The sequence below is a fragment of the Mesorhizobium sp. B263B2A genome, from assembly GCF_020165775.1.
GTDB classification, from domain to species: Bacteria; Pseudomonadota; Alphaproteobacteria; order Rhizobiales; family Rhizobiaceae; genus Mesorhizobium; species Mesorhizobium opportunistum.
This window is the reverse complement of the sequence record NZ_JAIUIU010000014.1, coordinates 115,343-173,013: the sequence shown is the minus strand read 5'-3', so window position 1 is coordinate 173,013 and position 57,671 is coordinate 115,343. Positions and strand designations below refer to the sequence as shown.

Sequence of the window (57,671 nt, the reverse complement as noted above, 5' to 3'; positions counted from 1 at the left end):
GTTCTATTACCACCTCGCAATATCCGAACTTGCAGGGGCGGACGGGTGATTCGATTGGGGGAGCAGCCGCTTGTCATCGAAGTTCCTGACCTTGCAAGCGCAATGCTGAAGGACTGGAGCTTTCTCCATCTTTCTGGAATGGTGATCGGCCGTACCATCTTCAAAAAAATCCGTTTCGACGCCACTCTTCGGCGCGCCGCAGAGGACGTGCTTTTCTTCTGCGATACAATCCTCGCCTCTCGGCGCAGCCTGCTCTGCGGTGATCCGGGCGTCGTGCGCGGCTTGGGCGTCAATATCTTTCACCGCATCGACCGCACATCGCGCCGCTTCCTGCAGCAGCAATTCAACACCTGGGCAGCGCTCGACGCGCTCGAAGCTTGCTTTGCCTGACGGCCAGAGGAAGTTGAGTCAATCGCCACCCTCCAAGGGCAGAGCGCGTCGCCAGGCGCTTTGGAGCCAGGCCGGACTTCTTCGTCGCGGCAAAGTGCCAAACGTCGGCCTGCTCGCGCGTTGGGCGTGGCGTGACCCTGAGTTGCTGCTGACACTGAGGGAACTCGGGACAGCTAAGTTTGCGGAGGCGAAATGACTCCATATCATTGGGAATCGAGCCACGGCAATTTGGTGACGACCTCAATCTCTGGCTATGGGACTTTCTGTTGCCTGGATTCCGGGAGGTGCACCAACAAACAATGCTCGTGGGCGTCGGCACGGTCCTGAATTCGGGCCTGCTTCCGCGCGGTGTGCACAAGCTGGTTGTGGGAAGCAGCCGCGGGGAACCGCAGCTTAGTCCCGATGGCTCGCTCGACGGCTTGAAAAGTCGCTTTGGTGAGGTGCTGAACGGAATCCGCAAAGATTATCTTTAAGCAACGGGACGCTCCAGCAAATGTCGAAAATCAGCGTGGCGTGCTGCTCGCGGCCAGACGAGGTCGCGCGATTGAAGACACGCGATGACAAAGTCCGCGAGCAGCGACTCGGGCCGGAAATTCCGGAACTCCGTGGTGCTGAGACTTGGCGAGAGGTGCGTTGGCGGGTCCCACGCAAGTCACGCCGTTCTAGCGCGAGGAAGCTTTGATCGCATCCATGGCGAGACAGGCGCGGTGCCGAGCAGTTGGGCATAGAGGACACCGACAGAATGGGGCTGCAGCCTGGGGCAGACCCGGACCCTGTTCGTGCGTGATACACAGATGCTTCTTGTCCGCATACCGGTGATTTCGATCGGTTTGGGGTGCTGGGGGCTTCCGGGGCTGATATTCAGCCGGGTGCTCACCGGTCTGTTCAGCGCTGTCGTCAACATGGTGGTGGTGGAGCGGCTCATCAATGTCTCGGTCAGGGCGCAGTTGTTGGCGAATTTCAGGGCGCTCGCCAGCTCGGCCGTTCTGGCCGCAGGTGTAACGCTCGCCGATCATTGCATTGGCGCTCAGACCACGCAGACCGGCTTGGTTCTCCAACTCGCCGTCCTCATCTGCCTCGGCGGAACTCTCTATTGCGGTTTCAGTCTCTTTCTCTGGATCGTTATGGGCCGTCCGGATGGGCCGGAAACCGAAGTGAGAAAGCTCGCTTTCAAGGTGCTGTCCAAAGTCAGCCACGCGTGATCTCCAGCTCGTCAATTCAAAAGAGAGGTACGATGCCAGGTGCTCAGGAACTAGAACTGATTGCTGCGCTGCAGGACATAACGCATGATTGCCTAAAGATGTTCGTCAGGCCCGATGAGCCGATAGCGATACTGGATTTTCCCGACATCAAGAACTGTGGCGACTCGGCAATATGGCTGGGATTGCCTATTTGAAGGATCGTTACGCAAAGCGGCCTTCCTATGTCTGCACGACGGACGATTTTTCCCATGATGAACTCAAGGGGACGGCTCCGAGTGGGCCCATATTTATCCATGGGGGCGGCAATTTCGGCGACTTATGGGTATCTCACCAGGACTTCCGGGAACATATACTGGAGTTGTTTCCCGACCGGCAGATCGTCCAGTTTCCGCAATCGATCCATTACAGCTCTCCGGAACGGCTTGAGCAAAGCAGACGCGCCATTGGCCGACATAAGAACTTCGTGCTGCTGGTGCGCGACGAGGAATCCCTTCTGTTCGCCCGGGAAAAGTTCGATTGCCAGGTGCATCTCTGCCCCGACATGGCTTTTTGCATCGGCAGTGTGCAGCCTGATGCGCCCCGCTTCCCGGTGCTCGCGATGCTTCGCCAGGACAAGGAGCAGGTCGGAGCGGTCGATTTCTCTGTCTATCCCCATATCCCAAGGGAGGACTGGATCACCGAGCGCCACTCGAGGGTGGGCGTTGCAAAAGCGCTCGGTGCGGCATCTGCGTTGCTGCACCTCAGCCCCTCAGAAGTGCGGTTGCGCAAACTGAATGCCGCGGCCAACAACCGCTTTCGACGCGGCATCCGGCAGATTTCCCGTGGCAAGGCCATCCTTACGGATCGCCTGCATGTGCACATCTGTTCGATTCTCATAGGGCGCCCCCACGCGGTGCTGGACAACAACTACGGAAAAATTCGCCGGTTCATGAACGCTTTTTCAGGGGGTACCGATCTATCCTACAAGGCAATGTCGAATGACGACGGCATTAGATGGGCAAGAGAACAGGCGGTTGGCACAGTCAAAGACTGGAGACTGTCATGACTGCCGTAACGTTCATTGTTCCTGTCAGGCATCAGGATAACGCGCGTGATTGGGGCCTCCTGAAGAGGAACCTCGCCCAAACCGTCACATCCATTGCCAATCAAACCAACCCCGATTGGCGAGGCATAGTGGTTGCCAATGACGGGGCCGATCTTCCTGTCATGCCCGATAAGTTCTCGGTGGTCCGGGTGAGCTTTCCACCGAACGACATTCATGAGCGAGGCGATGCAACTGAGAACGACTTTCTGGATTCATTCCGCGCCGACAAAGGCCGCCGTGTTCTTGCCGGCATGCTCAATGCCGCTGGCAGCCGCTTCTTCATGATCGTTGACGACGACGATTTGGTAAGCTCTCGTATCGTGCAGTATGCTTCTAAGCATCCGAACGAAAACGGCTGGAGGATTGACAAGGGGTATCGCTGGGACGATGGCGGCAATGTTCTGCTCTGTCGTGACCAGTTCAGTCACTATTGCGGAACATCGCTGATCATTCGTTCGGATCTGTACGGGCTGCCGGCAAAAATCGAAGATGCCCCCATCGAATGGATCAAAGATACGCTTGGCAGCCACGTCCGTATAGCACCAGCTCTGGCCAAGCGCGGAACTCCCTTGAATTGCCTCCCGTTCCGGGCCGCTGTGTACCGTGTTGCACACCAGGGGTCGCACAATAAGACTCCGAGCCTCATGCAGATGTATTTCGTAAGCAGAAGCGCTCTGAAGCGCCCCTTCCGTGTCGCGAGAAATCTCGCCGGGTTGCGTCTGTTGTCAGCTCGCCACAGGAAAGAGTTCTTCGGACGACCGGAATAGACGGGCGGCTGCAAAGTTGTAGCAGGGCTTGAGCAATATTGGCGTTTGCGGCTGCGCTCTACGGCCTTAACGCGCGAGTTCGACATGCCTGATTGGTTGCCTGGCCTGAATTGCGTAACCCATTGTCAGCCCAGGTAAGGGAATCGACTCACTATCGGTCAGGGGCAATTCAGGAGAATCTTGGCCACCGCTTCAGCATGAGCGGCCATTAGGCGGGGACTCTATTCTCCAGCTTCTGACATCCGCAAAGGAGGGTATCGCATTCGCGATCGAGGGCCGAAGGTCTCTCGGTGGCACCGGCTGCGCCAAACCATACCTTAGCAAGCCAGGCCGAAGCGCTCTGTCAGTTGGCATGGCTTTTGCGCTTGAACCGTCCAAGCCGACGGGCGCTTTGCATCTACGGTATGGATGAACACCATGCATAGAATCAGTTTTGTCGATCGTACCCGAACCGACATAAGCGACAGCACCTGCGGTGCATCGGCCCGTATCGCTGCTTCAATCGCTGAGGCACGAAACGTCCGAGTCGGGCAACGGCACGCCCGGGAGTCTGAGGCGGCATCGAGGAGTTCAACCAATCGGCGTCGGCGGTCAAGGACGCCGCGACCTGATCAGACATTCGAGAGCGCCGTCCTTTGCGAAAAGATGGAGAAGCCGTTGAAGCTTGCCGGTAAAACCGTTGTCGTAACCGGTGTCTGCTCCGGGGTCGGCGCCGAAGTCGCCCGTCTCGCCCGGTGCGAAGGCGTGCGTCTTATTGGAGTCGATCTGGAGGATCCCGTCGTGATGCTGGACGCGTTCTTTCGCATCGATCAGGATTCTCCCGAAGAAATTGATGCAGCGCTTACCCAGTTCCCCGAACGCATCGACGGCCTCGTCAATGCCGCAGGCGTCTCGGGCACGCTGGATCGGGACATTGTCGCACGCGTGAATTATCTCGGGATACGTCATCTGTCACATGCACTTGCCTTCCGAATGCCCGAGGCCTCTTCGATCGTGAATTTCGCCTGCCTGCATGACCCCGAATGGCCCAAGCGGGTTGATCTGCATAAGGAACTTGCCGCTACTCAGAGCTTTACGGATGGACTGGCTTGGCCGGCCGCCAGCCCGGTGCCGCAGGAACCTGCTATCGCTATTTCAGGCGCCAGCATTGACTGGATACAACTGGCCGGCGGCCTGATCTTCGCCGCGCTCATGGCATACCCGCCAGCGAAGACCGCCGCCGGGTCATCAGACCTGACGGCAACTCCATTCGACTTGACGATCGCGAAATGGATGCGATGGCGGACAATTCACAAACGAGCACAAGGAAATCCTTACATGAGATCCTCACCGAAAGAGACCGCCACCGCGGCCATCCCGATTCATCGAGTGCATCCCCCGTCTTTCTGGAAGGGGATGATCCTTGCTGCGACCGTGATCGTCCTCGTACCGAGTAGTCAGGTTTCGGCTAAGGGCAAGGGACAAACCGTTCACCACATAGATCAGGCAGCCTCAGTTGGTTGGGAGAGGAAGAAGATGGAAGAACTTCCGGCGGGAACAAAGTTCAACCACGCTAACAGGGATGGGGTGTGGGGCGGTCGCGGGCAAAGCGGGCACACGGGCGACGCAATTTGGATGACCTCAGAAAACGATGTAAACACGGCACGCGGCTATGCAGGTAGTTCTGGAAAGTACTTTGTTGTCGAGGCGAAAGAGCCCCTGAAATTAGCGGTCATGGACGAGCAGGGTAATCAAGTGTTCCCCGATGAACTAGGCGCATGGGCTCCCTTGGCGCAGAGATACGGCTTGGATGGAGTGAAGACGGAATATGGAAGCTCGTACGAGGTGATTTTATTTCACAGAAGCAAGATTGCACCTGTGGAAGAACGTGGTTTCGATTAGCACAGACGCCAGCGCACGACGCCATCGAGATAGGTGCCGTCCTCGTTGAGGGGGATGAAGTTTGCGAGTTCGGTCATGGTCTGTGTCCTGAGTGTGTGTTTCCCGACGGGAAAGCCCTTTCGAGCGAAGCCTCCCCGGTCTTTCCGGGGGGATGGCGAGAGCCCGCCCCACTGCGGCGGGCGGGACTGTCAAGTGGCGTGGTGCGGAAGGTGGGGGACCTTCTCGGTCCGCTCGCGGACTGGGCAGAAGATTTTCCACCTTCACGGGCCGCTTGACCGGCCCGGCCGGCGATGCCCCCTCCTCGTCATCGCGCAGTGGCGCGCTGCATCGCTTCACGTAGGTATCAAAGCCGTAAGGCTGATTCCTTTAGTAGCTCCGTTGGAAAGCGCGCGGGCGGTGATTGAGGTCAGCTTCCTGTTGCGCACCGCTCCCTTGCTGGAGCCGCCAGCCTTCGCCGCAATATGGACCCCCCGGACCGTCGATAGAGGCCTCATGTGAGCTTCTGAAACGCCTTTGGCCAACGGCAGCGCGATGACGCCTTCAAGCGTGGGAAGATCTTAAGCGTATGCCGACAGGCCGAGAACCGGCTGCCATAATACAGGTCCGTTCAAACGTCCCCTCCAGCGGATGCGCATGAGGCTAGCGTGCGAAACCTCGAGAAAGCCGGCGACCGCCTCCGTGTTGCCCACCGCCTTGGGATGCCCGATGCGCGCCAACGGCCAAGTTGCAAGACGCAGGATCCGTTCCATGCGCGTATCGGTCACTGTCACGATCCGAGTGAGTTCGTTCGACAAGCCGAATTCGATCATGCCCGCGAATAGCTCGTAGGTTGCTTGGGCCAGCCCTCCAGCCTTGGGCGTTGATGCAGGGAGATCGAGTGCGAAACGACTGCTCTCCCAAATGCGGGCACTCGCTGGCGCCGCGGTCTCGCCAAGCAGCATCGGAAACGTGTCGCGCAACATTGTCGGTCCCGTCGTCGGCAAAAAACGGACGCAACCGCGAATGCGCCAGTCGGATCCTTTGAGAAGGAGATAGACGGGCCTCAGCCCGTCATATGCGTCTGTTTCCAGTTCCTCTTCGGTCTGAACATCCCAATCCAGCCTTTCCTTGAAAACGCGATGCCTCAGTCCGTACATTTCTTTGAGCTCGCTTGAAAACTCATCGTAGAGCTCAGGTGTGATTAGCTGCATCATTTGTCGCCTCCGTGCAGGATGTGGTCCCGCCATCGAAGAGCAAAGCCGACAATCATGCAGCCTGTAGACCTTTACAGGTATCCGCAGAAAGGAATCAGGATCTCGAATGTCGGGAAGAAGCCAGCCGTGCTACGGCTTGGTTGATGGTTCGCACGCCAAGTTTTGCCTTGGCGTTTTCCAGATGGAAGGTCACGGTTCGTTTCGAGACGCTGAGAATCTGGCTGATATCCCAGGCCGACTTGCCGTCCGCCGCCCATTTCAAGCATTCGAATTCTCGCGGGGTCAGGATTACGCCATTGACCACGCAATCTTCGGCGAGCCTGCGCCGGGCAAATATATGAAAGCTGATCGCGACCAGCTGCAATGCTTGCTCGTACCGTGTCAGTGACCGCAAGAGAGGCGGACGGGGCTGGTCGGAAGCCAAGGTCAGCGCAGCAAAGCGGCCGCGATGGTCATGTATCGACATGGTCAACCCGGAACGAATGCCAAATCGAGCTGCTTCTTCCAGAATCCGTTGCTGTGAAGCCGGGAGATGTTGCCGAGCTAAATCCACACCCCAATCAAAGGTGTCCCAGCCTTGAAGCCCGCGCAGGATCACCGGATCATGCCTGTGGTAGCGCAATTGCATATAGCGCGATGTCCAGGATGGGGGATAATTCGAAATCAAGCGCGGCTTCCGGCCGGAAGCTGACGGGCAACTGAAATAGGCAAAGAGCGGAAAGTCTAACGCGGCTGCGGCAGACGCCATTGTCTCACACAGATCGACAGCATCGACGCTTTCGGAGAGTTGCTCGAGGAAATTTTCAAACACGCGATGCATCTGCGCTTTGCATAAACCTCCGTGCCGTTGCTCGGCGCAGACCTTCGTCTAAATGATTGGCGATCCATTCGACGTTTGCGAGCTGGTCGGCTTAATCGCGGGCATTGCTCTGCTCCTGGTCAATGAGCCTGTTGTGCGGCGATGCAGCGCCGCGAGCCTCTAATTTGTTGCACCAATTGGTGACATTCCTATGTTGTCGATAAGCCGTATGTCGCCTAGCCATGCCGCGACAAGCAAGCGTGCCGGTTGGTCAAGGCTCGTCAGCGGTTGCAGATCTGCCTCGCGGCGAAGTTCCAGGTACTCGACTTCGCGATAGCCGGCAGCCAGGATTGCTGCGCGCGCTTCCGCAAGAGTGGGAAGGACAGGAGCGCCGCGCGCAAGCCGATCGGCCACCCCCAGCAAGACCGCTGCCAACTTTGGGGCAATGGCGCGCTGTGCTGGCGAGAGCCGAAGATTGCGCGAGGACAGTGCAAGACCGTCGGCTTCGCGGATTGTCGGACAGGCCAGGATGGTGATTGGAATGTCCAGGTCGCCGACCATGCGCCTGACCAGCTGAAGCTGCTGAAAGTCCTTTTCGCCAAAACAGGCCAAGTCAGCGCCGGTCTGCAGGAAGAGCTTGGAAACGACTGTCGCCACGCCGTCGAAATGGCCCGGCCGAAAGCTGCCGCACAGGCCCTCGCTGATGCCGGACACCGAAATGCTCGTGGCGAAGCCTGGCGGATACATCTCTTCTGCATCCGGCAGATAGAGCAAATGCACGCCGAGCGGCGCAAGCCTTGCAGCATCTTGGTTTTCCGTGCGAGGATAGGCATCAAGATCGGTGGCACTGTTGAATTGCTTGGGGTTGACGAACAGCGTCACGACTACCCGATCGGCCTTCTGAAGCGCAGCACGCACGAGACTGAGATGACCTTCATGCAAGGCCCCCATGGTCGGTACAAGGGCGACCTTGGCGCCTGAGCGACGCCATCGCGCGGTAACAGCGCGGAGCTCGGCAGTGCTTCGAACGATCGGCACGCTCATGTGACGTCTCCGGCCCTCGCCTCGTGTGTGTAGAGATGTTCCGCCGCCGGAAAGCACCGTCTCCTGACGTCAGCGGCATAAGCCGCAATCGCTGCATCGGCCTGTTCGCCAAGTTCGGCGTAGCGCTTGACGAATTTCGGCCGGAAGGAGCTGAAAAGCCCGAGCATATCGTCGCTCACCAGAATCTGGCCGTCGCAGGCGAGTGAGGCGCCGATGCCGATGGTGGGGACGGCGATCTCCGCAGTGATGCGTTTTGCGAGGGGTTCGGGCACCTTCTCCAGCACCACGGAGAATGCGCCGGCCTCCGTAACCGCATTGGCATCGCGCCTGATGCGCTCGGCATCTTCTCCCCGCCCCTGGACGCGGTAGCCACCGAGCGTATTGACCGCCTGAGGCGTTAAACCGACATGCGCCATGACAGGGATGCCGCGGGCGCAGAGGAAGCGGATGGTCTCGGCCATTTTCTCACCGCCTTCGAGCTTCACAGCCGCACAACCGGTCTGCGCCATCAGGCGCGCAGCGTTGCCGAAGGCCTGCACGGGGCTCTCTTCATAGGAGCCGAATGGCAGGTCAACGACCATCAATGATCGCACCAGACCGCGGCGCACCGCCTGGCCGTGCATGATCATCATGTCGAGAGTGACGCCCAGCGTCGATGAGAGGCCGTGCAATACCATGCCAACGCTGTCGCCAACGAGAACGACGTCGCAGTGTGGATCAACCAATCTGGCTATCGGCGTGGTGTATGCCGTCAGGCAGACGAGTGGAGCCTGGCCTTTCCGCGCGCTGATATCCGGCGGTGTGATCGCCTTTGTCTCACCCGTTGCACTCAACGATGCATCCTTCCCTAGCGTTACCCCCCGCGGGTGTCGCGTTTGGCATATTTTTGTGCGAGTGCGAAGTGCAAAAAAGATCGTCCAGCTGTGCGGTGTTGACGTTCGTGCAGCAACGCTTAAATTCAATCGATTGATAACCCCGAATTCGGGAACAACTCACCTTCGCGAACATGAACCATCAGGCAAAAGGAACCAGAAAAGGCAGAGCCGCGGTCAAGGCCGACGAAGCAAAAGTGGACCTGATCGCCGTTGTCGTCGCCGTAACTGACAGTGATCCCTGTCTTCTCACCATCGGGAACGCGGATACCCTTCCGTCCGGCCCCTATGCGCTGGAGCATCGATCGCTGCAATCAGGTCTGAGGGGTTGGGTCGAGCAACAGACCGGCCACCCGCTCGGCTATATCGAGCAGCTCTACACCTTCGCCGATCGGGACCGCATAGGTGCCGAGCCCCAGGAACGCGCCATCTCAATCAGCTATCTCGCACTCACTCGCAAGGAACAGGCAGCGGGCTCCGCTAGTTGTGGGTGGCGCAGTTGGTACGAGTATTTGCCCTGGGAAGATCATCGCTCCGGCACGCCGGTGGTGCTCGATATCTTACGACCACGCCTGAGTGAGTGGGCTGAGGGCGCCAGCGACGCCACCACGCGACGCGAACGCCTGCAGCGCGCCGCGATTGCCTTCGGTTTCGACCACCGCAATTGGAATGAGGAACTCACCCTACAGCGTTATGAGTTGCTCTATGAATCTGCCCTGATCGAAGAGGCTGGCCGCGGGCGGGACGCAACGCCTGCGGTGACATCTGGCAAGGCAATGGTCGCTGACCATCGACGAATCCTGGCGACGGGCATTGCGCGGCTACGCTCCAAGATCAAATACCGGCCGGTGGTTTTCGAGCTCATGAGGCCGTCCTTCACGCTGCTTCAGCTGCAGCGGACCGTGGAGGCCCTCGCCGGGAGGCTCATCAACAAGCCGAATTTCCGCAGGCTTGTTGAGCAGCAAGAGTTGGTCGAGGAAACTGGCGAGACCTCCCTCGAGACGGGCGGGCGACCGGCAAAGCTCTATCGGTTCCGGCATGCCGTCCTCGACGACAGGGCTGGGGCCGGGACAAAATTGCCGCTCGCGCGGGCTTGACATACTTATAGTCAAGGTAGACATATTCCCCTTATTGTCAGATCGAATATAAGCGGAGGCGCTGATGACTGGGGCGTTACCTACGGCTGCGTCCCTGTACGAGCGCGTCCGGCGGGTGATTCCGCCAGTCGAATGGCCGGCGTTTACCGACGACCTTGAAGCCATCCTTGCGCTGAAGCGCGATCGAAACGCGGTCATCCTTGCGCACAACTACCAAACGCCGGAGATCTTCCATTGCGTGGCCGACATCGTCGGCGACAGCCTCGCACTGGCCCGCAAGGCGGCCACGGTCGAGGCGCAGGTCATCGTGGTTGCCGGCGTGCATTTCATGGCCGAGACGGCCAAGCTGCTCAATCCTAACAAGATGGTCCTCATTCCGGACCTCCGCGCCGGTTGCTCGCTGGCCGAATCCATCACGGCAGAGGACGTGCGGCAGCTACGGCAGCGCTATCCGGGGGTCCCGGTTGTCACCTACGTCAACACTTCGGCAGCGGTAAAAGCGGAGTCGGACATCTGCTGCACCTCGGGCAATGCCCGCGCGGTGGTGGAATCTCTCGGCGTGCCGCGCGTGATCATGGTGCCCGATCAATACCTGGCGATAAACGTTGCGGCGGACACGGATGTCGAGATCATCGCCTGGAAGGGCCACTGCGAAGTGCATGAGCGCTTCACGTCGACCGACATCCGGGAATTGCGCGATGCACATCCTGGGGTCATCGTGCTCGCCCATCCAGAATGCCCGCCCGAGATTGTCACACAAGCGGAATTCTCCGGCTCGACTGCGGCCATGTTGGATTATGTCGAGCGGGAGAAACCAGCGCGCGTCGTCCTGCTGACCGAATGTTCGATGAGCGACAATGTCGCGGTCGCGCATCCCGAAATCGAGTTCATCCGCCCTTGCAATCTCTGCCCGCACATGAAGCGCATCACCTTGGCCAACATCCGCGCCGCGCTCGAAGAGAACCGGCATGAGGTTCGGATCGCCGCCGGGATTGCAGAGCGCGCGCGCCACTCAGTCGAGCGAATGCTTTCCATATGAGCCTCGACGTTCATGACATTGGCGGGGCACCGGTGATCATCGGCTCTGGTTTGGCAGGCCTGATGACCGCGCTCCATCTGGCGCCGGAACCGGTTGTGCTTCTATCTAATGCGGGGCTGGGAACCGGAGCCTGCAGCGAGCTCGCCCAAGGCGGTCTTGCTGCAAGTGTCGGCGGCGAAGACAGTCCCGAACTTCATCTTTGTGACACCCTGGCGGCCGGCGACGGCCTCTGCGACGAGGCAACGGTGCGGCGAGTGGTCCGAGCTGCACCTGAAGCGATCAGGACTCTAGAGCGGTTTGGAGTCGCATTCGACCGACGCGCTGATGGCGCCTTGCGGCTGGGGCTCGAGGCGGCGCACTCGCAGCGGCGGATCGTGCATGCGGCGGGCGATGCCACCGGTCGCGAACTGGTGCGCGCGCTGGTCGCGGCAGCACGGCGCACAGCCTCCATCACTGTCCTGGAAAACGTCGAGGCCCGCCGGCTTGTCGTGGAAGACGGGGCGATCATCGCCGTGGTCGCGGCCGGGTGCACGGGCGCAATCGCCTTGCCAACGCGCCGCGCGGTGCTGGCGACCGGCGGCATCGGCGCCTTGTTCAGCGAGACGACAAACCCGCCTGGCTCATGTGGACAGGGGCTCGCGCTCGCCGCTTGTGCCGGGGCGGAGTTCGCCGACCTGGAATTCGTGCAATTCCACCCGACCGCCCTCGAGGGCCCGCGGCGGCCGATGCCGCTGGTGAGCGAGGCGGTGCGTGGCGAGGGTGCTGTGCTCGTCGACGAGCAGGGAGAGCGTTTCCTGGGTGATACCCCAGGGGGCGAGCTTGCGCCTCGCGACGTGGTTGCGCGCGCGGTTTGGCGCCAACTCGCTCTCGGACGCCGTGTGTTTCTTGACGCCAGGCAATGTCTGGGTCCCAGATTTGACAAGCGCTTTCCGGCGATCGCCGATTTGTGCCGCCAGGCCGGCATCGATCCGGCGACCGACCTGATCCCGGTGCGCCCGGCCGCACATTATCACATGGGCGGTGTTGCAGTAGACGCTGCGGGCCGCAGCTCCATCGAGGGACTGTGGGCATGCGGCGAGGTCGCTTGCACGGGTCTGCACGGCGCGAACCGGCTCGCCAGCAACTCGCTTATCGAAGCAGTGGTGACGGCGAGCTGGGTTGCTGAAAGCGTCGCCGACGCATCACACACCCGGCGACCACGCGTGTGTTCGGCATTCGTGCCTCAACGGCCGGACGCCTCCGGCATCCGTCCAATCGTCTCCGCCGCGCTCGGCATCGTCCGCGACGGCGAGACGCTACGCGACGGGGTGGCTACCCTGTTGCCGGTTGCAGCTCACGACAGCGCGGCGTCTGACCCCGCCATGGTCGCGCTGATGATCGCCATTGCGGCTCTGCGGCGCGAAGAGAGCCGCGGCTCGCACTATCGTTCCGATTTCGCCGGACGCGATGCAGATGCGCGCCAGTCACGACTGACACTGCGCAGCGCAATACAGACCGCCGTCGCACTCAGCTGGCGAGCGCCGATGCGGAGTACCCTGACATGAAATTCTCACCGCTTCCCTCAACCCTGATCGAACCGATCGTGCGCGGTGCTCTTCTCGAAGACCTGGGCAGATGCGGCGATCTGACCAGCGAGGCCGTGATCCCGCGCGATCGCACCGCCACGTTGGTGCTGAAGTCGCGACAAACGGGGATCGTTGCCGGGCTCGATCTGGCCGCCTTCGCCTTCATGCTCGTCGAACCTGCGATCGACATGCAAATCTGGAGAGTTGACGGCAGCGATGTCGCGGGGGGCGAAATCATCGCCATGCTGTGCGGACCGGCGCGGGGCCTGCTCACCGCCGAGCGCACGGCGCTCAATTTTCTGTGTCATCTAAGCGGCATTGCCACTGCCACGGCAGCGATGGTCGAAGCCGTGCGTGGCCACAAGGCGAGGATCGTGTGCACGCGAAAGACGACGCCCGGCCTGCGCGCGCTGGAGAAATATGCGGTACGCGTCGGCGGCGGCGCCAATCACCGCTTCGGGCTCGACGACGCCTTCCTGATCAAGGACAACCACATCGCGATCGCCGGCGACATTCGCACGACAATAGAGCGGGCGCGCGCTGCCGCGGGGCACATGGTGAAGATCGAGGTCGAGGTCGAGACCCTCGAGCAGCTCGATACAGCGCTCACGCTGGGGGTCGACGCGGTGTTGCTCGACAACATGTCGGTTGAGGACCTTGCCCGCGCCGTGGCAATGGTTGGGGGCCGCGCCGTCACGGAGGCTTCCGGCCGGGTGACACCGAAAATGGCACCGGCGATTGCTGCGACGGGTGTTGATCTCATCTCGGTCGGATGGCTGACACACAGCGCGCCCATTCTCGACATCGGCCTGGACATGCCAACTCGCGGGAACATCAGCACTCATTTGAACTAACGGGAAACACAATGGGGAGCAACGTGCTCGGGCTGCGCGCACCAAAAGGCGCGAAAGAGCACGCTTCATGCGGCTCACCCTTCATTACTTCCGGATCCCAATATTGCGCCCACCGACGAGCCAATCGGAAGGGGCTCCCACTCGACGGACTGGTGAGTGCGCTCGCTGATCGGCAATAGAGGCTTTGACGATGACAACGGAAATGAACGAGGAGTGCGACTCGGACTTTGCCACGCAGTCGATGGAGGCAGCACTAGCCCGATGGAGCCGCAAAGAGGCCGAGGCTATATACGGAATGCCGTTCAACGATCTGCTCTTCTTGGCGCAGACGGTCCATCGCCAGAACTTCGATCGCAACCGGGTGCAGCTGTCGCGGCTTCTCAGCATCAAGACCGGCGGATGCCCGGAGGATTGCGGCTATTGCAGCCAGTCTGCGCATCACCAAACCGGCCTGAAGGCCTCGAAGCTGATGGAGGTCAAACATGTCGTCGAGGAGGCGACCAAGGCACGAGATGCTGGCGCAACCCGCTATTGCATGGGCGCTGCCTGGCGCAGTCCGAAGGAGCGCGACATGGACGCCGTGCTCGCCATGATCGAAGGCGTGAAGGCGCTCGGCCTGGAGACCTGCATGACTCTCGGCATGCTCGACCTCAGCCAGGCGCAGCGCCTGAAGGCGGCCGGTCTCGACTACTACAACCACAACATCGACACCTCTGCGCGCTATTACGGCAAGGTCGTTTCGACCAGGACCTTTGCCGACCGGCTGGAAACGCTTGGGCGCGTGCGCGAGGCTGGGATCAAGGTCTGCTGCGGCGGCATTGTCGGGATGGGAGAGGAAAAGGCCGATCGCATGGACATGCTGGTGACGCTGGCGAACCTGCCCGAGCCGCCCGAAAGCGTGCCGATCAACATGCTGATCCCCATCAGGGGGACGCCGCTCGCCGATGCCGAACCCATCGATCCGATCGATTTCATCCGCACCATTGCGCTCGCCCGGATCATGATGCCGAAGTCTGATGTAAGGCTCTCCGCCGGCAGGACGGCGATGAGCGACGAGACCCAGGCGCTGTGCTTCTTTGCCGGCGCCAATTCCATTTTTGTCGGCGACACGCTGCTGACTGCGGACAATCCCGGAGAGGACAAGGATACTCGTCTATTTAGACGTCTGGGCATCGAACCGATGCGAGGCGAGGCGAAATGAACGAGCCACCGCTCGCCCGCTTTGAAGCAACCTTGCAGGGGTTGGCACGCAAGGACCGGCTGCGCGCACTGGCGCCGCGGGTCGGGCTCGACTTCTCGTCCAACGATTATCTCGGGCTTGCTGCCTTCAAGAGACTTGGCGATGCAGTCGCGGCGGCAATCGAGCGGGGCACCCCTGTGGGCGCTACCGGATCGCGGCTTCTGCGCGGCAACGCGCCGGAGCATGAGGCGCTGGAGTCAGATGCTGCCGCGTTCTTCGGGGCCGAACGGGCGCTGTTCTTCGGCAGCGGCTACATGGCCAACTTCGCCCTCCTGAGCACCCTGGTGAAGAAGGGCGACCTGTTGATCCTCGATGAACTCGCCCATGCCAGCATGCATGAAGGGGCCCGGGCAGGACGCGCCGAGTTCAGGCTGGTGGCACACAATGACATTGATGCTTTTGAGGACGCGATCAGGCGCTGGCGCGCCGAAGGCGGCATTGGCCGCATCTGGATCGGCGTTGAAAGCCTCTACAGCATGGATGGCGACTGCGCGCCGATGGAGAGCCTGGTTGAGCTTGCCGATCGGCACGAGGCCTTCATACTGGTCGACGAGGCACATGCCACAGGTGTCTGGGGACCGGGGGGCCGCGGGCTGGCCGCCGCGTTCGAGGGCCGCGACAACATCGTGGCTCTCCATACATGCGGCAAGGCACTCGGCGCATCGGGCGCGCTCGTCACCGGGCCGCGAGTGCTGTGCGACTATATTGTCAATCGCTGCCGTCCGTTTATCTACGCCACCGCACCATCGCCGCTGATGGCAGTGGCTGCGCGCGAAGCGCTCGCAATGCTGGTCGACGAGCCGATGCGCCGCGTTGATTTGCACGAGCACGTTGCCTTCGCAAGCCGGCAACTGGCCGAGCATTGCGGAGCCAAGCCCAGCGGTTCGCAGATCCACCCATTTGTCATTGGGGACGTGGCGCGCACCATGGCTGTCGCGGCGGCTCTGCAGGCTCGCGGCTTCGACTTACGCGGCATTCGTCCGCCGGCGGTGCCGGAGGGTACCTCGCGGCTGCGCATTTCGCTGACGCTCAACGTGGGCAAGGCTGACATTCGCGTCATGGTCGAGACGCTTGCCGAAGTATTGGCCACCACGGCATGAGCAAGCGCATCGTCGTCACGGGAACCGATACGGGAATTGGCAAAACCGTTTTCGCCGCGGGGCTCGCAGGTCTGCTCGACGGCTTCTACTGGAAGCCGGTCCAATCGGGTCTCGAAGGTGAGACCGACAGTGAGGTGGTCGAACGGCTCGCTGGCCTGCCATCGGGGCGGGTGCTGCCGGAGGCCCACCGCTTGAGGAGCCCCTTGTCGCCGCACCGTTCAGCCGAAATCGACGGTGTCTCGATCGAGCCTGCCGATCTTTCATTTCCGGTCCTGCCCACACCGCTCGTCATCGAAGGCGCTGGCGGACTGATGGTGCCGATCAATCGACAGACAAGATTCATTGACATCTTCGCTGAATGGCGGCTGCCGGTGATCCTGTGCGCCCGCACTGAACTCGGCACGATCAACCACAGCCTGCTGTCGATCGAAGCCCTGCGGGCTCGCTCGATCCCGCTGATCGGCGTTGTCTTCATCGGTGAAGAGGCGGCCGATACGCAAAAGACAATCACCGAGTTGGGCGCGGTGCGTCAGCTCGGCAGACTGCCACACCTCGCTCCGCTCACGAGCGAAACTCTGAGAAAGGCGATGTTTGCAAGCTTCGACCTTGCGCAGATGGCTGGAGGCGAGTGATGCCGCGGTCGCGCGTCTGGCATCCCTTCACCCAGCACGCGATCGAGCCGCCCATGCTGTCCGTCGTCCGCACCGACGGAGCTTGGCTGGAGACGAATGACGGAAGGCGTATCCTCGACGCAATCTCCTCCTGGTGGGTGGTCACTCACGGGCACCGCCAGCCACGGATCATGGAAGCGATCCGGATTGCGACCGAGATGCTTGACCAGGTGATCTTCGCCGGCCTCACCCATGAGCCGGCAGAGCAATTGGCGTCGGCGCTGATCGAAATGGTGCCGCCAGGCCTCGACTGGGTCTTTTATTCCGACAGCGGCTCCACGAGCGTTGAAGTCGCACTGAAGATGGCGCTCGGCTATTTCCGCAACACAGGCGCGCCGCGCTCGCGCATCGTCGCCATGGAACACAGCTATCATGGCGACACGATCGGCACGATGAGCGTCGGCGCCCGGGGCGTGTTCAATGCCGCCTACGAACCGCTGTTGTTCGAGGTCGACACCATTCCTTTTCCGGCCGCGGGGCGGGAGCAGGAAACGCTGGATCGTTTCGAGACCCTGTCTCTTGACCGCCGCGCCGCCGCGCTGATCATCGAGCCGCTCGTGCTTGGCGCCGGCGGCATGCTGATGTATCCGGCCTGGGTGCTGGCGGAATTGAAGCGGATCGCTGAAGCGTCCGGCACGCTCTTGATCGCCGACGAAGTGATGACCGGCTGGGGGCGCACCGGAACCATGTTCGCCTGCGAGCAGGCATCGATCTCACCGGACATATTGTGCACCTCGAAGGGCTTGACTGGCGGCGCCGTCCCGCTGGCAGCCACGCTCGCCAGCGATGCCATCTTCGAGGCCCACTACTGCGTGGACCGAAAGAAGACCTTTTTCCACTCAAGTTCCTACACCGCCAATCCGATCGCCTGCGCGGCCGCGCTTGCCAATGTCGAGGTCTGGCGGTGCGAGCCGGTCGCCAAGCGGATTGCGGCCTTAAGTGCGAGACAGGCCGATGGCCTGCAACGCTTCCAAAACAATCCCTTCTTCGCCGAGGGCCGAGCAAACGGCACGATCCTAGCCCTCGATCTGCGCACCGGCTCGGCCGGATATCTGGCGGAGATCGGGCCGAAACTGCGCGCTTTTTTCCTCGAACGTGGCATGCTGGTGCGCCCGCTCGGAAATGTCCTCTATCTTTTGCCGCCCTATTGCATCACCGGCGACGAACTGGACGGGCTCTATGACGCCATAGAGGAGGCCGGCGAACGCTTCGGTTCGCGATCATGATCCGGTCGTCGCGCATCGTCGGTTTCGGTCATCACGCGCCGGCGCGCAAGGTCAATAACGCGGAAATCGAAGGTCGTCTCGGGCTCGAACCCGGCTGGATCGAGCGGCGCACCGGGATACGGTCGCGCTTCTGGGCAACGGGCGAAGACACATTATCGGGCCTTGCCACGCGCGCCGGCGACATGGCGCTGGCGAATGCCGGTGTCGACCGTGACGATATCGGCCTGCTGTTGCTGGCCACGTCCACGCCCGACCATCTCCTGCCACCGAGCGCGCCGCTGGTGGCCCACCGGCTCGGGCTCGACCGCGCCGGTGCGATTGACCTGACGGGTGCCTGCGCCGGCTTCATCTATGCCTTGATGTTGGCGGATGGGTTCACCCGCCTCCATGGCAAAGCGAGCCTGGTGATTGCCGCCAATATCCTCAGCCGCCGCATCAATCCGGCCGAGCGCGCAAGCGCGGTGTTGTTTGCGGATGCCGCCGGCGCGGTGGTGGTTGCCCCGTGCAAAGAGCCGGACGGAGGCATTCTCGGCGCGGCGATGGCCTCGGACGGCTCGCGCTACGGGCTGATTCAGATTCCCGCCGGCGGCAGCAACACGCCGTTTCATGGCGAGCTGGACCTCGAGCAAACCCGTATGACCATCAGTGACGGGCGTGAAGTGTTCGCCAGGGCTGTAGAGATGATGACTGACTGCTCGAGAGGTGCGCTCACGGCCGCCCGAATGCCGCCGCAACACATCGATCGTTTCGTGCCGCACCAGGCCAATGCCCGGATCTTCGATGCGGTCGGCAGGAATCTGGGCATAGCGGATGAAGCAATTGTCAAGACGATTGCCGATTACGGCAACTCTTCGGCCGCGACGATCCCACTCTCGCTCTCGCTTTCGCATCGGGCGCAGCCGTTTCGGCCAGGCGAAAAGATTCTTCTTGCCGCGGCCGGTGCCGGTCTCAGCGGAGGCGCACTCGTCATAGGAATTTAGCCGTACGCGGTCATGCACAGGATCCGTCACCGATGACACGAACGAACGGGCGCACGAAAAAATGGTCGCCGACAAGCTTCATGGGCGCTGGCGTGGTCAGGCCAGAGCGATCAAAGTTGCAGATGATTCTGTCGATCAGCACGATCGGCAATGCTGTCTTTCGAAGGTTGTCGGCGCCAGCATGGGAGAGCGGAGCCAACAGAGTTCATCACCCCTCCTCACCTCGACGAAGTCGTCCTGGTCGATAAGTCCGGCCCTTCTGGTCCATAGATCAATATTGTAGCGGCAGCACCGGCAGCCGAGAATTGAACAAGCGGCCCCTCGAAGGCATCAAATGATCATGCAGTCCGAAAACAATACCCATCTGCCTGCCTCAGCAACGCTCGCTCCCTTTCGAAACCCGGTGTTTCGCTCGATCTGGACCGCCACACAAATATCCAGCCTCGGTTGGCTCGTGCAAACGGTGGCCATCAGCTGGCTGATGGCCACGATTTCCGCTTCGGACCTGATGGTTGCGCTGGTGCAGGCTGCATCCACCTTGCCGGTGTTCCTCCTCTCAATCGTTGCCGGAGCCATTGCCGACAACTTCAGCCGCCGATGGGTGATGTTTGCGGGGCACTGCCTGATAGCATTGGCTTCAACGACGCTGATGATATCCGTGGGTCTGGGATTTGCCGGTCCATGGCTAATTCTTGCATTGGGTTTCCTGGCTGGCTGCGGCTTTGCCTTGAATGATCCGGCCTGGCACGCATCTGTTGGCGATATCCTTCACAAAAGGGACATCCCGGCCGCGGTCACCCTCATGTCCGTAGGATACAACATTGTACGCAGCGTTGGTCCGGCTTTGGGGGGCGTGGTCCTGGCATTTCTTGGACCGCTTGCCGCTTTCGCCTTGGCAGCGCTGAGTGATCTGGCGCCGCTAACCGCGATATGGCGCACACGATGGAAGGTTCGCACTTCCCCTCTCCCTCGTGAACGCATGACGATGGCAATTCATGACGGAGTGCGCTTCACTGTGATGTCCCTGGAGATCAGGGCAGCGATTGCCCGTGCAACCCTTTTCGGCCTGGCAAGCATCTCCATCCTTGCATTGCTGCCTCTATTTGTCCGGGACCAGCTGAAGAGCGGCCCGATCATCTACGGCATCTTGCTGGCCGGCTTCGGGATGGGTGCTTTCATTGCGGGCATGAGCAATAGCTTTCTAAGGCGGATGACGTCTCAAAACAGGCTGGTGTCCTTCGCCTCTGTCGCTTGTGCGGCATGTTGCCTTTCGCTTGCACTCACATCATCGGTCCCCGTGGCGGTCGTTTCGCTGGCACTCGGCGGCGCGGGTTGGCTCATCACCTGGACTGGGATCGACGTGTCGGTGCAACTGGCAAGCCCCAGATGGGTGGTCGGCCGGACACTGTCGATCTACTACGCCTTGAGCGCAGGCGGGATGGCGGCTGGCAGCTGGATCTGGGGTACTGTCGCACAGAACTACTCCTTAGGCTGGGCTTTGGAGGGCGCCGCCGGCGCTCTGTTGCTGGTTGCGGCTGCGGGAATGCTGTTACCGGTCGGTCCATGGGAGGAAACGGATCAGGAAAGTTCGGATTTTCGCCCGCCGGAGCTGGCACTCGACTTGAAGCCCAGAAGTGGACCCATAGTGGTCAAGGTGGAGTATCGGATACCCGAAGAGAACATCGAGACCTTTCTGGGCTACATGCGCGCCAGGCGGCATGTTCAGAGCCGTGCCGGTGCGCGAAACTGGACACTGCAGCGAAATCTTCAAACGCCTTCGATTTGGACAGAGACATTCCGCACGCCGACCTGGATGGACTTTCTTCGCCTGAATCATCGGCTCACGGCAGCGGATAAGGAAATCGGTGACCATCTCCTGTCACTGCACGATGGGGAGGATCCTCCTCACACAGTGCTTTCCATTGAACGCACGACTGAGGCCGCGCGTACCCGTTCCCCAACACTCTTTTCTCGCCCTCCGAGGTGACGTGACCACGCGTCGAGCATTGGGGTCTGGCCTTTGGCGCTTCTGGCGGACCGAGAGACCTACTTTGCTGCAAAAGCTCCGAATTCCGCGCGGCCAACCAGAAGCTCGGCATACAGCAGTTCGCGTGTGAAACAGCATTGGCCACACGATCCCAGGCCCGAAACCCAGCAGTCATTCCCAGTCCAGTCGCTCGGAACTCTGATCGTGGCGATGTGCTTGAGCCTCATAATTGTCCGCTAGCGTGTCGAGAGCCTTGGCCGTATGCGGATGGTCGAAAGAGATCGCATTCGACCATCCGCGGTATTTAGCGGCTTCCTTCCGTTCCAGCTCCCCACCGTCGCGCGGCGATCGCATTGTTACGCCACGTCGGTTCATCTTACCGGTCAAAAAGCCATTGATCATTGGTTTGCTGCGGAAAAGATCGATTGCGTCGCGGACCGCTTCGGCCGGCCAGTTGCCGTCTGCTCCAAAAGGAGAGGCAGCCAAAACGTTGCCAATGCGACTGTCGGCGATATCTTCTCGGCCGGCGGTCTTAGCGAGCGATCGAGCTTCCTTGATCCACCCCTCAAGAGCAACGTTATCGATCGTCCCATCATCTTTTGTACCGGGAAGCCGATCCCATTCCTCAAGAAGTCGGTAGGCCTGGGTGGCGATGGCGCGTGCTCGCTCGGGATCCTGCGGCTCAACGTCGACGACACCGCTTTCCTCGCTCGCCTTGAATACCGCGCTGAGTATTTGGACAAAGAAGGATGGCTGCTCCGACAGCGCCTTCATAAGCACCTTGGGCGGACGGCGCGAGCGAGTCAAAATCGGTAGATAGGCCCACTCGACCTTGACCAATGCATTGCTGTCGACGTCATCACGTTTGTCAAGCACCTGGAGGATTTCGGCGACGTAGTGCTGGAACATCGTCGCTTCGTTCCTGTCGCCCTCGCTCTCGAACGGCTGTCGGACGGCCTCAAGTAGCACCTCGATGAGAAGATCTGAGAGCAGATCAGTTCGGCTGTCGCGTGCCGCGAGCGGCAGAGCGTGACGCGCGCGACCAACGGAGATGAGTTTGCGGATCGCGAAACCGACCTCGTCACGGTCGTCGCTCATCCAGAACACCGGCGTCTGACGCCAATACGTTTCTTCGATTTCAGCGCCAGCGCTGGTAGCCTGGTCCCAAGTCCAACGCCGCCCAGGAAGCGCGCGCAGGATCGTAAGCAATGCGGTGTCGCCCCAAGAGCGACTGGTTGCCTTAGCGATCAACTCAGCTGCCCATGGCTCCTTTCGCTCTGCAAAGGCAGAGACGATCAGGCCGTGGGCAAGAGCACGCTCATGCGCATCTTCGCTTCGAATTGCCGACTCCAACAGCGCTTCGAGATCGGGTTCGGAGAGACCGCCAGCAAAGAGCGCCTTGCCGATGTATCCCGCTGTGCCAACCTTGCGGGAGAGCGCGAGGATGGCTGGAATGCCGTCTTTGGAGAACAGGGCGTGTGCGGCATCTTTCCTCGCTAGATCGACCTCACGCTCATTCGTCTTCCAACCTTCGGCCGAAGGCCGTGGCAAGCCCGCATCTTGTTCAAAGAGCCATGCCACGCGCTCTATTGGATCAGCGGGTGCGAAGCGCTCGTAAATCGCCTCAAGTCGGTCGAGCACTTGACTCGGCATGGACCATTCGGCGTCTGGAAATTGCCGATGGTGATGGAGGACACGGCGCATGGCGGCCCATATTGCTGCGCGGTCAATCTGCTTAGTAATCCTCGGCTCAGCCGCCTCCAGTGTAGAGAACCCACCTTCCGTGTCCGGTGAAAGGTCAGCGAATCGGTCGAGCAGCGCGGTCCACCTGGCGGCATCGAGGCCGACGTCGACGAGCACACGCTCCGTGATCGCCACAGCTCCGCGCCCGATGGTGGCCCATGTAGCCACCTCGACTTCATCGACGGTAAAATCACGCCACAGCGGCATCGGCGACGGGATGGAGGTGTCGTGCCCCTGCGGTAGCAGGCTCAACATGAGTTTCCAGGCGGCGTCTCGCTCGTGCTTGCGAATGAGGTCGAGCGCCCGAAGCCGCAGGTCGAGCGTCGCATAGGTTTGGGGCAGCCAGAGAAGATGAATCGCGCGGAGACTGTTGGCCGGTCGGTTCGCGTATTGCCCGGGCGGGTTGTCGATGGCGTCCAGCCGAGCCAGGACATGGGTCACTTTCGGCATGAGCTCTGGCGACCAGGCCAGGGACTCGAGCGCCCACAAAAGATCCGACAAATGCTCTGCCCCAAAGACACCTTCCCCGTCTCTGCCGAATAGGGCGCGGATTGGCGGGTCGTTCAGATCAAGGCTATCCTCGATGGCCCGAAGAAAGGCGCTCGGTGAGGCCTCGGCCAACAATCGGAAGTCTCGAGATAGGGACCACCATCTCTGTTTGGTGGCATTCGCCAGCAGCTTCGCGACAATATGATCAGCACGGCGTGCGGCGTCCGGTATCGTCTTAATCTCCTCGCCCCACAGAGCAAGCAGGATCAGTACTTGTCCGATCCCATGGCGCAACATTCCCGAATAGTCGCGCTGGACGCCGCGAACACTCGCCATCCAGCGCTCGTCTGGGTCCATCTCGAACCGCGGATCTACGGAGCCGAGGACAGCATGGGCTGCAGCCTCGAAGCGCTTGATGTCGACCCCTGTCAAATGCCGCGCAAGCAGGAACCATGCATCTTGCGGCGAAGCGATACGCCAGGTCGAGCCGATCTTTTGCAGTGGGCTGTCAAATCTTCCGACGTAAGGCATCAGATCGCGGGCGATTGCGTCATATGGTTCGTCAGCGAGCTCTGCAAGGCGTGCCTTATCCGCCTCTGCGTCCTCATCCCAGCCGCCCGCGAGAAGTGCTGCCAACAATGCTTGAGGCGGCCTAACCTCCGCCCACTGTGGCCGTCGCCCCGGCGCGCTGGGAATAAGGCGACGCAGGACAGCCAAATTGCGTGCGCTGTCGCGCGCGTATGCCTCGGCACGAGGTTGCGCAATGCCAGCGGCAACCAGAGCGCTAGCGATCCCCTCGCGCGACGGTCGCGGTAGGGCACGGACGTCACCTCGGGAGATCGGCCGCTCGTCATAGGCTTGCAGGACATAGTGGCCGCGTCCCGCCAGCGCGTGCGCGATGCCGGGGTCTGGTTCAGTCATGACGACAATCAGAGGACCTGGCGCGTTTGCCAATGCTCGCGCCGCCGCAGCGGTCGTCGCCACCAGGCATCGGGCCTTGTAAGCGGCCTTCACTTCGTCCGGGAGCATCGCAAGTGTTGCGTAAAAGAACGACACGACCTCATCTGTGGTCGTAGCTTGGAGCGAGAAAACGGATGGCTTGCTGCGAAGCCAGCGGAGAAGGTCAGCTGCTTCCTCGTCACGATCACTTAGGACCAACTCCTCGGTCAGGGGCCACTTCGCAGCGAGCGACCACTCTTCCCAGACTTCCTCGAGCTCTCGAGTGTCCTCCGGTCGCTTCCCCAGGCGAACCGCCAACCACAGCCCAACCACCGGTGTTTGTTCGATCCAGTGGACAAGGTCGTCGGCGTCATAAACACGAACGTTTGCCCAAGGCCCTTCCGCCTCTCGGGCCTTTGCCCATTTATCCTTGCCGGGCCAGTGGCGGGGAGTGACGAACACAAAGCTAGCATTGGCTGGATCGAACGGCGCCGGCTCGTCGGTTCGCTTCCGGTAATCCTCGGTCACCTTTCTTTCGATGTCGCGACGCTGGCTTCCGATCTCCCAACCAGCCTCACCTTTCGGCACGTAAGAGTTTCCTGTGTCCGTGTAGGTCTGTCCGTCCCAGCCCGGATGCTGGACCCCTTCGTCAGCTGGAAAGCGGAGGTGAACTGCGGTGCCGGCGGTAGCGCGTATCAGATGTGAAACAAGGGTTGGCATGCTCAGCACGCCTTCTGTTCGGTTTGCCCAGACCGAAAGATCTTCCGCATCCACCCAGCGGATAGGTGCGCCTGCTCGCTCGGACGGGGTGATATTCGGGATAGCTGGTCCGATTACCGCACCCGTCGGCAGGAAACGGATGCCGGCATTTTCGAGCGCCGTACGAATTGCTTGGGCATTGTTGGCGACGGGGATACGTTGACCCCGCTCGAAATCCGCAACGGTAGAGGTCGCCACGCCGGCTTGCTTGGCCAAGTCGTGCTGGGACCACGCCAAAAGAGCCCGGGCGGCCCGGACGTGCTTTGGGGTAAGATCAAGCGGGGAAACCTGTTGCGCCATGGTCATATGAAATATATGACATCAGTTGAGTTTTCCCAACTGTTCTTTTCTGTCGACAAATCTAAATTTTTGCCGACAATAGATAACAAATGCCTCGAAATCGTATGACCCACCGTGAGACCGCCCTGAATCTCGTTCGAGATCGCGGCATCGTGCGTGCGCGCGACTTTACGGCGGCCGGCATCCCGCTGGTCTATCTCAGGCGCCTTACCGAGGCCGGTGATATCGTACGTCTCAGGCGCGGTCTATACCAGCATCCCGAGCGAATGGGCGAAGACACCGATCATGATCTGGCAGAAGCGGCACGTATTGTGCCGAACGGCGTGGTCAGCCTCATCAGCGCGCTTCGTCACCACGGTTTGACGACCCAGCTTCCGCACGCGGTGTGGATGACGATACCACACAAGGCAAGGACGCCGCACACTCCAGGCCTGCGTCTGGAGATTGTTCGGGCGACCTGCGAAGTCCTGGCATCCGGAGTCGAGTTCATCCGCGTCGAAGGCGTCGATGTAGCGATCTATGGCGTCGCAAAAACGGTTGCCGATTGCTTCAAGCATCGCCGTCATGTTGGCGAAGACGTCGCAGTCGAGGCGCTCCGCGACGCTCTGCAACAACGAAAGACCATAGCGAGTGAGCTGATGAAGTACGCGGTCATTGATCGAGTGACCGCCCGGATCGAGCCCTATATCAAGGCCGTACAATGATGGCTAAGGTTCTCAAGAATCCTGCCGCCTCAATAAGAGACCGCCTTCTTCAGCACTCTAGGCAACAGGGTGACGACTATCAGCGCATCCTGACGCGGTATGCGATCGAACGCTTGCTTTTCCGCCTCAGTATGACCGAAGCGTCCGAGCGCTATGTACTCAAGGGCGCAATGCTGTTCGTGACCTGGCCCGAATACGTCTTCAGGCCAACCGGCGATCTTGACCTGCTCGGCCAAGGCGACCCTGACCCCGGCGCCATTCACGACCTCTTCACCCGGATTTGCCAGGTCGAAGCTCCCGACGAAGGCATCGTCTTCGATGCGGCCTCCCTGACAGTCGATCCCGTGCGCGAAGGAAAATACCAAGGCGTTCGCCTGAACCTGAAGGGTTGGCCGAACAGCCTTCAACAGCGGCGCCAAGTTGACTTCCGCCTGGATCCAGCTTGGTGGCCTGCGTGTCGGGAAGGACGACTCGGCCTTCGACACGTTTGCCGGATACTCCGGGAACGTCTTCAATAATGCACTCGTTGCGTATTGGCGATTTCGACACCAACGTAGCTCAGTACTATCTGGATTCCGACAATGGGTTTTCAGCTCTGGTTTCACTTGAATAAGGGGCGGGTGAGGTCGGTTCTCTTGACGGCCATGTTCCCCACGTCGTCTTAGGCGTGAGACAGACACAGGCTGGCGGAGCGATCACCGGCGTCATCGCTCGTGACAGCAACTACAACGCTTTGGCTGGCAAGGTCCGCATCGACCTCAACGTCACAGATGATTGTCGTTATTCGGTATGTTCGGCTACGGCTCCCTTGGCAATCCCAACGACGACCCAAGCAGGGCGATCGCCGCTCAGGGTCGCGGCTTCTACAAGAATGGAGCGGCGACTGGGCTTTGTGGGTAGGGGCCACTTACAGGTTTCGACGAGAAAACGTCGTTGAACCTCCAGGTCTCAGGCGATCAGCTCAGCAACTGCGGACTGGCTGCAATTCGCCTATATGGCCATTCCAGGGTTCACAATCAGGGCCGAAGTCGATTATGCCCACTACGCCAAGCTCACTCCCGTCGCCTCGAACCCGGCTAACGTCGGCAAAGCGGACAGGCTCGGCGGCGTTCTGCGATTCCAAAGCTCGTTCTAACGGAATGAATTTGAACGGCGGCGCCCGACGGGTGCCTCGCTGTCTGGCCTTTCAAGATGTCGTCCCGCATGATCATGCCCGGACTCCGTTGCTGGGCTTCAGAACCTGCTCAGCGAGACTCCCAAGCTCGGTAACTCAACAGCTGGTCCGCGACATCGCCGGTCGATCTGCATCTCTGTTGGGCTACTACCTGGCGATGAAGCTGCCGAATCGAGAGCACGCAAGGGCTGAGAACACCTAGACACTTCGTCCAGGCACTTGAACCTTCTTCAGTGGTTCAGGATGAGTTTCGGCGGGCGTCGTCGCAACATCAGTGAGAATTTTGTTCTGCTGGGCCGTCTTCAGGGCAACTCAATCTGAATCGCAGCCGACTGCCCAGGCTCGCAAGCCTTTGGTCCCGGAAGCCGTGACAGCATAAGGTCTAGCCAAATTTCGTGCCGCCTCGCCCAGTTCTCAGCCGCGTTGTTGTCGCCGGGAAATGGCCGACCCTCCTATCCGTAGCCGGCGTCCCAAGCAGCACCGCAAATTGGGCAATGGCAATGTATGCATCCACGTCATGGATGCTTCTTTATCTAAGCAATCGATTTCTCCGGCTGTCCGATGATGAATATGAAGCGTCAGTTGGCCTGGTGGGGCCATCGGAGTTGTTGCGTGGAATCGCTTACCCAGTGCGGCCCGGGTGCCGCCATCTTCGGTGGAGTTGCCAATGTGATCTGCAGCCGAACGGCAAACGGCGGTCGTGGAGACAATGAGCATGGATACAGCCGGCTAGCTGGGACTATCCTCTACCGGGGGAAAATAGCTGTCACAACCGCATGTGGCCGGCGAGCACGGCCGTGCGCGGGACCGTCGGTCGCCCTGAGGCCGCGATGGTGGCGTGCCGAACTGTTCGGCCCCTGTCGCCCACATCACAGCTGCGCCCGCAGTTCCCATGCCACGCCAAATTGAAGTGTTCAGTAGGAGCCACAGCAACATGCACCGTCGTAATCTGATCAAAGGTTTCGTTGCACTCGGCGCTTGTCCCATTTGCGCTGAAGCCGCGCGGGCGGCCAGCACCGAATGGGGATATGCCGGGCCGGTCGGCCCCGAACAATGGGGGCATCTGGACAAGACGAATTTGGTCTGCTCGGCGGGCATGCAGCAATCGCCGGTCGATATCAGGGGCGCGGTCAAAGCGGATATTCCGCACATCGCCATAGGTTGGCACAGGGGCGGCGGCAGAATGGTGAACAACGGCCACACCATTCAGATCAACCTGCCGCAAGGCAGCACGCTCACTCGGGGGGATCGTGTCTATGAGCTGCTACAGTTCCATTTCCATGCACCAAGCGAGCACCACGTCGCAGGTAAGAGTTTCCCGATGGAAGCGCATTTTGTCCATAAGGGCCGCAACAGCGATACTGTGGGTGTTCTGAGCGTGTTTCTGACGCCAGGCGCCACAAATGCCAGCTTTGCCCGGCTTGCTGCCGCATTTCCTGCAACGTCAGGCGAAGAGGCAGCCGTCGATGAAGTCGACCCGAACGAGCTTCTGCCGGCTTCGCTTGGCTACTGGACATATGAAGGATCTTTGACGACGCCGCCATGCACGGAAAACGTCGACTGGATGGTGGCGACGGAACCGGTTGATGTCGACCCAGCAGACATAGAGCGATTTACCTCGCTATATCCCGAAAACGCGCGCCCTATCCGCGCGCCCAATCGGCGCTTCATCCTGGGCCTAAGCTGACGCCCCGGCGTAAAAACCGCCTGCGCGTCATGTTGATCTGCTTTCAGAATCGTAAGGATGTGCTCCGCGTCGCGTAGGCGCTTTGGGAGCTCATTTCGCGCTGGAAGCGCACCAGGACCAAGTTCGGTAACGGTGTTAAGCCATTCTCATAAGGGGGAGAGGTAGGCGTGGCTTTCCTGTTCCAGCAGCATCCGGCCGCATACCGAGCCCATGAACTGGAATTCATGTCGGACCTTCGCAAGGGGTCCATCGCGGATCAAACGCCGTTTCCTTGGCTCAGTTCCGACAAAGCAATTATGATCGCCCTAGCCACCTCGATTGCGCTCTTGGTCGGGACGCAGGGCCAGCCCCCGCAGATCGATCACGCGATCCTAAGCCAGCTGCGAACGATTCAGATCAATGACGCATTGCTCCGGCGCGACGTCGCCCGCGCTGGGATGGATATGACATTGGACTACCGTTCGGTTGCTTCTATCGGGCAAGCGTTGCAAAAGACTCGTGTAAACTTGCAACGTTCTTTCGAGATTTCGTCCGATGAGAGATCAGAGCAATCCAGATTGCTCGCGCAGCTCATAGATTCGATCGAAAGCAAAAAGGCTGCCGTCTCAGTCTTGGTCGAACAAAATCAGCTCATGCAAAGCTGTCTTGCACAGCTAGCTCGCTCGATTGGCCGCCTTGGGGGAGCACCGTCGGGCATGGTTGAACTTTCGATGCTGATCGTGCTTTCGGCTGAACCGAGGCTCGTTCTGAGCAAGGCTGGAGCTGCCTTATCTTCTTCATGGAGGTTGGACGAAGCTGCCGATCAGATCGCATCTCCGGACACGTTCTCCAAGGCCGCCGAACTGGAGCGAGAGCATCTGGAGGGCTACAGCTTGGCCAGCGCGCACGCGCAGCGCATGCGACTTTTCCTCGGTTTGGTGTCCATATGCCTCTGCTTGTTTGCGATGATTCCGCCCTCCAGGCAGCCTCTGCGGACGAACCGGCTGAAAAGGCGGTTGGAGCTTGAAGAGGCAATGAGTGAGATCGAAACTCGCCTCAACGAAAGTAAAGCAAAGGACGCCTCGGCGCGCTTTTCCACCGAAGAAGCGCTCAGAGTCGTTCAACGCGTTTTCGATGCGGATCAATGCGCGCTCGCCCTAGTGGATCCGAGTCTCAGCAGGCATACCGAGTGCTTTGTGGCGAACACGTACACACCCGTCTGGAACGTGCCGCTTATTGATGAAGTCGTTTCACTTGTCCGCGCCGGACGGCCAGTGTTTCGCGTCGTTCGGACCGCCTTAGGGCTTTCCGGTGTTTGTCAAATTGTTGCCTGCAGGGCTTCCGATCAGCAGGTTGTGGTTTGCATCCTTGTTTTTGAAGGAGATCGCTCACTCCCCTCGGCAGACGACCTGCGGGTTCTTGCCAGCGCCATTGTGCGTTTGAGCAACCATCTTGAACTGCAACGTATAAATACGGAACGCGACCTTCTGGTGAGTCGATGGGAGCATGTGGAAAGGCTGAGGACCGTGGGCACGATCGCAAGCGGCGTTACACATGAGTTCAACAACATTTTAGGGGCAATAATCGGCTATTCAGAGATTGCCCAAAGCCTTGTGCGTCGCCCCTCCAGAATCCGTAATCACATCGACCAGATCATTTTAGCTGGACACCGAGCCAAGCTGATCGTCGACCAGATCCTGTCACTAAGCCGAAACCGACAGCGCGTGGCAGTGCCATTCAACGTCTCCGAAATTGTCATGGATCTTGCGCCATTGCTGCGGGTCACAGTTCGGTCGGATGTTCAGTTGAACTTCAAGATCAACGAGTGGCAAACGGTGGTCGAGGGCAGCCCAACCGAGATACAGCAGATCCTCATGAATCTATGCAAGAACGCGTCGGAGGCTGTCTTGAACGAGGGCCGTGTCGAGGTCAGCGTTTCTCGCGCTCAGGTGCGCCAAACCAAGCCGCTGGCTCAGGGCACCTTGAGACCTGGAGATTACGTTCTCCTCTCCATCAGCGACGATGGCCCGGGAATCGCAAGTTCGATACTTCCGCATGTCTTTGAGCCCTTTTTTACCACGCGCTCTGTCGTCGGCGGGACCGGGCTGGGTCTTGCTGCGGTTGACAGGCACGTGAGCGCGCTCGCAGGATGCCTTGATGTCACCTCGGCTGTTGGCCGAGGGACGCGGTTTGATATCTACCTACCGGCCTCCGACGAGGAGCCAGTCACCGCTGACATCGCTTTCGGTCGGTACGACGGACCACTTGGCAACGGAGAAATCGTTGCAGTCGTGGAGCCCGATCCAGCAGAGTTGGAGATCTACAGGGACCAGATCGCCGCGCTGGGTTATGAGCCGGTCGGCTTCGCGAACCTTGAAGGTCTTTGCGAGTGGACCGAAAGCGGGAAGGCAGCAGACCTGGTGATTTTAGGTAGAACGCCTTTCCTGGAGCGAGGACAGGCCGAATCCGTATGCCCCACCCTCATGACGGTGCCTGTCATAGTCGTCGGCCAAACCGACTCCATGCCGGTCATATCCGCTAATCAGGCCCTCGTCCTTTGGCTAGCGAAGCCGGTCTCATCCCGGACAATGGCGCATGCGGTTCGTACAATGATGATGGCATGATACCGCCGAATCGCTCAGCCTATCCAACCACTGCGAGAAGGCCCGTCAAAAAGATATCGAAGCAGAACAGAATAACGCGTCGACACCGGCTTACCGATCCCGAGACGTTGTTCCAGCCTTAGTGCTTGTTGAGAAGGTCGGCTACTGTCTCTCCCCGCCGCCGGGCATCGGCGGCGAGCCATACCTCTCCTACCTCATACACGTCGCCTTGGGTACGGAACGGTATGATGACGTCAATGGCAGCCGACAGCATGTCAAGAAGCGTGCGGTCTTCGACAGCGGCTCCTTGCGCGCTGCTCTTGACGAGTGAAAAGAGCTTTTTGAAACCTTGTACCGGATCAGCCCCATGAATCGTTGATATCGATCCCGCATGGCCGGAGACGACTTCACTAAGGTAGGCCCAAGCGGCGTCATCGCGCATCTCGCCAAGCAATATTCGATCAGGCCGCATGCGCAAACTGGCTTGCAACAGTTGCTCGGCCGTCACCGCACCTGCGCCTGCTCGGTCCTTTGGATAGAGTAAGCGGACATGGTTCTCGTGCGGGATTGCAAGTTCGAGCGTGTCCTCGATGCTGATCAACCTCTCATGCGGGGGTATAGCGTTGATCAAAGTCTTGCTCATTGTCGTTTTGCCGCTTCCAGTCGGTCCGCAAAGCAGCATTGTGAGCCGCCCGCAGACGCAGGCTCGCAAAAATTGCTCCAAGTCACCATGGTCGTAGTGCTGAAGAATCGTTTCGTCCTGCCGCTCTTGGCGCTCTTTTCGTGACCGCCATTGATTCCAACGCGAATATTCGTAGCGAGAAGAAACTTCCTTGAGTTCGGTCACACGACTTGAGGGACGCCGTATCGTCAGGCTTATTGTTCCTGAGGGTACTGCGGGGGGCAAACAGATCTGCAGCCGCTCTCCGTTCGGCAACTCAGTCGCACAGAGGGGGCTTTGCGGTCCGACATCTTGCTTGCGCAGCGCTCCGGCGAGGATCGCGATGTCCTCCAGATCGTCATAAGACAGCGGCAGTGGATGTTTCGTGAAAACGCCGGCCTGTCGGACAAAGGCTTCCCCAGGCCGGTTGATAGCGACCTCTTCGGTTCTTGGCTCCTCAAGCCATTTCAGAACGGGATCGAGAAGCAAACGCAATTGAGGATCAGCCTCCGATTGCATTGTTGTTTCTCCGGCGTTCGCGATGTTGGGGGGATGGCGCTGCGGCAGTCGCTCTAAGATCGTATACATCCGAGAAGTCGAGGTCCCGAGCCACAAAGATGGATACGGCGTCTCCTTGGTTTTTCTTCAGGGTTGGGGGAAGGTTGATCGTCGCTCTCAATGTCGTCTCGACGGCTTGTCCACCATTGCTCTGGAAGCTGTTGGTGCCGCTTCCTCCGCCAGAGCTGGCCGCATATTGACCAGCCGCCTGAAACGCGCCTTGGATGACGCTCATGAGAATCGCTCCGCCAAAGCGTTCCCGGAAGTGATTGTCCACCGTGCCAGGCATTCCGGAGCGGCCGAGCTCGTCAGCGCCCGGCGATGCTATCGAAACGAGGGCATGGTCAGGTGTTTCGATGCGCGTCCACAGCACGAATACACGCGCATCCCCCTGCTGGAGACCGCGCTGGATCTCGCCAATCACGGTTGTCCCGCGATCCAAGAGCACGACGTTGTTGGTGGCGCCTCGGACGGCTTTAGGTAAGACGCACTTCACATAGCCGGGTAAATTTGTGTCGACCGCAGTTTGCAAAATGCAGGGAATGATCGTTCCTTGAGTAATCACGAGATCAGGGTGCGGCAAAAGTGTGGCCCGGCTCGGCTCCTGTATATCTGGCTTCAATCGGCCTGACAGATCGCCACCGTTTGAAATCTCATCCGCTGTCCCCGGAGCATCATTTTGCTTGTCTTCGCTCCGCTGATCGGCATTGGGCATTTGACCGCTGCCGCTGTAGGCGAAAATTGGTGATTCCTCCGGCGGCGGATCATCTGCCGCTGGTGGGGGCGGCGTGGATGGCGCAGGCTCTGCCGCCTTGGCCGCCTCTGCGGGTGCTGGAGGTTCTGGAGCAACCTCGATTGGCACGGGACGGAATGGCTCGACGTTGGCGACAATTGGCGGCTTTGGCTGAGATGGTTCGTCTTGTGTGCTGGAACGACCTCCGAGCCAGATGAGCGATAGAGACGAGATGAGAACAAGAGCAGCGACGGCCAACTTCTGCGATCCCGAAACATGCCGGCGGGCCGGCTCCGAGACCATCGATCCGGATGCATGGACATCATGTCCCGCCTGTGGGCCGGTTTCATTCATCGTCCCGAGCCTTTCAAAACGCGCCACACGTCGGGTGTCACTGTACCGGTCGCTGGCGCTCGTCCCACAGGGTCATAAGCTCTGTTGAAAATGGACAAGACCGTGTTGCCATCTCTCAGACGCCATTCCCGGGCGACGGCGGATACTTCAACATAGTCGCCTTTGACCGTGTAATTGGCAGCGGCTTCCTTGCCGTCGGGATTGATAACGTAGAGGGAGGGTATGCGGGAATTGCTTGCGAATCCAAATACGGTCGTAAAGCCATTATCGAAGACTTCCAGCGGCGCCAGCGACCGATCGCCCTTTGCGACGTAGTGAAAATTGCTTTCGTCCGGACTGGCAGCTGCGGCGGGCCGATTCAACAAATCCCGAACTCTCTCGTCTTGCAGCACTCTCGCCCGGGCCTGGCCAAGAATCGAGCGCCTTTCCGCTTCCTTTCTCTGAGCAGCAGCCTCATCAGCAGGATAGGTGAACTGCACACTGTAGTATAGGTCTGGTTGCTCCTCATCGAGTTTGGGCATCGCTTTCGTTGAAATACTGAAGACGTATCTGCGTGTACCGGACTCGCTCTCGGCCAGCACGACGACCGGCTGCGGCGACAGCATCCGGCTAGCCTTGAAAAAGAGATAATTGGCGCGCGGGAGCGCAGCCAGGTCTTTGCTATTGGAAACAGCCACGGCTGCGACGGTCTCGTTTGCCGCGAATGTGACAACCAGCGTTGCCCCAACTGCGGTCGATAGGCGCACCACTTCGTCGGGGCGGTAAGCCAGGTAGCGCATCCGCGCATCATGCTTGCCGGCAAGTGGCGTGTCTTCGGCGCACGCTTCCATCGTTAGGAAGAGTGAACAGGCCAGCGCCAGAAATGCTCTTTTTGTCATGGCTGCACGAAGCCCAGGTTCGATACGGTGTCTTGCGAGGCTTGGTAGGATGTGACGAGTAGACCTCCCGGATTGGTGAGCCTCGATTGCCCAGGCAGACCCGTCAAGCGCTCGTAGCGGATGGTAGCAGTCCAGGAGGTCACTATCGGCGTCTGCCCATCGATAACAAGCGTACGTTTGTATCGGATCTGCTGAACGTCGGGACTGATGTCATTTGATGAAATATGCCCGACCTCGAGCTTGCCGCGCTTCCCAACCGTGACCTGCGGCGAGGTGGGGTTGGGATAGTTGAAGAAATCTTGATATTGCTGTTGCACAGAAGGTGCGCTGAAACTGGAGACGAGGTCATAGGCGTATTGGGCTGTATCTGCCGTGTAGCCCTCGCGCAGGCGTACATATTCCCACAGCGAAGCGTTTATGACGGCTCGGTCTTGGGTTGCCGGCAGTCGAGAGATTGACACTTCGCTGTCAACGGTACCGTCCGGCCGCACCCAGAGGAACACAGGTACGAGCTTGGCCAACGGGACCATGGCAGCGATGGTAAATGCCTGGGCGACATTTCCCAGGACCGCCGCTGCGGCAAAGGCTATAAGCGCCTTTGACAAGCGCCGCGCAGACTTCGCTCGTGAAGTTTGAAACGCTTCCACCTTCTTGTAGTGAGCGGCTAGCGTTTCTCTCTCCACCAGAAGGGCATGTTCAGGAAATTTCACTTGGGCTCTTCCGCGCACTCGACCTGAAGATCCTCAGGAGTGGTTTCCCATTGTCCCGCGTTCAGTTGGAATGGCGTACCCGTGCAGGTCGCAAGCCGATCGGTTGTCTTGCAGGCCGCCAAAGCGAGGATTAGCAACAGTAGATAGCGTTTCATGTTTTTGGCACCGGTTGATTGATTAACCACCCGCCGTTTTGGCAAAGTAGCGGTTGAGGTTGCTAAGAGGTCGGTTCTCGCCTGCCAAAGAGCCGCCGGCGATGCTGCTGGCGATCGTCGGAAGCGCGATGATCAGAGCGTCGCCAGCGAGGAAGAGCATGTCGAGCTCGTAAAGCCCGATGATCTTGGCTGCTGTCGTGCCCGACATTTTGATTATGATAAGCATTGCTGTCAGCGAGACTGCTTCGGCCGCAATAACTATCGTCGCAACGATGTTGAGAAGGAGAAGCAGCAGCCCGTACGAGAGCAGTTGGCCGATCCATCTGGTGGCCATGTCTCGCGTGCGATCAAAAAGGTAGCCGACAAGGACCAGGGGTCCGATCGCCAAGAGCAGCTTCGTCAGAATTCCAACGGCATCGTAGATCTCGAACGCCGTCCACAGCGAGCCGTAGAAAATCCATTGCGCTCCCTGGAAGGCAAGTATGTCCTGGCCATTCATTGTCCCAATTTCGGAAGCAATCATCTGAAAAGCATACTGACTTGCAGCAAACATAAAGTCTAGCTTCCGAGGAATATCGACGAATGGCAAGTCGCTGCTACTTATATGGTGAGCAAACCTTGGAATCGTGTCGTCGAAGAACGTTTCAATGTACTGCTGGTAGTTGGACTGGTCCAAGATCAGGGCAACGACAATCGACACCATGATTACGCGCGAGATACTCCCGCGCGCATCGACTTGACCGCGCATGACCAGACAGCCTTGTATTATTATCCAAAGCGTTACACACGCGACCAGAGGTGCGCTGACCGCCTCTTGGATCTTTTCAAGCACGTTGTGCAGCCCTGAGGTAAAGGCCAGATCAAAGATCGTGTGTATGGCCGTGAATGGCGCGGCAATCTTGAAATTCATGGCCTGAGCCTGATTTGTCCCTGATCAGCCCAGTTGAGCCGGACGAACTTTGCGTGGTTCACGGCAGTGTGCCAAACATCTTGGCGGTGTCCTGGCGCTCGCGACGCTGCGTGGCGGCCTCCTCCACGGCGTGAAGGCTGCCTTGTGCAGTGGTCATCGTCAGCAGACTCGTGGCCTCGACATTTTGGATGACCGCATCGTGAATCTGCTTGAGGACCAGACCGTTGGTCACGGTGGCCTGCACAATATTTCGCGAGCGCGAAAGCTGACCAGGCGTGTTGTCGTTAGCCTTAAGGCGCTTGTCCATTACGTCCAGAGTGTCGGCTGCAAGAGCTGCCGCATTGGCGGCACCAGTGATTTGCTCCTCTAACAGTTTCGCTTCTGAATCGGTGCCGGTGACTCTCCGGGTTGGGTCTTGCACAATGGTACGCGCCATGGTCGAAACCGGCGCCCGAGCATCAAACATCTGCCCGTCCAGCTTATTGCTCGATGGGTAGTGGTTTCCCTGGTTCAGTGCGCCCAGCAGTCCCGTGACAGCAAATGACGACTTCAGTATCTCTACCATTTCGATCGTGGTAGCGAGCGTCTGAGCCGATTTTATAAGCATCGCCGCAGTGGAACCCGCTGTTAGTCCCGCTTGTACTGTCAATGCCGGGTCGCTGACGATAAATTGCGACCTGGCCTGTGTGCTAAGCAGAAAGGAAACAGCAAGCGTCGTCACTGCAAGCTTGGCAAATCTCATGAATATTCCTCCTTCAGTCTTGAACTTCGTGGTAACGAGCCATGAACTCGTCGAGCCACCCGCTTGGGGCATCTCCGTGCTGGTCACGAAGCTGGTCGGCAAAGCGCACGGTGTTGGCCCGCCCCGAGAGTACGGCTACGTACTCGCGCATCTGGCCAAGGTCGAATTCGCAAACAACACTCCCGCTGTCGCGCTTGAGCAAAAACTTGCGGCTGCCAATTGCCATTCCGTGGCGGATCGCCTCGAACTCCTGCGTGGTGCACTTCAAACCATCGACATACGCAGCCCGGTCCGCCGTCGGTGACGGGTAGAAAATCTTCGTCATGCATTGCGCAACGAGACTGGCTCCCAGCGGCGATTCCAGCACGTGTTCGGGCTGCTGCGTTGCAAGTATCAACATCCCGTTGTTCTTGCGGACGGTGAGCAAGAACTTGTCGATAACAGCCGAGAACTGCGGGTTGAGCAGATAGAAGCGAAATTCGTCGCAGCTCATGACGAACCGACGGCCATCGACAACGGCGCCCACGCGGTGCAGAAGATATGCGGCGGCCGGCGCACAGACCTCCTCATATTCCAGGAGCTGCGTCATGTCGAAGCCGGTGATGGAGGCATCAAGCCTTACTTCGTCGACATCGCCGTCAAAGGCCCATCCAAGCGCATTCCCTCTACACCACCGCTGCAGCCGTGCTCCTGCGCCCTCGGAGGGGCCGTGCAGCAGGAATTCGCGCAGGCCCGCAATTGAGCGCATCACGGGTTCGAACGAAAGTTGACGAACAATGCCACGTTCTAGTCGACGGCTTTCCTCCGGCGAGATCGGACCGCGGCCGTCACTCTCGATAAGGGCCATCAACCATTCGCGCAGAAAGTCCAACGAGGCGGAGGTGTTGTCCAGTCCACGCAGAGGGGCCAAGCCGCTCGGAGCGCCTCTGCGCAAGGCTAGATATGTCCCCCCCGTGGCCCGCACCAGCAGTTCACCACCCCGGTCCTTATCGAAAAAGACGATGGCACCATCGCGATCGACCACGCTTTGCTCAAGCATCGCGAGGATAAAGGTCATCAGCGTCGTCTTGCCTTTGCCGACTGGCCCGAATATCGCCGTCATGCCCACGTCATTCTCATGGGGGATGTAGTCGAAAGAAGTTCCACCGTTCGTGCGGAAGCGCGCAACAGCTTTGCCCCAGTGGCCGGATGCGGAACCGTTTGGGAAGTTCTCAAATGACACAAGCCCGGCAAAATTGTGCGAGGTGATGGCCCCGGGGCGTGTGCGCCACCTGTTGTTCCCCGGAAGTTGGGACCAGTACGCGGCCTCCATACCGATACCCTCTTGGACGATGACGGCGCCCGCATCGGCCAGCCTTCCGCGGGCATTTGCTGCGCGATCTGCAAGGCTGTTGAGGCTCTCGGCATAGACGCACAGGCTCAGATGATGCGAACCCATGACGAACTCGTTGCTTGCCAGTGCGTCCTCTGCTTCGGCAAGTTCATTGATCTGGGTGAGAGCCTTGTCGCCGGCGCTCGTCATCTGGCTGGACTTAAGGCTAAGCTTCGCATGAGCTTGGGGCCGAGTGAGGAAGGAAAAGCTCTGGCTGAGCACAAGCGGGAAGTTGGCCGACAGCAAGGGATTTAGCATGCCGGGCCGCGTCGTCGCCGGATATTCACGGAACGAAAACAATGACCCCACCGAGCTGCCCCCGGGCCGTCGAATCTCAAGCGCCCGCTTCCCGCAGATGACCTGGTCAGTGTAGATCGAGGCGCCGAGTGAGCCGCTAACCATCGGAACCGGAAGAAACCGGCACGTCATTATCAACCGAAGCGCCTCACCGATTTCCGTGAAGAGCACGTCGCCTTTCTCACGAACACCCAACCGGCGCAGACCGTAACCGCCCAGTGAGCCAGCAATGATCTGCCAGAGGTCTTCCAGGCTTCGCATTTGTGTGGCCAGATCGTTGTCATTGCGTCTGGACGATTTTGCGCTACGCCAGCCGATCTTGCCGATTGCGGTGCGGGGGAACACGACGACAGTGAGGAAATGGTCGTTGCGAAAGAGCTTGCCCGACAGGACACGGCTCTCATACGCCTCGCTCAGACTGCCAGCGAATGCACTTTGAAACTGGCGCGATGCCGGCTCCGGCACATCGTTGTTTCGCACAAGATGGGCGTACAGCGTGACATTGTCGTCGGCGATGTTGCGCAAGAGAGTGTTGAACGCGCGGCAGCGCGAGTTGCGCATCTCAGCGTCTTCCAAATCAAATGGCAGCCCGTTCAGATGTGCCATGGCCATAATCGATCCGTCTTCCAGAAGGACAACCTGGTCGCTCAGATGACCGACATACGGAAGATAGATCTCGCCAGATCTCTCGGTCCTGCCACTGGCGCCAAACATCACACCATTCCTCTTCCGCGCTTCGGCACTCTGATCGGATTCGCGCTGACGCTCGCCCCGCCCCAGACCGACCCATCCACGCTTCTGCCGGCGGTCTGCAAATAGAGAAACGCCACGCTTGCGGCGTTATAGTCACGCTCAACAATCAGCCGTGCTCCGAACCAGAGTGGCACGAGCACGACTTCATAGAGCGGGTTCTTAAGGATGATGATGACGAGTCCCGCCAACATCATGAGCGCTCCGGCCAGCGTCAGCGGCACCCCCAAAAACAGTGCGGGGCGTGTCGCCGCCACATAGAGGGTGCTCACTTCCAGCCGGTCGCTCATCAGCCGGCGCCTATCAGCGCCTTGCCCAGGAAGCTGGCGCCAAACATGATGACGATTCCTCCAACGACACCCGCAACCAGGCCAAGTGAAGCACGACCGAACATCCAGGAGATCCCGATGGCCACGAGTCCGAGCACGGCCAGTGATTGTCCGAAGGGACCAAGTATGAAGGTGCAGATATTCTGGACCATCTTGGCGGGATCCGTCCCTCCGGTCACCTGTGCCGCGGCCGGCCCGCTGGAGAAGACCGTCCACGCCACGCCCGCAGCAGCGGCCGGCGCGTATTCAGCCGCCATTCGCAGCATGGAAAAAGGCGAAGGAACACGCGTTTTAAGCGCACGAAGTATTTTGAGTGGCTTGATCATTGTATCTCCATGTTTCAATCGAATACGAGTTTGTTCGGGTTCGAGGGTTCCCGCTCATCGGCAGCCCGGCTGTCTGTCGGACCGGAGGGATCGGCCCCGGAGCGGTTTGTCTGATAGGAGCCCCAGATGGCCCAGGAATTTTGGCGGGGCTGCTTTTGGTTGGCCTTTTGGTTCAGCTGGAGCAGAGGCGGCACTGCTTTCCGACCCGGTGCCTCAAGGTGTGGCGCATCTTGGGCGGTCGGCTCCTGCGTTGTCTCTGACATGTCCTTTGCGGCCAACTCGACCTTGCGTACATAACCGTTGGCAAAGCCACGCGTGACGTCACCCGTGTTATAGGCCGAGATGGCACGGCGAAGCGCCAGTTGCTGCGCTGGGGCAGTCGTGCCGCCGGCATACCGGCTTTCAAGCAAGTGGGCGGCGGCCGAAAGCGAGGCGCAGGGCTCGAATGCCTTTTCCGGCGTGAGATTGAGCGTGGGAAAGTTGTTGCTGTTTATTTGCATCAATCCAACATCGACGGAATGTTGTGCTTCGAGTCGGTCCTTGATGCCCCGCGTGGCTTGCAGGTGGTCTATCCAGCGAAGCTGCTCACCTGTGGTGTTGTCATGAGCCACCAGCGTTTCAAAGCCACTTTCAATCTTGGCAATCGCGGCAAGGGTGGACGGCGCGACCCAGGGAGCGCATTTGCGCGACAGGCGGTGGAACTCACGGGGCGAAAGTGGCGCGGGCTCGGCTGGGAGTGACATGGATGTCAACAGAACGATGGCCAGCGGCCAAACTGCAATAAACATTCCTATCACCTACCTTTCCAAGCCGCCCGACGGGTTCTGGCCCTGTCCGGAACACGCTTATCGGGGCGGTTTGTTACTGTGTGATGTTCAAGTTCAGCTTTTCGGCTTCAACTGAAACAAAGACCTTGATCGTGGCAGTGTGGGTGAGCATCTTGCGCAAGCACGGGTTGGCGGATCCGATTAGCCAGCAGCGACATGCAAAGGATCTTGGTACGACGAGTCCTGTGCGGGATTGCCCGTCCCGGTCGCCTGTTGCTTTTGGACTGTAATCCGCGGCTTCGGCGGCAGGATGGTGATGGAATCTTCTGCCAAGGTCGAATCAAGGAGAAAATGGAGGCTAGTCCAGGCTGCGGATGCCGTGGGTCGGTCCAGCGAGAGGACCGAAGAAGGCGCCGGTGCCCACGTTGCGGTATGCTGCCAGCTCTTTAAGAGACAGCCATGCGCGGCCCCGCACGGGCAGGTCCATCGCGCGAGCTCGTCTGCGCTGGCTGGATGGGGCTGTCCGCGGGGCGCGGAAACGCAGCAGCGCAGCCCATCTTGGTGCGAGCCTGATTCAGCTGTTCGGCGAGCCGCACCCCATTTGGCGGCGTCCGAGGCCGCTGCCGAGAATAGTGACCAGCTCAAAGGGAGGTGTCGCGTTCAACTGATAAATGCTAGCTCGGAACCGTAACCGCAACCGACCTGCCGGTCGCGCGGACCAGGGTTTGGAACGCCGGGCCCCTCCCCCCGGAAGAACTCGCTTGGAAGGAGACATACCATGGCCCAAGGCTACAGCAGCGACACGGCCGCTCTTGCGCCACCGCCTCTGCGATCAATCAAACGCCGCGCTCCGCCACCGCTTCGGAGCCCGGACGCACGAGCGGCAGGATTTCGAGTTGATGCAGCTCCGCCGTCGCCAGAACCGCGGCGACTCAAGGACACGTCAGGAAACTGGGCGTCCGTGCCGTCGAAGTCGAGTGCTGTTGCCGGGCCTGCAGGTGAGCTCGAGCTTGAGCTGAAGGATCCCACGGCAGGGTCATGCCGGCGACTGGACCTGGTCTCCTGGTCACGGACTGACTTGATGCGGTCATTTGGCTGTGGATGAAAGACCATGACGAGCAACGGCCTCACATTGGCCGCACGCAACGGCGCGTGGCAGCGGGGGCAGCTGTGGTGGGTCGATCCAGAAGGTTGCCGGGCAACAGCTTTGGAATCAAGGGGATTCAAGATTGAAGGTGAGCCGTTGAAACATGTTCTTGTCATTGACGATGATGCCGCAATGCGACGCCTCATCGCCGAGTATCTCATGATGCATGCCTTGAAGGTGACTGCAGTCAACGATAGCAAGCAGTTCAACCACGTCCTATCTCATGAGCCGGTCGACCTTGTGGTCGTTGACCTCAACCTGGGCCGTGAGGATGGGCTTGCGATCGTCCGCAAGCTGGCGACAAAATCGGATTTGCCTATCATAGTGATCAGCGGCGACCGGCTCGATGAGGCCGAAAAAGTCGTTGCACTGGAGCTCGGCGCAACCGATTTCATTCCCAAGCCTTTCGGCCTGCGCGAGTTCCTGGCCCGCATTCGCGTAGCGCTACGCCAGCGCATTTCCAGTCCGCGAACGAAAGATCATCGCTCATTCCGGTTTGGAGCTTGGAAGCTCAGCGTCAAACAGCGGCGGCTGATCTGTGCAGAGCGTGGCGAGGTCAAGCTTACCGCATGTGAGTTCAATCTCCTGATCGCGTTCCTGGAGAACCCCCGCAGCGTACTATCCAGAGAACGGCTTTTGCTCGCGAGCCGTGTGCGTGGTGAAGAGGTCTACGATCGAAGTATCGATGTCCTGATCTTGCGCTTGCGCCGGAAGCTCGAGGCTGATGCGGCCAATCCTCGCCTGGTCAAGACGAGTCGTGGTGCGGGGTACTTCTTCAACGCTGACGTGGACGTTAGCTACGGAGGCACCTTGGCCGCGTGACAGGGGCGATTCTGGCGATTGCTGACAAGGAGGCTGATCAAGCCAAAGCGGTGTTCTCAGGCCACGGCCTTTAGCTCGGCGCCGGGGTACAGGCCAAAGGCGTAGGTCGTCGATCTGGCTGTTGGGATGGCTGTTGACGATGCTGGTGAGGACGGCGGCGAGATAGCCGAGTGGCTGGACACCATTGAGCTTGCGGGTCTCAGCGATGCAATCACCGCCCCTTATTTCGGCACCGCAGTTCGAGCCAGCGAAGCGCGCGTTCTTGTCGTTTGAGCCCGATCGCACGGATTGAGCGCTCGACGGTGTTGCTGTCGATCGCGATGCGACCCTCCCAACGAAGCGCGAGAGACCCAATTTGAGAAGTGTGTATCGCCTGTCGAGCGTAAGCGCCTCGCCGATCGCCTATGGATTTGGGCTTGACGTTTTCCGGAATCGCCAGGGCATGAGTTCCTCGATCTGGCTCTGCGGATGGCCGTTGATGATGGCGTCGAGAGTTTCGGCGAGGTAGGCAACGGGATTGACGTCGTTGAGCCTGCAGGTGGCCACGACGGATGAGAGCTGTGCCCAGTTTTCGGCCGCAACTTCATGGCCAGCAAACAGAGCATTTTTTCTGGTCGCGCATACTGGACGGATGGCGTTTTCGACTGGGTTGGTGTCGGGCTGGAGCCGGCCGTCGTCGAGGAAGCGGGTGAGCCCCTCCCAGTGAGCGAGCCCATAGCGGGTGTCTTCCGCCAACCTGGAGCCGGAGGAGATCATCGACAGTTGCTTTTCGAACCATGTTTCAGGGCGGCGATGATCGGCGCGGAATAATCCTGTCGAGCGGCAAGCCGGACTTGAGGCGATGCCGCGCACTGGTGGCTCGATGGCGTAGAGCGCCGCGATCTGGCGTATCGCCGCTTCGGCGATCGGGGACTTGGTGTTACGCGCCAGCTTCACAAACCGTCGGCGCAGGCGGCTCCAGCAATGGACGAGCAGCCACGGTCGTTGCGGCCGTTCCAGGCATCTCAGCCGGTCATAGCCCTCATAGGCGTCAATGAACAGGCGATCCGCGTCAGACAGATGCCTGGGCTTCGGCTTAAGATGGAAGCAGGCCCGGCCTGCCCAATTGCCCAGTGTGGCGCGATCCAGTTGGATGCCCCTGGCGGGCGTAGATTTCGGCCTGCCGGTAGAACGGCAAATGACCACCGAACTTGGCGACGATGACCTGGGCGATTAGCGCCTCGGTCGGCAGGCCGCCGGACACGATATGCTCGGGCGCATGCGCCTGCACGACCGCGCTCGAGCAGCGCCGGCAAGCGTATTTCGGGCGGCGCCTGACCAGCACGCGCAACTGCGCCGGGATCGCGTCGAGCCGCTCGCTGACATCCTCGCCGATCCTTAGCCATCTCGCCGCAGCCGCAGGGGCACAGCGTGCTCTGGGCTCGATGATCCGTTCCACTCGCGGCAGATGAGCCGGCAAGTGACCACGGTTGCGCGGGCGTGAACCGGACGCGCCGTCCGAACGACCCTGGATGACCCGCTGCGCCCTTTCCTGCGCGGCGTCGAGCACGCCCTGCGCGATCTCCACGTCTTCGAGCGGCAGGTGGTATTGATCGGGATGCAGCTTCTCGGACCTGGCGCCGAACTTCTCGTGATTGAGCTGACCGACGATGGTCTCCAGGCGACGCCGCGCCTCTTCGGATTTAGCCAAGGCAGCCTGGCGCTCGGCCAGGGTCGCTTGCGCCGATTTCGGTGGCCTCATCGTCCGCTGAGGCGCCGACGATTCATCCACCATCAGCGGCGCGAACATCGGCGCCATGCTTTCTGGCAGTGCCAGTTGTCCCTGACGAAGGCGACGCCGCCAATCGGTGGGTCGCGCCATGCTTGCGGGCGACCGCCGCCACCTGCACCTCCGGCATCAGGCTCTCGGCGGCAATCCGGGCTCTGTCGGCCTCCGAGCGCACCCGCCGTCCCGTCCGACCGTCCAGAACCTCGAGCCGGCCTGCGCAGCCAGCTGTTGGGACGTGGTCGCCAAAAGAGCTGTTCTGCTTCATCGCGGCCATCGAGCTCAACGCCCCGCGTCGGAGCGCTCTCTGCTTCTGTAGGAAGTCATGAGGTCCGCTCGGGCTTGATCGGGGTCTTGCCTGATGGACGACGTGTTTGCTGCACGCGCTTGCCGCTCCGTGCTGAGGATTTGCGGATTTTCAGTCCTCTGCCTCTTCGCCGGTGTCAACAGCGCTGTGTAGTGTTCATTGTTTATGATGACTCCCCCGCTGTTCACGCGGTTGCTCCTTTCAAGTGCACTCGTCAGCTCGGCCTGGACGTGGCGAGTCCTGCTCACGTGCCGTTCAAACGAGGCTGGCGCGACTTGTCGGGCTTGCTGCGCTTGCAACACCGCGTGTCGCACCTGCGACCCGGCTGCTCCAAACACTTCCGCGGGGCTTGCAACCTCGTGGGGCAAGCGCCCCTGCCACAGTCGGTTTTGCAGCGCCTGCCGATCGGGGACGAGGGCCTCGAGGTGCAGCGGCCGCTGCGGGTCTGGCAAGTCCTGGTTCGCCAATCTCTCAACCAGGGAGCGCGTGCCGTCCACCACGAACACGCCGCAATCAACACCGTTGTTCTGCAGGGCCATGGCGGGTGTCACCACGGTGGTCACGTCCAGTCTGGCTGCGAGCTCTCGTGCAGGCGCGTCATTGTATGGCAGTCCATCGCGACGACGGATGGAGTCGTAGTGATAGGCAACCGCTTTATCCCGGTCGCTGCGATCTACGAGCAGCAGCGACCAATGCTCGTTGCGTCCATCATTCCCCGCCGCAGCCATGGGATCGCCACTGTTCACAGGCAGGAACACGAAGTCGGCTGCGACGTCGTTTTGATGATAGATGGACAGCACTATGGGGTCCGGGTCCCGGTCGTGACGGCGCAGTTGCTGGGAGACCAAGGAATCCACAAGCCGCGTTCGGGCGGCGAGTGCTGGGTGGTGCATCTGCAGGCTCTGCGCCAGCAACTGGTAATCCCTGCTGATATGGGCGTCACCCAGCAGGTCGGGGCCGAGCACCGCCCCTTCGGGGAGGTTGAACGAGCCTGACGGAAGGGCTGCGATGTGTGCCTCGGAGGAGGTGGTCAGATCGACCAACGGAACACCGCGATAGGTGTCCGACTGCGTCGCTGGCAAGGCGGGTTCTGGAGCCCTTGCCGGTACTGCTGCCGCTGCAGCTTCCCTCATCGCACCGCGATGGACGAGCCAAACGGCGTTGCCGCCCTCCGGCGTCAGGGCGGTGTAGCCGTGACCTTTGATATCGAAGTTCCATTCCGGCTTGTCGGCATCCGGCAAGAGGCCATGGTGATTCAGCAAAGGGAGCATCGCCTCTGGGAGGCGTTGAGTCCCATGGGAGAAGCCGTCGGGGACTGCGGACGAAAGGTCTATAAAGTCCTCGATCGCCGCGGGGGGCGCCTCAGACCTTGCGGAGGGCGCGGCCCGCTGCGTCCTTCTGATGGGCTCGGCCCCTGTGCCTGGAACGGGTATCCCAGCCAAGGGCAATTCACCGAACTGCTGCATGGGGGGCTGCATTGGCACGCGGCCGCCTGAATTGCCGATTTGGCTCGGCTGCTGCTGAAAGGCGACGACTTGCGGCGTATTCAGGGCCGTCAGCCTCTCCGCTGGCCACAGCGCTGTGGAATGTTCATTGTTGGTGGCGACCCACCGGGGTGGCCGGTGGGCGCCCTGATCAAGCGCATCCGGCAAGGGCTGTATCTGCTGTTGGCTGGCAGCTAGGACTGGCGGAGCGGCGGCCTGAACTCCGGCCCATCCAGAGTTTGCGAAAGCGTCCGACATGCTTGTGTTGAGGTTATCCCGTCCAGCGGGCGTGCTTGGGTTGTTGAAAAAAGACGAGGCGGCTTGATCATTCTGCCCTTCCTGGAGCGCGCCGTGCAACCCCTGCTCGATTCGCACAAGCGCCTCTGTATTGGTTGGCACCACGTCGGCTCGATCATCGAACAGCGATAGGTTCGCCTTGGCAAGCGCGTATGAGTCCGCTTTGCGAATCCGCTCTAGCGCGTGGCTGAGATAGCGATCGTTTGGGTACAAGCTCTCGGCGATTTTCGCCCGCTCATTGTGATCCAGCCCAGTGATCGTCTGACCCTGTTTGTTAAGCGCCGCAGAAAATTTGCGAAGACTACGACTATAGATAACACGGGTGCTTGAAGCCAACCCGCTGTCACCGGCCGCTTTTTCCAGGAGGTGCGCGTCCGCCTTTGCGGGCACCGGCCGGTCAGCAACTGAATAGTCCGGCTCATGATACGCACGCAGGACGTTCAACGCCGTCTTCATATCAGGGTAGTCCGGAAAGAAAGTATCGAGGTGGTCGACCAGGGATTGGTGATTTGTTAGATCATTCGCTTGGCCGCGCTCGCCGAAATGATTCGCTAATCGGCGAAGCGAATAAGCGTGAGCTTGAAGCCTACTCTTGCTATAGCCTTGCTGAGAAGCCGCAGCCTGGGCGATCGCCTTATCAATAACGTTCCAGTGTTCGTCGGACACATGGCGATAGCTGGGGTCACGACGTACTCGAGGCGCGACAGGAGCCGGATTGGAGCGGCGCGGCGCGGCCACGTGCTGCTCAATGCCCACTTGCCGGGCCGGACCCGCATCAGGCAAGCGGCCATCGCGGTCCGAGGAAGAGAGCATCGCCTGTGGGACGCGTTGAGTTCCATGGGAGACGCCTTTGGGGAGGGCGAACGAGACGGTTATGGAGCTCCCGATCGCAGCGGAGGGCGCTTCAAATTTTGCGGAGGGCGCGGCCTGCACATGCATCCTTCTGATGTGTTCGGCCCTTGCGCCTTGAACGGGTAGCCCTGCCAATGGCAATTCAGCCAACCGCTGCATGAGGGGCTGCATCGGCACGCGGCCGCCCGAATGGCCGATTTGGCTCGGCTGCTGGTGAAGGGCGACGGCTTGCCGCGCATTCAGGGCCGCCAGCCTCTCCGCTGGCCACAGCGCTGTGAAATGTTCACCATTGACGATGACCAACTGTGGCCGGTGGTTGCCCTGGTCAAGCGCATCCGACAAGGGTCGGATCTGCTGTTGGCTGGCTGTTACGATTGGCTGAGCGGCTTGATCATCCTGCTCTTGGTGAAGCACGTCGCGGAGCCCCTGTTCCACTCGCAGAACGGCCCCTTCATTGTGCGCCTCGTCGGCTCGATCATCGAACATCGGCCGGAACGCCTCGGCCACTTGCTGCGCCACGCTCACTCGCCGGGCCTCGCCCGCTTGCCGCCCTTCCAAGCCGGCGTCCTGCGGCAAAGCTGTTGCACGGGATGGATTTTTTCGCGGGTCCACACTAGCCTCACATCAAACGGTATCGTTAAATTCCTGCGCCAATCCACGCGGCGGCTCATCGAGTCGAAAGTCTGTGGAGAGTTCCTCCTCTGCTTCCGTCAACGGTGCCGGCTCCGGGAGGGCGCCTGTCTGGCCTTCAAAGATGCGTTTCAGAATGCGGTCCGAAAAATATCGCACCTTCCTCAATTGCAATGGTGGCAGACCTTTGATGAGAACGATCTCGTAGTCGTCGTCGAGCAGCCGAACCTGTTCGGGACGCAACAGCGGTGCACCTTGATGCGAATTCTGAATGTTCCAGTCGAATCTTCGCGCCTGGCTGTAGGAAATCGATTTGGCTTCAAACGTGTATTCACCGATGGCTTTGGAAATGTAGTTCGGGGTCTCATCATCGGCCGTTGCCATGAACACTTGCAGGCCGGTATTGCTGAGAAAATTCTGCTTGCCAGCCTCTCCATAAGCCCCTGTCAGTGCCGAAAGGCTTTGGATGATGAGCATGAAACGCCCCTTGTAGCCCGCGATAGTCGTAATTGCGGTCTCGATCGCCTCCAGCTTACCCAAGTGCTTGAACTCATCGAGCAGGAAGAGAACCTCGTGCTTTTCCTCCGGGCGGGGCAGCGACCGCTGTAGAATTGAAACGATTTGCTGAAAAAACAAGCGTATCAGAGGCGCGATCACCTCAAGGTCGTTTGGACCAACACAAAGATAGATGCACGTTCGGCGACGGCGAAGATCATAGACCGAAAAGTCCGAGCGACTTGTGGCCGCCTTAACAGCGGGATCCGCCCAGAGATTGAGCCCGCCATCGCCGAGCACGGAAGTGTAGGAGGTCAGGATTTTTGTGTCGTTCCCGGCCATGTCGTCGAAGATGCGTTGAGCCTCTTTGTTTCGCGTCTCCATGGCGAGTTGCGCGAAGAGCTTAAACTTTTCCCCCGGCTGGGCGAAGAGATCATAGACGGCGCCGATTGTCGGCGTGCCCCGCTCGATGCAGGCAAGGATCCCCGCGACAAAGATATCTCGCGCGCCGCTGACGAAACCTTCCGCGCCTTCCCCCTTGGCCGTAATCAGGTTTGCGGCCAAGCGGCGGGCTTCGGTGAATTGGAGCTGTGGAGGCAGCGCAATAAGGTCCAACAGTGGATTGTAGCAGTTCGTGCGCCGCTCCGAATCCAGCGGCGCGAATTTGAACACGTCATCGCCTGCGGCTTTGCGCGCCCTCGAGGTGAGCTCGAAGAGCTCCCCCTTGACGTCCAGAGCTATCACTGAGCCTTTGAATGTAAGTAGCGTTGGAATGACTACGCCGACGCCCTTGCCAGCGCGGGTCGGTGCAACGATGAGGCTGTGAGGCTGCTCGCCATTGGTCAGGTAGTAACCAGGCCAGAAAGGGCCACTCGTCTTCCCAAATACCGGTCCTTTCACGCCACGGTATCGTCGCAGATATCCGGTGCGTCGCATTTCATCCACTCGAGCCCAACGAGCCGTCCCGTGGTGTTCGAGCTTGCGGCGCAATACGACCTGCTGAATCAGCAAGACGACCGCGGATGTCGAGAGCACGATAGCCGCGCCCCGATAGAAGACGGGGGTTGCGAAACCCAGATAGAAGGGCGTCTCAAACCAAAAGGCACGGACATCAAACGCCATCAAGGCCTCGCCGCCACCGCCGTGGAGGAAGGTTGCGTACAGACTTGCCGCACAGAACCCCACGGCGAGCGAGCAGGCGATGCTAACGGCTATGTTGGGGGTCGTCGTTTTGGTTGAAGGCATTGTTCCATTGCCTGCCGCAGCTCATGGTGCGGCTTCAGACACCGAACCGACGTCGTGATGTCGCCGCTCGACAGATCGATGCCGAGGCGGGTGGCGCAATGGTTGCATCGCACCACCCGGCAGACGTGGTTTTTTGAAAGTTACACAAGTTAGTGCGTCAACGGCCAGCGACTTGGAAACAGCCAGGCCGTGAACGCAATTCGGGAGAGAAAGCGTCTACTGTTGCCGAGATCTCAACGGCCCCCGCGATCCCTGTTCCTGGTGGACTCCTGCAGGTCCGCTCGGGCCTGACTGTAGCTGCGGTTTATGGCCTGCCCTACTAGACCACCCCGCTGCAGCTGTTCATAGGAGATTTGCGTGCCTGTCGCATGAACCGCAGCCTCAAGGCCTGCTATGTGGGCGTCCAGATCCGCATGCCGTTCCTCTGCATGCTGCGGCGGAGGCATTTGCCGCAAGAGGGGTTCCAGGCCGGGAACTGCGTGAGCTTGGGCCTGCTGATTTGGATCCATCTGGTGATACGCCTGGATAATTGCATTCTGTGCCACCATCCTGATGTTGCCGTTCGGATCAGACATCAATTCAACGGCTTGATCAAGAATGCGAGATTGGTTTTCGTTATTGAACTTGCCGAAGTTGGGCGCAACGTTAAGAGCTCCGAGAGCTTGCGAGGCCGGATCCATGTTGCCAATGCGATTGACAACAGCATCTTGCATGTGTGGCGTTAGGTAATTGGCTATATTGCTGACCGCTCTGACTTGCTCCAATGCAACGTTGTCCGGCCGGTACCCCAATTCGGATGTCAGCTTCCAAGTCAGCTCGACGGCTGATCGTCCGAGCTGATTGCCCCGCCTTTCAAATTTTGCGAGTTCAGTTTCTTGCCCGGGTTGAGTACCCCGAATGGCTGTTCGCGCTTCCTTCCCGAGGCCTTTGAAGCCTGCAAGGTTTCGCGCTGTATCGCGCGGGTTAGCGGTTACCAGCCGTTCTGCTACCTGCGTTAATGGCCCCTCTGTAAGGGACAGGATGGTAGAGGGTTCCCTGGCTTGTTCCCTGGCTTGGGATGAACTTGCAGCTGCGCGTGCCCGTTTGTTATCGCGATCCATTGCTCGGTCTCCAAAGTCGTTATTCTACGCATGAGGTTATCACCCAAGCCTGACCTGCTGAACCGATATGGTGTTACAGTTGTAGTCTGGCAGAAGGTTCCAGTCTCGTCCCAGCCAAGATGACGAGGCTGGCATCAAATGCCGTGAGTGACTTCTGCCAAAGCGCATGAATGGTACGCCCCGGCTCTGTCGCCTCCTCCTTCCGGTCGTTGCAAGAGCCCGGGGTGATATCCTCGCGGCAGCTTCTCCTTTGAGCGCAGGGTGGATGATCGAGCGTTGCTACAACGACCACCGCCCGCTCCGGCTGATCAGCCGCGGCCCGGCAATTTGCGCGGCCGCCAATAGCACCACCGCGCTTTGCCACCATCCGGCCTTCCTGCTGCAGGCTCATGGCAATCTCGCGACGGGGCCGGTGACAGGCGAGGTGCAAAGGACGGGCGGGAAAAATCGCGCTGGCGGGCAGCGCGGCATCGCACAATGCCGCCCCTTCTCGGCCCGGCCGCCTGTCGCCTATGAGTGCCCGGCGTTAGCCCCAGCCGCTGGCGAGTCAACCGTCAGCTGGGCGACAGCGACATGTTCAACGCCTTCGTGCCCGGGGTTTTCTCAACGGGAGGTCGCCTGGCGCAGTCACCCCGGAACGGACGGCCTATTCAGCGCCAGCTCCGCAGCAACATGACCAGCTGCAATGGCCACGCAGCCTTGCGCTCCAACCGCATTGATGCAGGCGCACCATCGACATTACTTGCTTTGGCTGCAACATCCCCTCTCCTTCCCCGCCCCACGACGATGCAGGACTCAGGAAAACTTCAGTTACGCAAAGACGGTCAGTTTCTTCAGCTGCACCTCGATCGGATGCAAGGGGATAAAGGAGGGTTCAAGTGGCGCCGAAGCGCAGACGCGATGGCATGACTCGCGCACGCAGCCGTCCTGGCCGACAGGCCTGTTCTTGGGCACAAGCTCGAATTGAGCGCCTTATCAAGGCTCAAGGAGTTTTCAGGTTACCGTCGCGATCGCGGCGCTATTACGCTCTGAGCACGCACACTTCCGCGCGATGCGAAGGCAAACGATACGCTAACTGTCACGCCTGACGGAGTGAATCCGACCGCCATCAAGTATTCTCCAGCGTGCATGTGCAACACGGTGTTTGTTACTCTTTTTGCCGATGGCCCTCGCCTCGTCGCCGAGCCGGCTCTGTGCTCGTGGTCGCAACTTCAGGTCCCACGCCCTAGGCCAGCCAGGACGTCAGTGTCGGCTGTGGAACAATGTCGGGTTCGGATGGCATGGGCGGCCCACAACGGTTTAGTCAGAGGCTTTTTCTCTTGGCACACTTAGTGCGGCAGATGATCCACAAACGCTGCATGGATCCGCGATACAAGGAGAGCAATCGCAGGGACGAACATGAGAGGGATACATTGCGTGGCCCGCGCCTTCGATCCTGCAAAGCTGCATTTCACATCCTGGGCGGGCGACCGCACGTGGAGAGCAACATCGACGGTCAGCGTGTTTTCACGTGGGGAAGTCCGGGACGCGGTTCCAACTTATTTCGGCCTATGGGAATAGTGAGCCGATCTGCAGCCAGAGCCGAGGCGCAGCGACCGAGATCTAACAGGATCACTGCAAGTCGATGAGATCGTAGGATAATCAGGCACGGTTGAAGACACCAACTATTATAGGAGCATCGACAGCGCCGACCGGTATGCAGGCTTGCTTTCTGACTAGCGTCAGTTTGCTACTTTGAATGAGTCGCACACTAAAGCATCGTAGAGCTGGCCTAAGTCGCCTCAAGCCGATGCGCGCCGCAAACCATTATTGCTGTGCAGGTGTTTGCAGCCCTGTGCGATTGGGAGACCGCCTCGCCATGAAGTGGACCAGCTTACTTCTGCTGAGCACATTCAGGCTCGGACCTGTGTCCCGCAAGAAGAGGGTGGTTCGATCCGGCACTGACCCTAGGGCGGGGGGCTTGTTGAGCCGGTGCCGGACCGAACCGTCTAGGGCAACGCCGGCTATGTCGTGGGAAATTGTGGCTTCGGCGCGGCTAAACCGTGGCGGAAATGTGTCGACGATTCACCGTTTCCAACACGCGCGTTGAAAACGTGACTGGACGTTTCGGAAAGCGCCTAGCGCTGCTGGGTTTGGCGGGAGCTGTGCAGATGGGAGGCTATCCTGGCTGTGAAAATTAGTCGCCCGGTCAGTGTGGCCGGATTTCAGGAAGGGAAAAGCGCGCAAAGTCAATTCGGCGGGACGCGGGGCGACACACAATCGCAAGCCAGCAGGCGCGGCTCGGCTGCGAGGAGTTCGGCCATCTCCTTCTGAAGGCTCAACAGAGGACAGATCAGTCAGGACATGCGGATCCGAAGCAGAAGTCATGCGCTTCAATCTTGCGGCGTTAGAGACGCCCGCGATTTTCATGACCGGGCAAGGCCGCTTTCATGACCGGGCAAGGCCGCGCCGTTTGTCAGCGATGCCGGAATGTCGGGAGTACTAGGTGAGGCGAGCGCCGCTCGAGAAAATGGAAGCCGCCGCAGGTCATCAGTGCCTTCAAACCAGCTGGCGCGCTTTGACCAGTTCGGAAAGCGGCGCCAACAGCCAAGTCTTCTATCCGCCGGTACAGCGCCAGAACGCCGCCGGCACCTGTTACGCGGGCGTGGCGACGATCGCAGCAGTCGCAGTGGACACCGCCTCAGGGGGACGTGAAGCTCCTTTCGCATCATTCCATCCTCGAAGGCGGCACCAAATCGTGCCGGAACTCGTCTCGTGTCAGCTCCAAGGCAGCCTGGCCATGGGCGTCGGCCACGCCCTGCTCGAGGCTTTGCCGCTCTATGAGGACGGACCCGACCGGAACTGGAACCGGTATTGCCTGCCGCATGCCAGGGATGTCGGGGTCTGGACACAGACATCGGAGGTGCGACTTCCTGCACGAATATCTCAACCTTACGGGATCGCGGCTTGGCTGCGGCCAAGGCATCTGCCACGCGTGCGCGATCATTCTCGAGGACCCGGAAGGACGTTACCGTCAGATCCGCAGCTGCATCACCGCAGCGCATTTCTTCGATGGCAAGTCCGTCCGCACATAAGAAGGGCATGCCGAACGCGACGCGAATGGCGATGTCGTCCGGCTCTCCGCGATAAGGCCTTCGTCGAACGTTTTTCATTCCAGTGCGGCTATTGCACTCCGGGCTTTGTCACCGGTGCAACCGTGCTGGTTGAGCGTCTCAAAGAGAAGCCGGTCCACAGGGCGGATGTCGAAAGCACGATCGAGCAGGCGCTTGCGCCGTTGTCGTTGCACTGGTTAGGTCCGTTACCATGAGGCGGTCCGTCACGTGATCCTGAGCACGCCCGGCCTGGTACAGACTGAAATCCGGCGATGAAGCGTTCCTCGATTGGCCTGCGGCACGCATCTGGTCGACTTGCAGCGCCTGATCGGCTGCCGCACGGTTTGCAGAGTCAACGAATTCCCTCGAAGTGAGCAAAGCTCTTCCTTGGCTCAGTTCGTACGCACTTGAACCGCCTGTGTGACCCGTTCGATGGCACTAGCTCCTGTCAGCGAGAGGATTGGAGTTTCTGACCGAATTGTCTCTCGTCACATTGATTGGGAAGAACAGTTAAGATCGGCTATGGACAATCTGGACGCTTTGACCCATCCAAATTATGCTGCGGCCTGCCTGTCGATAACGAAAGTCTGGCATTGAGCTTTTGGAACGGACCAGGGCTGCCGCAGGTCTTCGAGCCGTCCTGCATGGGCGAATGGGAGTCCCGGGTCAGGCGACTGCGGAAGGTGGCCAAGTCATTGCCGCCTTCGCCCAGAAGCGCGGAAGGCGGCTATACTCAGATTGGCCGATACATCAAAACCCGACCCTTCGGAATTAACTGCAGCAAATAGTCGAAATCACTGACGTTGCCCGTTAGAACGGAAAATCCCATTTTCTGCGCATGCAGGAACAGCACGCAGTCTTGAAGCGCCCGAAGCTTGGAATCATGCTTGTAGCCCTGGAGGCGACACAGCATTCCTGAGAGAAGGGCGGCTCGGCCCAAGACATCGGGATCTGGTGCAAAAACCCGATGGGACGGCATGTCCTTGATCATGCTCCCGATCTGCTTGACAGCTTTACTCGTGCCCGAGTGTTTCGGATCAAGCACGCCTACAGTGTGCATCAGCTCCTGGATCGCTACGGTGCTATGGTTGACCTGCCTGACATCGAGGAGGTCGGCAACTGCGTCAGGCGCCCGGCCTTGCAAACCGTCGATATAGACGCAGGTGTCCAGCAGCAGTTCTTGCCCCGCCCCGCCGAGGTTGCCGATGATCGGCAGCTCCGTGTCGGGGCGGCGGCTCAAGGTTTTTTGAGGATCAAATCGCGACCACCTTAAGGCCGCACCAAAGTCGAAATCGGCCAATTCAGAATCCGAGCTTCAGCGTCGGATCCACAGTCCCCCGTGTTTTCCTGAAGGTCTCGGCGAAGTTGTCTTCCAGAGCCACATTGGCCAATGCAAATTCGACGAGCTCGGTATCAGACGTCAATCCGGTTCGAGCCTTGGCTTTCTTGATTAGATTAGCACTCACCCGCCCCGCAATCCTGCCGTCCTTCTCAGCGCGCAGGCCAGATTCTTCCGCCCTCTGCAGGACCGCGTTAATCCTGGCCAATCGACGCATCTGCAATTTCTCAGCCAGCTTGGGATGGGTTCTCGTCCGCTTGCCCACTGGCCCTTGGCCGCGACGCATCCGTACAGCTGTCTTCGTCATAGGGGTTCCCTCAGGTCCGTTTAACAAAAATGGATTCTAGACAACATAGCAGGCAAGGTGAATTTTTCAAATGCACCAAGACAAAGGGCGGTTGTTGGCACCCGGAATTGCGTGCTGAAGCTCTCCAAAAGGAGGGATGTCACGAAGTAGGGATGTCACCGCTGCAATCGACCGAAACAGCCACTCAGGTACAATTTTTCCGGCATTAGATGCTATGGGGGTGGAAAGCCGCTTTGGGCCCCTCACGCCCGAACGATTGTTCACGGTGGATCACCTCCACGAAAGTATCCACAATTGGCGACGTTTGCGAAATATTATCGCTGCCGCGGCGCCAAAATACCACGTAGTCGTATCTCGCTGACGGCTCAAAAGGAACGATTTTCACATCAAACATTTGATATTGCTGTGCAACAAATTCATTATCTATTGCAATACCTATACCATATGCGACAAAGGAAGCATCCAAGCCTATTGTGTCCGAATGAACCTTCGGCAATAAAGGAAGTTCTCTCCGCCCGTATGTCAATAGGCCCAATTTGTTAGAAGTGTATTCTCTCTCTAGAACGATAAGGGGCTCCCCTGAGAGGTCGTCAACAGTTATGATGTCCTTTTCAGCAAGGCGATGGTCGGGTTGCAACACGCAGACACTCTTGCTTTCGGCGACTATCTTCCACTCAAAGAAGCGTTCATCTAACGGCAGTCGGGAAATCCCGATATCGGCCTCTCCCGTCACAACGCTTTGTGCTATCTCGTCGTATCGCTGGGCCCTATAATGAAATTCTAGAGTCGAATCTAGATTATTTAGCGCAAGAATTATTTTGGGGATGAGTCTCAACGAGAATATATGCGGTGCGGCAATCGTCAGGAGGTTTCGCTTGGCGCTGAAAGAATCGGTGATTTCCCTCTCGATGTGGCCGAGGGTCTCAAAGTATCTGTCTATGCGGTTGTAAATTTCGATGGCGCGCGTGGTTGGAACAAGGCCGCGGGGATCTCGCGCAAAAAGCTTCTCACCAACAGCTTCTTCAAACAACTTGAGATGCTGGCTTACGGCCGACTGGGTAATCCCGAGTTCTCGGGCGGCCCGCCTCGTAGAACCGGTCCTCATGATCTCCCGAAAAATCTGAGCGGACCTGAACCCAGCCTTGCTGTTTCGGCCGGAAATCTCTTCCATTGCCTTTGTCCGAATTGGTGGCCGCAGGGCCAGAGCTCCGTTTGGCCGCTATATCAGTAAAATTAATAGGGTGTCACAAAAACTTAATAAATTGACCATTTTCCCGATTCTCCCCATCGTCTGGCGTAACAAAACCAGTGGATCAGACGCATCAGAGAGAACGCTGACATGACGCATGCAGCAACACCCATCCCCTGGCAGAGCGGATAGTTCACAATCGAACACAGGGGACACAGCTCTAAAAATTGCGGACTATAACGTTAGAAAAGCACATATGCGGCATTCGTATTTCCGTGCCTCTGGCAGGAACTGTTCCGACCCCAGCTCGGACGTTGCGCACCCGCAACCAACTACCCGCGCTTGTCGTAAATCCGCACGGCCGATCCTTACCGGATCAAGGAACTAGCCAACACTTTCTCCGCAGTCGATCGGTTGCCACAAAAAGTGGCCGCTAATGACATTTGCCCATACAGGGGTTGATACTCAATCATGCCTTCGCCGTTCACCCTCGCCCTCACCGGACAGTCCCTCATCTACCACGATATTCGGCATGTATCGGACGACGGCTTCGCCACGATCAAAGAACTGATCCGGCAAGCCGATGCCTCATTCACGAATTTAGAAACCACGATTCTCGGCCGGCATGGTGGGTGGCCGATGAAAGGCACCTATTTCCAGTGCTCTCCACCTGTCGTGTTGGATAATTTG

48 protein-coding genes and 4 pseudogenes (2 of these 52 running past the window's edge) are annotated in these 57,671 nt (G+C 59.6%); 25 read left to right on the top strand and 27 right to left on the bottom strand.

Annotated elements, in window-relative coordinates:
* The 6 genes and pseudogenes from LB568_RS21670 to LB568_RS21645 all read left to right on the top strand — a co-directional run.
* Positions 1-586: pseudogene (locus LB568_RS21670) on the top strand (glycosyltransferase family 2 protein) (it extends 380 nt beyond the left edge of the window).
* Positions 583-773, top strand: a pseudogene (locus LB568_RS21665) (polysaccharide pyruvyl transferase family protein); the annotation flags it as partial. The pseudogenes LB568_RS21670 and LB568_RS21665, both read left to right, overlap by 4 nt.
* 396 nt (positions 774-1,169) lie before the next feature.
* Positions 1,170-1,592 (top strand): hypothetical protein, encoded by a 423-nt coding sequence (locus LB568_RS21660; RefSeq protein WP_224713362.1) that lies wholly within the window; start codon positions 1,170-1,172, stop codon positions 1,590-1,592.
* A gap of 32 nt (positions 1,593-1,624) precedes the next feature.
* Positions 1,625-2,637: pseudogene (locus LB568_RS21655) on the top strand (polysaccharide pyruvyl transferase family protein).
* Positions 2,634-3,443: a galactosyl transferase gene (locus LB568_RS21650; RefSeq protein WP_064993289.1), complete on the top strand. Its 810-nt coding sequence runs from the start codon at positions 2,634-2,636 to the stop codon at positions 3,441-3,443. Before LB568_RS21655 ends, LB568_RS21650 begins: the two are co-directional and overlap by 4 nt.
* A 657-nt stretch (positions 3,444-4,100) precedes the next feature.
* Positions 4,101-5,324: a hypothetical protein gene (locus LB568_RS21645; RefSeq protein ID WP_224655955.1), complete on the top strand. Its 1,224-nt coding sequence runs from the start codon at positions 4,101-4,103 to the stop codon at positions 5,322-5,324.
* A gap of 557 nt (positions 5,325-5,881) precedes the next feature.
* Here LB568_RS21645 and LB568_RS21640 read toward each other — a convergent pair.
* The 4 genes from LB568_RS21640 to panB all read right to left on the bottom strand — a co-directional run bounded on the left by LB568_RS21640 (position 5,882) and on the right by panB (position 9,193).
* The gene (locus LB568_RS21640) at positions 5,882-6,517 is read right to left on the bottom strand and encodes an acyl-homoserine-lactone synthase (RefSeq protein ID WP_064993291.1); all 636 of its coding nucleotides are present in this window, start codon (positions 6,515-6,517) and stop codon (positions 5,882-5,884) included.
* A gap of 94 nt (positions 6,518-6,611) precedes the next feature.
* Positions 6,612-7,337: a LuxR family transcriptional regulator gene (locus LB568_RS21635; RefSeq protein ID WP_064993292.1), complete on the bottom strand. Its 726-nt coding sequence runs from the start codon at positions 7,335-7,337 to the stop codon at positions 6,612-6,614.
* 159 nt (positions 7,338-7,496) lie between these two features.
* A complete protein-coding gene (gene panC / locus LB568_RS21630) occupies positions 7,497-8,360 on the bottom strand; it encodes a pantoate--beta-alanine ligase (protein ID WP_064993293.1) in 864 nt (287 codons plus the stop codon).
* Positions 8,357-9,193 carry a 3-methyl-2-oxobutanoate hydroxymethyltransferase gene (gene panB, locus LB568_RS21625; RefSeq protein WP_064993294.1) on the bottom strand — a complete coding sequence of 279 codons (837 nt, stop codon included), beginning with the start codon at positions 9,191-9,193 and terminating at the stop codon, positions 8,357-8,359. The genes panC and panB overlap by 4 nt, the downstream gene beginning before the upstream one ends.
* Before the next feature lie 173 nt (positions 9,194-9,366).
* Between panB and LB568_RS21620 the strand changes: the two genes are divergently transcribed.
* The 9 genes from LB568_RS21620 to LB568_RS21580 all read left to right on the top strand — a co-directional run bounded on the left by LB568_RS21620 (position 9,367) and on the right by LB568_RS21580 (position 19,004).
* Positions 9,367-10,329, top strand: a complete 963-nt coding sequence (locus LB568_RS21620) for an NUDIX hydrolase (RefSeq protein ID WP_064993295.1) — start codon at positions 9,367-9,369, stop codon at positions 10,327-10,329.
* 64 nt (positions 10,330-10,393) lie between these two features.
* On the top strand, positions 10,394-11,368 hold the full coding sequence (nadA, locus tag LB568_RS21615) for a quinolinate synthase NadA (RefSeq protein WP_064993296.1): 975 nt from the start codon (positions 10,394-10,396) through the stop codon (positions 11,366-11,368).
* Positions 11,365-12,912, top strand: a complete 1,548-nt coding sequence (locus LB568_RS21610) for an L-aspartate oxidase (RefSeq protein WP_064993297.1) — start codon at positions 11,365-11,367, stop codon at positions 12,910-12,912. Before nadA ends, LB568_RS21610 begins: the two co-directional genes overlap by 4 nt.
* Positions 12,909-13,787: a carboxylating nicotinate-nucleotide diphosphorylase gene (gene nadC, locus LB568_RS21605; protein ID WP_064993298.1), complete on the top strand. Its 879-nt coding sequence runs from the start codon at positions 12,909-12,911 to the stop codon at positions 13,785-13,787. The genes LB568_RS21610 and nadC overlap by 4 nt, the downstream gene beginning before the upstream one ends.
* 190 nt (positions 13,788-13,977) lie before the next feature.
* A complete protein-coding gene (gene bioB / locus LB568_RS21600) occupies positions 13,978-14,988 on the top strand; it encodes a biotin synthase BioB (RefSeq protein ID WP_064993299.1) in 1,011 nt (336 codons plus the stop codon).
* Positions 14,985-16,127, top strand: coding sequence for an 8-amino-7-oxononanoate synthase (locus LB568_RS21595; protein ID WP_064993300.1), 1,143 nt, complete (start codon positions 14,985-14,987; stop codon positions 16,125-16,127). Before bioB ends, LB568_RS21595 begins: the two co-directional genes overlap by 4 nt.
* Positions 16,124-16,759 (top strand): dethiobiotin synthase, encoded by a 636-nt coding sequence (gene bioD / locus LB568_RS21590; RefSeq protein WP_064993301.1) that lies wholly within the window; start codon positions 16,124-16,126, stop codon positions 16,757-16,759. Before LB568_RS21595 ends, bioD begins: the two co-directional genes overlap by 4 nt.
* Positions 16,759-18,024, top strand: a complete 1,266-nt coding sequence (locus tag LB568_RS21585; protein ID WP_064993302.1) for an adenosylmethionine--8-amino-7-oxononanoate transaminase — start codon at positions 16,759-16,761, stop codon at positions 18,022-18,024. The genes bioD and LB568_RS21585 overlap by 1 nt, the downstream gene beginning before the upstream one ends.
* On the top strand, positions 18,021-19,004 hold the full coding sequence (locus tag LB568_RS21580) for a beta-ketoacyl-ACP synthase III (protein WP_064993303.1): 984 nt from the start codon (positions 18,021-18,023) through the stop codon (positions 19,002-19,004). Before LB568_RS21585 ends, LB568_RS21580 begins: the two co-directional genes overlap by 4 nt.
* A gap of 10 nt (positions 19,005-19,014) precedes the next feature.
* Here the strand turns inward: LB568_RS21580 and LB568_RS21575 are convergent, their stop codons facing one another.
* The gene (locus LB568_RS21575; RefSeq protein ID WP_064993304.1) at positions 19,015-19,203 is read right to left on the bottom strand and encodes a hypothetical protein; all 189 of its coding nucleotides are present in this window, start codon (positions 19,201-19,203) and stop codon (positions 19,015-19,017) included.
* Positions 19,204-19,344: 141 nt separating this feature from the next.
* Here LB568_RS21575 and LB568_RS21570 point away from each other — a divergent pair, with 141 nt between their 5' ends.
* The gene (locus LB568_RS21570) at positions 19,345-20,991 is read left to right on the top strand and encodes an MFS transporter (RefSeq protein ID WP_064993354.1); all 1,647 of its coding nucleotides are present in this window, start codon (positions 19,345-19,347) and stop codon (positions 20,989-20,991) included.
* Positions 20,992-21,162: 171 nt separating this feature from the next.
* On the opposite strand, the gene LB568_RS21565 is transcribed toward LB568_RS21570, so the two are convergent.
* Positions 21,163-25,221, bottom strand: a complete 4,059-nt coding sequence (locus LB568_RS21565) for a helix-turn-helix domain-containing protein (protein WP_064993355.1) — start codon at positions 25,219-25,221, stop codon at positions 21,163-21,165.
* A 104-nt stretch (positions 25,222-25,325) separates the two neighbouring features.
* Between LB568_RS21565 and LB568_RS21560 the strand changes: the two genes are divergently transcribed.
* The 6 genes from LB568_RS21560 (at position 25,326) to LB568_RS21540 (ending at position 31,389) form a co-directional block, all read left to right on the top strand.
* Complete coding sequence (locus LB568_RS21560; protein ID WP_084015684.1) at positions 25,326-25,925, top strand: type IV toxin-antitoxin system AbiEi family antitoxin domain-containing protein; 600 nt, start codon at positions 25,326-25,328, stop codon at positions 25,923-25,925.
* Complete coding sequence (locus LB568_RS33840; protein WP_084015686.1) at positions 25,922-26,443, top strand: nucleotidyl transferase AbiEii/AbiGii toxin family protein; 522 nt, start codon at positions 25,922-25,924, stop codon at positions 26,441-26,443. Before LB568_RS21560 ends, LB568_RS33840 begins: the two co-directional genes overlap by 4 nt.
* Positions 26,361-26,534 (top strand): porin, encoded by a 174-nt coding sequence (locus LB568_RS33835; protein WP_411909458.1) that lies wholly within the window; start codon positions 26,361-26,363, stop codon positions 26,532-26,534. The genes LB568_RS33840 and LB568_RS33835 overlap by 83 nt, the downstream gene beginning before the upstream one ends.
* A 58-nt stretch (positions 26,535-26,592) precedes the next feature.
* Complete coding sequence (locus LB568_RS33830; protein WP_411908923.1) at positions 26,593-26,862, top strand: hypothetical protein; 270 nt, start codon at positions 26,593-26,595, stop codon at positions 26,860-26,862.
* A 1,171-nt stretch (positions 26,863-28,033) separates the two neighbouring features.
* Positions 28,034-28,786, top strand: coding sequence for a carbonic anhydrase (locus LB568_RS21545; RefSeq protein WP_064993307.1), 753 nt, complete (start codon positions 28,034-28,036; stop codon positions 28,784-28,786).
* Between the two features lie 167 nt (positions 28,787-28,953).
* Positions 28,954-31,389, top strand: coding sequence for an ATP-binding protein (locus tag LB568_RS21540; protein ID WP_064993308.1), 2,436 nt, complete (start codon positions 28,954-28,956; stop codon positions 31,387-31,389).
* Between the two features lie 118 nt (positions 31,390-31,507).
* Here LB568_RS21540 and virB11 read toward each other — a convergent pair whose 3' ends face one another.
* The 11 genes from virB11 to LB568_RS21485 all read right to left on the bottom strand — a co-directional run bounded on the left by virB11 (position 31,508) and on the right by LB568_RS21485 (position 40,931).
* Positions 31,508-32,548, bottom strand: a complete 1,041-nt coding sequence (gene virB11 / locus LB568_RS21535) for a P-type DNA transfer ATPase VirB11 (RefSeq protein WP_013533334.1) — start codon at positions 32,546-32,548, stop codon at positions 31,508-31,510.
* Positions 32,532-33,674: a type IV secretion system protein VirB10 gene (virB10, locus tag LB568_RS21530; RefSeq protein ID WP_064993310.1), complete on the bottom strand. Its 1,143-nt coding sequence runs from the start codon at positions 33,672-33,674 to the stop codon at positions 32,532-32,534. Before virB10 ends, virB11 begins: the two co-directional genes overlap by 17 nt.
* Positions 33,671-34,552, bottom strand: a complete 882-nt coding sequence (locus LB568_RS21525; protein ID WP_064993311.1) for a TrbG/VirB9 family P-type conjugative transfer protein — start codon at positions 34,550-34,552, stop codon at positions 33,671-33,673. The genes virB10 and LB568_RS21525 overlap by 4 nt, the downstream gene beginning before the upstream one ends.
* Positions 34,549-35,262: a type IV secretion system protein VirB8 gene (locus tag LB568_RS21520; RefSeq protein WP_013533337.1), complete on the bottom strand. Its 714-nt coding sequence runs from the start codon at positions 35,260-35,262 to the stop codon at positions 34,549-34,551. Before LB568_RS21520 ends, LB568_RS21525 begins: the two co-directional genes overlap by 4 nt.
* Complete coding sequence (locus LB568_RS21515; RefSeq protein ID WP_013533338.1) at positions 35,259-35,417, bottom strand: type IV secretion system lipoprotein VirB7; 159 nt, start codon at positions 35,415-35,417, stop codon at positions 35,259-35,261. The genes LB568_RS21520 and LB568_RS21515 overlap by 4 nt, the downstream gene beginning before the upstream one ends.
* Before the next feature lie 22 nt (positions 35,418-35,439).
* A complete protein-coding gene (locus LB568_RS21510; protein ID WP_064993312.1) occupies positions 35,440-36,327 on the bottom strand; it encodes a type IV secretion system protein in 888 nt (295 codons plus the stop codon).
* Positions 36,328-36,385: 58 nt separating this feature from the next.
* A complete protein-coding gene (locus tag LB568_RS21505; protein ID WP_064993313.1) occupies positions 36,386-37,069 on the bottom strand; it encodes a type IV secretion system protein VirB5 in 684 nt (227 codons plus the stop codon).
* 13 nt (positions 37,070-37,082) lie between these two features.
* On the bottom strand, positions 37,083-39,452 hold the full coding sequence (locus tag LB568_RS21500; protein ID WP_064993314.1) for a VirB4 family type IV secretion/conjugal transfer ATPase: 2,370 nt from the start codon (positions 39,450-39,452) through the stop codon (positions 37,083-37,085).
* A complete protein-coding gene (locus LB568_RS21495; RefSeq protein ID WP_013533342.1) occupies positions 39,452-39,778 on the bottom strand; it encodes a type IV secretion system protein VirB3 in 327 nt (108 codons plus the stop codon). Before LB568_RS21495 ends, LB568_RS21500 begins: the two co-directional genes overlap by 1 nt.
* On the bottom strand, positions 39,778-40,083 hold the full coding sequence (gene virB2 / locus LB568_RS21490) for a pilin major subunit VirB2 (protein WP_411908931.1): 306 nt from the start codon (positions 40,081-40,083) through the stop codon (positions 39,778-39,780). Before virB2 ends, LB568_RS21495 begins: the two co-directional genes overlap by 1 nt.
* Before the next feature lie 74 nt (positions 40,084-40,157).
* Positions 40,158-40,931, bottom strand: coding sequence for a type IV secretion system lytic transglycosylase VirB1 (locus tag LB568_RS21485; protein ID WP_064993315.1), 774 nt, complete (start codon positions 40,929-40,931; stop codon positions 40,158-40,160).
* A gap of 1,222 nt (positions 40,932-42,153) precedes the next feature.
* Here LB568_RS21485 and LB568_RS21480 point away from each other — a divergent pair.
* Positions 42,154-42,879, top strand: a complete 726-nt coding sequence (locus LB568_RS21480) for a response regulator (RefSeq protein WP_013533346.1) — start codon at positions 42,154-42,156, stop codon at positions 42,877-42,879.
* Positions 42,880-43,029: 150 nt separating this feature from the next.
* Here the strand turns inward: LB568_RS21480 and LB568_RS33825 are convergent.
* From LB568_RS33825 to LB568_RS21445, 7 genes and pseudogenes are all read right to left on the bottom strand, one after another.
* Positions 43,030-43,164, bottom strand: a pseudogene (locus tag LB568_RS33825) (hypothetical protein); the annotation flags it as partial.
* Between the two features lie 117 nt (positions 43,165-43,281).
* Complete coding sequence (locus LB568_RS21470) at positions 43,282-44,064, bottom strand: IS66 family transposase (RefSeq protein WP_224655956.1); 783 nt, start codon at positions 44,062-44,064, stop codon at positions 43,282-43,284.
* The gene (locus LB568_RS21465) at positions 43,955-44,668 is read right to left on the bottom strand and encodes an IS66 family transposase zinc-finger binding domain-containing protein (protein ID WP_224655957.1); all 714 of its coding nucleotides are present in this window, start codon (positions 44,666-44,668) and stop codon (positions 43,955-43,957) included. Before LB568_RS21465 ends, LB568_RS21470 begins: the two co-directional genes overlap by 110 nt.
* 258 nt (positions 44,669-44,926) lie before the next feature.
* On the bottom strand, positions 44,927-48,109 hold the full coding sequence (locus LB568_RS21460) for a Ulp1 family isopeptidase (RefSeq protein ID WP_064993356.1): 3,183 nt from the start codon (positions 48,107-48,109) through the stop codon (positions 44,927-44,929).
* A 99-nt stretch (positions 48,110-48,208) separates the two neighbouring features.
* Positions 48,209-49,954, bottom strand: coding sequence for a type IV secretion system ATPase VirD4 (gene virD4 / locus LB568_RS21455; RefSeq protein ID WP_064993317.1), 1,746 nt, complete (start codon positions 49,952-49,954; stop codon positions 48,209-48,211).
* Positions 49,955-50,187: 233 nt separating this feature from the next.
* Positions 50,188-51,054, bottom strand: a complete 867-nt coding sequence (locus LB568_RS21450) for a hypothetical protein (RefSeq protein WP_064993318.1) — start codon at positions 51,052-51,054, stop codon at positions 50,188-50,190.
* A 73-nt stretch (positions 51,055-51,127) separates the two neighbouring features.
* Complete coding sequence (locus tag LB568_RS21445) at positions 51,128-51,445, bottom strand: hypothetical protein (RefSeq protein ID WP_064993319.1); 318 nt, start codon at positions 51,443-51,445, stop codon at positions 51,128-51,130.
* Between the two features lie 2,118 nt (positions 51,446-53,563).
* Between LB568_RS21445 and LB568_RS21440 the strand changes: the two genes are divergently transcribed.
* Positions 53,564-54,361 (top strand): 2Fe-2S iron-sulfur cluster-binding protein, encoded by a 798-nt coding sequence (locus tag LB568_RS21440; protein ID WP_140725118.1) that lies wholly within the window; start codon positions 53,564-53,566, stop codon positions 54,359-54,361.
* Between the two features lie 518 nt (positions 54,362-54,879).
* On the opposite strand, the gene LB568_RS21435 is transcribed toward LB568_RS21440, so the two are convergent.
* The 3 genes from LB568_RS21435 to LB568_RS21425 all read right to left on the bottom strand — a co-directional run bounded on the left by LB568_RS21435 (position 54,880) and on the right by LB568_RS21425 (position 56,963).
* Positions 54,880-55,446, bottom strand: a complete 567-nt coding sequence (locus LB568_RS21435; protein ID WP_064993320.1) for a type II toxin-antitoxin system VapC family toxin — start codon at positions 55,444-55,446, stop codon at positions 54,880-54,882.
* A gap of 1 nt (position 55,447) precedes the next feature.
* Positions 55,448-55,792, bottom strand: a complete 345-nt coding sequence (locus LB568_RS21430; RefSeq protein WP_064993321.1) for a hypothetical protein — start codon at positions 55,790-55,792, stop codon at positions 55,448-55,450.
* 205 nt (positions 55,793-55,997) lie between these two features.
* Entirely contained in the window at positions 55,998-56,963 is a 966-nt protein-coding gene (locus LB568_RS21425) for a LysR family transcriptional regulator (RefSeq protein ID WP_064993322.1), read from the bottom strand.
* A gap of 489 nt (positions 56,964-57,452) precedes the next feature.
* Between LB568_RS21425 and LB568_RS21420 the strand changes: the two genes are divergently transcribed.
* Positions 57,453-57,671, top strand: the 5' end (the start) of a protein-coding gene (locus LB568_RS21420; RefSeq protein WP_064993323.1) for a CapA family protein. Its footprint extends 1,053 nt past the window's final position; the window shows 219 of its 1,272 coding nt (coding positions 1-219); it begins with the start codon at positions 57,453-57,455; its stop codon lies off the right edge, out of view.

Bases quoted from the DNA above. Each gene is read 5' to 3' on its own strand.
- LB568_RS21610 (WP_064993297.1), top strand. From the start codon at position 11,365: ATGAGCCTCGACGTTCATGACATTGGCGGGGCACCGGTGATCATCGGC.
- LB568_RS21485 (WP_064993315.1), bottom strand. From the start codon at position 40,931: ATGTTTATTGCAGTTTGGCCGCTGGCCATCGTTCTGTTGACATCCATG.
- LB568_RS21495 (WP_013533342.1), bottom strand. From the start codon at position 39,778: ATGAGCGACCGGCTGGAAGTGAGCACCCTCTATGTGGCGGCGACACGC.
- LB568_RS21545 (WP_064993307.1), top strand. From the start codon at position 28,034: ATGCACCGTCGTAATCTGATCAAAGGTTTCGTTGCACTCGGCGCTTGT.
- LB568_RS33840 (WP_084015686.1), top strand. From the start codon at position 25,922: ATGATGGCTAAGGTTCTCAAGAATCCTGCCGCCTCAATAAGAGACCGC.
- bioD (WP_064993301.1), top strand. From the start codon at position 16,124: ATGAGCAAGCGCATCGTCGTCACGGGAACCGATACGGGAATTGGCAAA.
- LB568_RS21500 (WP_064993314.1), bottom strand. From the start codon at position 39,452: ATGTTTGGCGCCAGTGGCAGGACCGAGAGATCTGGCGAGATCTATCTT.
- virB10 (WP_064993310.1), bottom strand. From the start codon at position 33,674: ATGAATGAAACCGGCCCACAGGCGGGACATGATGTCCATGCATCCGGA.
- LB568_RS21640 (WP_064993291.1), bottom strand. From the start codon at position 6,517: ATGATGCAGCTAATCACACCTGAGCTCTACGATGAGTTTTCAAGCGAG.
- LB568_RS21595 (WP_064993300.1), top strand. From the start codon at position 14,985: ATGAACGAGCCACCGCTCGCCCGCTTTGAAGCAACCTTGCAGGGGTTG.
- LB568_RS21465 (WP_224655957.1), bottom strand. From the start codon at position 44,668: ATGTTCGCGCCGCTGATGGTGGATGAATCGTCGGCGCCTCAGCGGACG.
- LB568_RS21635 (WP_064993292.1), bottom strand. From the start codon at position 7,337: ATGCATCGCGTGTTTGAAAATTTCCTCGAGCAACTCTCCGAAAGCGTC.
- LB568_RS21650 (WP_064993289.1), top strand. From the start codon at position 2,634: ATGACTGCCGTAACGTTCATTGTTCCTGTCAGGCATCAGGATAACGCG.
- virB2 (WP_411908931.1), bottom strand. From the start codon at position 40,083: ATGCTGCGAATGGCGGCTGAATACGCGCCGGCCGCTGCTGCGGGCGTG.
- LB568_RS21450 (WP_064993318.1), bottom strand. From the start codon at position 51,054: ATGGATCGCGATAACAAACGGGCACGCGCAGCTGCAAGTTCATCCCAA.
- LB568_RS21445 (WP_064993319.1), bottom strand. From the start codon at position 51,445: ATGAGCCTGCAGCAGGAAGGCCGGATGGTGGCAAAGCGCGGTGGTGCT.
- LB568_RS21570 (WP_064993354.1), top strand. From the start codon at position 19,345: ATGCAGTCCGAAAACAATACCCATCTGCCTGCCTCAGCAACGCTCGCT.
- LB568_RS21515 (WP_013533338.1), bottom strand. From the start codon at position 35,417: ATGAAACGCTATCTACTGTTGCTAATCCTCGCTTTGGCGGCCTGCAAG.
- LB568_RS21510 (WP_064993312.1), bottom strand. From the start codon at position 36,327: ATGAATTTCAAGATTGCCGCGCCATTCACGGCCATACACACGATCTTT.
- LB568_RS21505 (WP_064993313.1), bottom strand. From the start codon at position 37,069: ATGAGATTTGCCAAGCTTGCAGTGACGACGCTTGCTGTTTCCTTTCTG.
- LB568_RS21440 (WP_140725118.1), top strand. From the start codon at position 53,564: ATGGAAGCCGCCGCAGGTCATCAGTGCCTTCAAACCAGCTGGCGCGCT.
- virB11 (WP_013533334.1), bottom strand. From the start codon at position 32,548: ATGCAATCGGAGGCTGATCCTCAATTGCGTTTGCTTCTCGATCCCGTT.
- nadC (WP_064993298.1), top strand. From the start codon at position 12,909: ATGAAATTCTCACCGCTTCCCTCAACCCTGATCGAACCGATCGTGCGC.
- bioB (WP_064993299.1), top strand. From the start codon at position 13,978: ATGACAACGGAAATGAACGAGGAGTGCGACTCGGACTTTGCCACGCAG.
- LB568_RS21585 (WP_064993302.1), top strand. From the start codon at position 16,759: ATGCCGCGGTCGCGCGTCTGGCATCCCTTCACCCAGCACGCGATCGAG.
- panC (WP_064993293.1), bottom strand. From the start codon at position 8,360: ATGAGCGTGCCGATCGTTCGAAGCACTGCCGAGCTCCGCGCTGTTACC.
- LB568_RS21525 (WP_064993311.1), bottom strand. From the start codon at position 34,552: ATGACAAAAAGAGCATTTCTGGCGCTGGCCTGTTCACTCTTCCTAACG.
- LB568_RS21620 (WP_064993295.1), top strand. From the start codon at position 9,367: ATGAACCATCAGGCAAAAGGAACCAGAAAAGGCAGAGCCGCGGTCAAG.
- LB568_RS21425 (WP_064993322.1), bottom strand. From the start codon at position 56,963: ATGGAAGAGATTTCCGGCCGAAACAGCAAGGCTGGGTTCAGGTCCGCT.
- LB568_RS21565 (WP_064993355.1), bottom strand. From the start codon at position 25,221: ATGGCGCAACAGGTTTCCCCGCTTGATCTTACCCCAAAGCACGTCCGG.
- virD4 (WP_064993317.1), bottom strand. From the start codon at position 49,954: ATGCCTTCAACCAAAACGACGACCCCCAACATAGCCGTTAGCATCGCC.
- LB568_RS21560 (WP_084015684.1), top strand. From the start codon at position 25,326: ATGACCCACCGTGAGACCGCCCTGAATCTCGTTCGAGATCGCGGCATC.
- LB568_RS21430 (WP_064993321.1), bottom strand. From the start codon at position 55,792: ATGACGAAGACAGCTGTACGGATGCGTCGCGGCCAAGGGCCAGTGGGC.
- LB568_RS21580 (WP_064993303.1), top strand. From the start codon at position 18,021: ATGATCCGGTCGTCGCGCATCGTCGGTTTCGGTCATCACGCGCCGGCG.
- nadA (WP_064993296.1), top strand. From the start codon at position 10,394: ATGACTGGGGCGTTACCTACGGCTGCGTCCCTGTACGAGCGCGTCCGG.